Genomic DNA, 56,104 nt, shown 5'->3' on the forward strand with positions numbered 1-56,104 from the left:
CCGCCTACGCCGACCAGATCACCGCCCTGGACACGGCCATCCAGGCCGAACGCGTCCCCTCCTGGCTCCTCCTCGGCACCGGCGGAGGCCGCACACGCAAGAAGACCGGCACCAGCGCCGGCGCCGAGACGGAGACCGACGGCACGGACGACGCCGGACAGGACGGCGAGGTGACCCCGCCCCGCCCGGAAAAGGAGGACCGCAACTACATCAAGGCCGTCTGCGCGTGCGAACCGCCGACGGTGATCCGCGTGTCCCCCAAGACCCTGGAACGCCGCAAGATCATGTGCGGCGACTGCGAGAAGACCTTCGCCCAGGAAGCCTGAGCACGCCCAGCTGGGCCGGGCCGGTGAACTCCACCGGCCCGGCGGCGTTTCGCCCGGCGAGACCGCCGAGCACGCGGTACGGGTGCGCCATGGATATGAGCGACGTCTTCGTGCGGGCCGACATGATCAACGAGATGGCCCGAAGGCTTGGAATCGAGAACCTGCGGCACCGCGGTGGCCCCCGTCTGGAAGACCGGTGGCTGGCGGCGTGGCACCTGTTCGAGACGGCCTGCTCCAACTACGCCGGCGGCCGTACCCCGGCGTCGGTCGAGCAGGCCGCGGAGCTGGTGCGCGCGATGGTGAAGGCGCACGAGAGCTACCAGGAGTACCCCTCCGTCGGGTACCTGGCCTGTCTGTACGACGAGCTCGTTCCCCTGGAGGACAGGCAGCAGGAGCATCAGGTCCCGTGCTCGGTCGAGTGGGCGGCCCGCCCGCTGGAGGCCGTACGGGCGGGGCTTCGGGACGATGACTTCGCCCGCTGGCTGCGGGCGCTGGAGGGAGCCGTGCAGGGGGCCGTCCTGACCGCTCCCTGATCGCGGGCGGGGATAGACCTCACGCCGGGCCGGCGGGGCCTTCGGCGAGCCGCTACGGGTGCGGGTGGTTACGTTGGTCGGGCGCCCCCGATGAGCGCATCTTCGAGTGGTCCCGCGTACTTCGCACGGCGCGGGACCACTGATGCTTGCTTCGCCCCCGGACGAGCGCAGGGATCAACTACGAGACTGTCCCAGGTAGGCGTCGAAGATCGCGCGGGTGCGTTCCGGCCCGTAGAGAGTCATCTGCGTCCGCACGAAGGCATCAACACGTTCCCGGATTTCGTTGAGCTTCTCCGGCATGTCCAGGTGCGCAGGGGCGAACGGTTCCTCCACACCGACCACTGCCGGGAACGGCTCGTCCTCCGTTCCAATGTCATACGCCCGCACCTCTGGGACGAGTGGTAGGACGACCAGGCGGCACCCCTCCTTCAGCTCAAGCCCGACAACGGAGGGCGCGTACAGATCGCCGACCTTCTCTCGAAGGAAGAACGCAGCCGTCTCCGTAGGAGAGACGATGAACCCCCACCTCTCGTACATCCGCGCCAGATCGTCGTCCCACACGTAGCCGGTCAGCATCCGCCGGCCGCGCCGGCCCTCGACGGCAGCGGCCGCGCGGACCAGCTGCCGGCCGATGCCCTGTCTGCGCGAGGAAGGCTCCACAGCCATAAAGGCCACGTGCGCGCAGACCTCGTTGACCCGGGCGAACATGGCCCGCTGCATGCCGGCCTGCTGGGCGTACACATTCTGGTGAGCCCTCAGCTCCGCCAGACGTTCGCTCGGCTTCATACCATGGTTGCCCCGCTGCACCAGTGCTGCGCCCAGAAGTTTGCGGCGCCGTTCAACGACCAGCAGGCGGAATGGTTCGGCGAAGCGGGTCGTATCGATCCCACTGTCGAGGAGATGGCAGGTCGCCGTCAGCTGCTCCCGGTCCACCTCGTCCCGGGCTACCTCCGCGAGCAGTTCCTTGATCGCAGCGCCTTCCCCAGCTCGGGCAAGCCGTACGCCTGACGATTCGCCTCTGCGTGCCTTGACCCGCCCCATCTGCGTCTCCTCGGAATCTGCGGTGAGAGGCTCTTGGGCAGCGGCTCACCGTGGTTGCTTCGCTCAAGAGTCGGCCCGACGGGCAGTTGTGTGGCGGAACCGACGGGGGATTCCCGCGAAAGAGGCATGGTGAGGGGACGGGCGTCACGATTTCGGCCGCGCACGGCCCTGGATCGTTGGTCCGTGCAGACGGCGCCCGTCCGTGGGCACCGGTGAGGAGTGGGAGACGGAGATGACCAGAGCAGTCACCCCAGAGGTCGGTCCGGATCTTGTCGCGGTTGGCGAGGGTGATGACGTAGGCGTCCTGGACGATGTCTTCGGCGTCGGCGCGGGAGGCGGGCAGGTTCTCGGCGGCGAGCTCGCGCCGGGCGAGGCCGTGGAGCACGCGGCGCTTGTCCTGATAGACAGCGAACAGACGTTCGGCAAAGGAGTCCCCAGACGCGGCCCGCGCCCCCTCGGCGGCGGCCTGGGGGAGGGATGCTCCGGTGCGGGCGGGGCCGGCGGCGGGGTGCATGGTGCTCCTTTCGGCGGTGCTCGCGCGGCGGTGGTGCGTGAGCGGGTTACCGGGGGCGGGGGCCGGGGGCGGTGTCTGCATGACAGGGGCGGCCGAGATTTTGAGAGGGGAGGCTGTCGCTGGGGGGAGCGGGTCGGACGAGGGCGACGGGGTCCAGGACGCCGTACGGTTCGGTGCCCGGCCGGCTCGCCCCCGTTTCGGCGAGCGTGTTCTGGGCGGAGGCGGCCCACTCGCCGAGAGTGCGGGACAGGCTCTTGGCGAGGGTTCCGCCGGTTCGGGTGAGCCGTCGGCGGCGCCGCCGACGCCGTCGGCTCGGCCTGATCCTCGATGCGAGGCCAAGCGCGGACGTCGCGACGATGGCCAGGGCGAGGAGAGAGGAGCCGGTGTCGTCGGGGCGGCCGGCAGGGCTGGTGCTGATCCAGTGGAGTTGTTCGGTGAGGGCGCGGTGTCCGAGGGAGACGAGGAGGGCGGCGGCGAGGGTGCCGAGGGTGGCGAGGAGGGCGATCTTGGCACGTCGGATGTGGGTGGCGACGGTCCCCTTGTGAGCGCCGGTGAGTTCGGCGATCTCGGCCTGGGTGTAGCCCCAGCCCTCGTTGAGCAGGACATATCGGCGCTGGGGTTCGGTCAGTTCCTGGAGGGCGGGGCGGGTGTCGAGGATGGCGTCGGTGTCTTCTTCGGCGAGGTCGCTGACCCACAGGACGCTGTGTGCTTCGGCGGTTGGGGCAGTGGTGTCGAGGAGGGCGGCGGTCTTGCGGCGGCTGATGTCCTTGACCCGGTTGCGGATGACGGCGCAGAGGTAGGCGTAGGGGTTGTCGATCGTCGTCTCGCGGCTGTTGATGAAGGTGGTGAGGAAGGCGTCCTGGACGATGTCCTCGGCGTCGGCCGCGGGCAGGTTCTCGGCGGCGAGCTCGCGCCGGGCCAGGCGCAGGAGCGCCTGGCCCTTGTCGTGGTGGACGGCGAGGAGTTCGTCGGTGAGGGGTGTGTCGTCGTGGTCAGGCACGGCCGGAGCCCTTCTGCGCGGCCGTCTTGCGGCGGGCGGGCGGAAGGGCGGCTTCGGCGCGGATGAGCTCGGCTTCGCCGCGGGCGCGGGCGAGGTCGGCGAGAGCGTGTGCGTGGATGACCTCGGTCTCCCCCCGGGTGCGGCTGCGGTCCTGGAGGATCTTGATGAGCTTGTCGGCCAGCGGGACGAGGACGACCAGGACGGCGGCGATGACGAGTTCCATTGTGTTCCTTCCGGTGGGGCCCGCGAGGCTGTTCCGGGCGGGCCGTTCACTGGAGTAGGGGCATGACCCTCGCGTCTGCATGACACCCGCCGTTCAGTTTCTGAAGGCGCTCCGAGGGAGGGGCGGCGGAAAAGAATCTTGGGCGAGGTGTCATGCAGAAGCCGCCCTCGCCCCCCTTCACAGGCGGGACCCTGACGTCCGCACTCCAATGAAGTTCAATAACAGCAAACGGCCGGAACCCGCTCCGAGCCTCCTTCCGGCCGCCCAGAGCACCCCCGCCCCACCCCGGTGCCCCACCTTGTCCGTACCGGGACGCCACGTACGACTCGGCTCGACACGAGCCGACACGAACGGCTGGCCGGACGACGGGGGCGTCGTCGCTGACGGTTGCAGATTGCTGTTATTGAAAATCAGACAGGTCGGGAAGGCTTCGGGCGGGGCCTGCCTGGGGCGGCGCCGGTCGCGGCACCTGCCGGGGCCCTGTTCTCGTATAGCTACGGCGAGGTGACATGTAGCGCTGTGTAACTACCTTGGCCTCGTTTCCCCTCAGTGGTCGCCTCGTTGAGCTGAATGAGTGATCACGGTGGGGTGGAGGGTGCGGGTGCGGCAGGACTGGGAGCCGGAAGACCTGATCGAGGTCTGGACGCTGCTTGAAGACGACATGAAGCGGCTGCGGAACAAGTCCGGGGCAAACCGGCTGGGCTTTGCGGTGCTGTTGAAGTTCTTCGAGGTGGAGGCTCGGTTCCCGGAGTCGGCCGGGGAGGTGCCGGCGGCGGCGGTGGCGTACGTGGCCCAGCAGGTGAAGGTCCCTGCCGGGGAGTGGGCGGACTACGACTGGCAGGGCAAGGCGATCAAGCGTCACCGGGGCGAGATCCGGGCGGCGTACGGGTTCCGGGCGAATACCGAGGAGGACCAGGAGCGGCTGGCCGGGTGGCTGGCGAGCGAGCTGTGTCCGGTGGAGCTGTCGCGGGACCGGCTGGAGGCCGCGGTGGTGGCCCGCTGCCGCAACGACCACATCGAGCCTCCGGCCCCGGGTCAGGTCCGGCGACTGGTCGGCAGGGCGGTCAAGGACTTCGAGGCCGGGTTCTGCCGCGGCACGCTGGACCGGCTCAGCCACGCGACCCGCTCGCGGCTGGAGGACCTGATCGCGGGCGACGGGACGGACGAGGGGGCCGACGGCAACGGCGATGGCGCGGTGGCCGGCGGCGGGCGCTCGCACTTCGCCGAGCTGAAGACCGACCCCGGGGCGCCGGGCCTGGAGAGTCTGCTGGCTGAGGTGAACAAGCTGGAGCGGGTGCGGCGCCTGGAGTTGCCCGGCGACCTGTTCGCGGATGTGTCGGAGAAGCTGGTGGACGCCTGGCGGGCGAGGGCGTCGAAGGAGTATCCGGCGAACCTGGAGCGGATGAAGCCGCCCCGGCGGCTGACCCTGCTGGCCACGCTGTGCCATGTGCGGCAGACGGAGATCACCGACTCGCTGGTGGACCTGTTCATCCAGCTCGTGCTGAAGATCAATACCCGGGCGGAGCGGAGGGTCGACAAGGAGCTGAACGCCGAGCTGAAGAAGGTCCGCGGCAAGGAGGGGATGCTGCTGCGGGTCGCGGAGGCGGCGCTGTCGGAGCCGTCCGGCACGGTGCGGCGGGTGATCTTCCCGGTGGTTGGCGGGGAGAAGACGCTCAAGGCGCTGGCAGCGGAGGCCGCGGCGAACGAGGCCCGCTACAAGGCCCGGGTGCGTACGGTGCTGCGGTCGTCGTACTCGGCGCACTGGCGGCGGATGCTGTCGCCGCTGCTGAAGGCGCTGGAGCTGAAGTGCAACAACACCGCCTACCGGCCGGTGATGGACGCGATCGACCTGCTCAAGCGGTACCTGGAGCAGCCGCTGAAGGAGGGCGCGTTCTTCGATCCGGCCGAGAGCGTGCCGCTTGAGGGGGTGGTGCCCGAGCAGTGGCGGGCGGCTGTGGTGGACGACAAGGGCCGGGTCGAGCGCATCCCGTACGAGCTGTGCGTGCTGGTCAGCTTGCGGGACGCGCTGCGGCGGCGGGAGATCTGGGTGGTGGGAGCGAACCGGTGGCGGAACCCGGAGGACGACCTGCCCGCCGACTTCGAGGACAACCGGGACGTCCACTACGCCGCGATCCGCCAGCCGCAGGACGCCGGCGAGTTCATCACCGCCCTCCAGAGCAAGCTGCGGACCTCGCTGGACCGCTTCGAGCATGCCCTGGCCGAGGGCACCACAGGCGGGGTGGCGATCGTCAAGAAGCACGGCGAGCCGTGGATCCGCGTCTCCCCGCGCGGCAAGCAGGACGAGCCGGAGTCCCTGGTCGCCATCAAGGGCGAGATCGAACGGCGCTGGGGCACCATCGACCTGCTGGACATCCTGAAGTACGCCGAGTTCGACACGGACTTCATCGCCGAGTTCACCTCGGTGGCCACCAGAGAGAACCTGTCCAGGGAAGTGCTGCGGCGCCGGCTGCTGCTCGTGCTGTTCGCCCTGGGCACCAACATGGGCATCAAACGCGTCGCGGTGACCGGCAAGCACGGCGAATCCGAGGCGACGCTGCGCAGGGTGCGGCACCTGTTCGTCAACCGGGCCAACATGCGCGCCGCGCTGGTGAAGCTGGTGAACGCCACCTTCGCCGCCCGGGACGAGATGTGGTGGGGCACCGGCACGGCGTGCGCCTCCGACAGCCGCAAGTTCGGCTCCTGGTCCTCGAACCTGATGACCGAGTGGCACCAGCGCTACCGCGGCCCCGGCGTGATGATCTACTGGCACGTCGAGCGGAAGTCGGTGTGCATCTACTCCCAGCTCAAGTCCTGTTCGGCCTCCGAGGTCGCCTCGATGATCGAGGGCGTGCTGCGGCACTGCACCGACATGGTCGTGGACCGGCAGTACACCGACACCCACGGCGCGTCCATCGTCGGCTTCGCCTTCGCGCACATGCTCGACTTCAAGCTGATGCCCAGGCTGAAGAACATCGGCTCCGCGAAGCTGTACCGGCCGGCCGCCGGTCAGGACGAGAACTGGCCGAACCTGGCGCCGGTGCTGTCCACCAAGACGATCAACTGGGACCTGATCCGCCAGCAGTACGACCAGATCGTGAAGTACACCACCGCCCTGCGCCTGGGCACCGCCGAGGCCGAGCAGGTCCTGCGCCGCTTCACCCGCGGCGGCCCGAAGCACCCCACCTACCAGGCGATCGAGGAACTCGGGCGGGCGGTGCGTACGGCGTTCGTCTGCGACTACCTCGCCGATGTCGAGCTGCGGCAGGAGATCCACGAGGGATTGCAGGTCGTGGAGAACTGGAACTCCGCGAACAAGGACCTGTTCTACGGCAAGGACGGTGACCTGGCCGGTGCAGACAAGGAGTCCCAGGAGGTGTCCATGCTGGCCCTGCACCTGCTCCAGTCCGCCCTGGTCCACGTCAACACGCTGCTGATGCAGCAGGTCCTGGCCGATCCGAAGTGGGCCGAGATGCTGACCGAGGCGGACCGGCGGGCGCTGTCCCCGCTGTTCTGGACGCACGTGAACCCCTACGGCCGGTTCGAGCTGGACATGAACAGCCGCCTGGAGCTGGACCTGGCCGCCCGGGCAGCCGCGGTGCCCGGCCCGCGCACCCCGGAGGATGCACGCGCTGGGCAAGGCGCGTCCTGACCACCGGGCAGCGGGTCAGCGCAGGCGGCCGAGGCCGGGCACGAAGCGGCCGGTACGGGCTGCGTACTCCTGCCAGGCGACGCCGTGGATGCGCCCCAGGTAGGGCTCTTCGATCCGGCGGACTTGGAGCTCGTTGCCGATGACCATGGCGGCCAGGCCCGCCAGGGAGATGCCGTTGGGTACGGCGAGGGCCAGCCCGGCGGTCATCGCGGTCAGCCCTGAGTAGATCGGGTTGCGCACGAGCCGGAACGGGCCGGTGGTGACCAGCGCCGGGCGCTCACCCGGGTCGACCGTGGTCCGCCAAGAGGCGCCCATGGCGAGCTGGCACGCGAAGACCGCCGCGATACTCACGGCGGCCAGCACCGCCCCGGCCACGCGCAGGGCGGGCCGGTCCAGCGCGGGCAGCGGGTGAAGACCGGCAAGCTCTGCCACCGGGGCCACGACGCCGGCGGCGAGACCGCCGAGCGCACTGGCCAGCCGCGCGACCCAGTGGAAGACCCCCACCGGGCGCCGCACCCCGCTCTCCCCGGTACGGCGCCGCTGAACAGCGATGCGCACGCCGCCGTCCAGCAGCAGGAACACGCCGAACAGCACCAGCGCCACTGCGGGCATCGCCCTCACCCCCGGTCCGGGTCCTGCTTGCGGGCCGCGCCGAGCAGGTAGTCGCCCTGGATCTTCGTGAACCCGCCCGTCACGGTCAGGCCGTGGCGGGGCAGTTCGGCGAGGAACTCGTCGGCGGTGAAGCGGTCGCGGGTGGGGTGGACGAACAGCTTCTGGTAGGAGGGGCGGGCCAGGGCGTGGGCGGTGACCTCGTCGAAGACGAACACGCCGCCCGGCTTGAGCACGCGGGCGATCTCCGCGACGGCAGATCGCCAGTCGGGGATGTGGTGGATGATCGCGAAGTCGAACGCCGCGTCGTACGTGCCGTCCTCGGCGTCGAACGCCGCTTTGAGGTCGGTGGCGTCGCCCACGGCCAGGCGGACCCGGCCCGGCCGGTCCGCGAGACGGCGCCGGGCCTTGGCCACCATGCCGGGATCGAGGTCGATCGCGTCGACCTTCGCGGCGCGGAAGCGGTCGAGGATCATCCGCGTGCCGTAGCCGGAACCGCAGCCGATCTCCACCGCCCGGGAACCTGAGGGCAGCGGGCCGCCGGCCAGCCGCATGAGGGCAGGGACTTCGTAGAAGCGTTGCAGGGCCCGGCGGGCGGGATTGTTGACCGCCGCCTTCTCGATCCGGTTCATCAGCATGACACGACCCCCATAGATGTCATCGGAGATGATGGCTATCATCGTCCCATGACGATGAATAGCACGGAGGCCGCATCCTCGGCCACCACTTCGTGCGGGGCGCCGTCGGCGGCGGTCGCCCTGTTCCGGTCGCTGGGCGACCCGGCCCGCCTGGCGATCCTGCGACGGCTCGCCGAGGGCGAGGCCCGGGTCACCGACCTGGTCGCCTGTGTGGGGCTGGCGCAGTCCACGGTCTCGGCGCACCTCGCCTGCCTGCGCGACTGCGGCCTGATCACCTCCCGGCCGCAGGGCCGCGCGACCTTGCACTCGCTGGCGCACCCCGAGCTGCTGGACCTGCTGGCCGCCGCCGAGCAGCTGCTCGCCGCGACCGGCGAGGCCGTCGACCTGTGCCCCACCTACGGAACCACCACCCCGGCCGCCGAGGAGTCCGCCCGATGAGTACCACCCCCGCCACCGTCCCCGACGTCACCGGGCCGGCCGCGCACCGCGCCGTGCGGTACGCGAAGTTCACCATCGGCTACAACGTCATCGAGGGGATCATCGCCATCTCAGCCGGCGCGGTCGCCGGGGCGGTCTCCCTGATCGGGTTCGGCATCGACTCCGGCATCGAGGTCGCCGCCGCGGTGGTGGTCCTGGTCCGGCTGCTGGCGGAGATCAAGGGCGGCGAGCCGGACGAGGCCAAGGAACGCCGAGCGCTGAAGTTCATCGCCCTCACCTTCTTCGCGCTCGCCGCGTACGTCACCGTCGAGGGCATCCGCGACCTGTTCGGCGGCGAGAAGCCCGACACCTCCCTGGTCGGCATCGTCCTGACCGGCGTCTCCATCGTGATCATGCCGTGGCTGGCGCGTGCCAAGCGCAAGGCCGGACTGGAGATGAACTCCCGCCTGGTCGTCGCGGACGCCGCCGAGACCAAGCTGTGCGCCTGGCTGTCCGTCTCGACGTTCGCGGGCCTGCTCGCGTTCGCCTTCTTCGGCTGGACCTGGCTCGACCCGGTCGCCGGATTCGTCATCGCCGCCTTCGCCATCATGGAGGGCAAGGAAGCCTGGGAAGGCGAACTCGTCTGCGACGACGGCTGCGAGGACGACGACAAGCCCGCCGCCTCCGGCGAGGCGTCCTCCTGCTCGGACGGCTGCAAGTGACCGCCCCCACCACCACGGCCGCAGCCCGGCCCGGCGCCGTCAAGCGCCGGGCCGGGCTGCTGGCCCTGGCCGTCCTCCTCGCGGGCGCCGACCTCGGCCTCAAGGCATGGGCCCAGCAGGCCCTGCCGGGCTCTCCGATCGACGGCGGACCGCTCGACCTTCAGCTCGCCTTCAACTCCGGCGTCGCGTTCTCCTTCGCCGCCGACGCCCCCGCCTGGACCGTCATCGCCGTCACCGGCCTCATCACCCTCGCGGTGGCCGCCGCGCTATGGCGCACCGCGCCGGGAGCCTCCCGCCTGTGGGGCGGGGCGCTGGCCGCCATCCTTGGCGGAGCCGCGGCCAACCTCATCGACCGCGCCCCGGACGGCAAGGTCACCGACTACCTCCACACCGGATGGTGGCCCACCTTCAACCTCGCCGACGTCTTCATCGTCTGCGGCGGCTTGCTCCTCGTGGCACTGTCCTGGCGGGCCGACCAGACCCGGCCGGCGGAGTAGCTGGTCAGCCCGCGGAGGGCCGCAGCATCTGCCGCAGGTCATCCAGCCCGGGGGCGCCGGCCAGGCCCTCCGGCGTGCGGTAGACCCGGCACACCAGCCCCGGCGCCCGCCCCGCCTCGGCGAACGGATCGCGACCCTCGACACAGATGGTCGGCGAGCCGGTGAAGCCGATCCGCTCCGCCTCCGCCTGGTCGGCGACCACCCGCACGGTGAAGCCCACCTCGGGCAGTCCGACGTCGTCCAGCGCCTGCCGCAGCCGGTCGGCGGCCAGCTTCTCGTTCGGACAGTCCGGCACGACCAGAATCTCGATCTCCATGCCTCCAGGATCGCGCGCCGCCGAGCCGTACCGTTCTCACAAACGGTCCTTTGCGCGAGCAAGATCGAGAACGGACCGCCAGACCCCCGCCGATCCCGGATTCGTTCGCAGAACCCGTTCTCACTCAAAAGCGGGACGGACCCCCTTCTGAGACTTGCATTGTGCGAGAATCCGGGCCCGTGACGAACCCTCAGCAGCCTTCGCCGAACGACCGGTCGGACGCGGACGACGTCGAACAGCACACCTGTCCGAAGTGCGACGCACAGCCCGGCTCGCCCTGCCGCTCGCGCGGCGGCGCGGTCGCCTCCGCCTACCACACCCGCCGCTTCACCCTGGTGCCCCGGCTGAAGAAGGCGCTGCGGGTACCGACCCCGGCCGACTGCGGCCCGGGGCGCCCCTGGCGGCCGGGCACCCCGCCGCCGGCACCGATCGACACAGATCTGCCGAGCGCCGACATCCGCATCGGGTACGCGCGCTGCTCGACCCTCGGACAGGAACTCGACTCGCAGCTCGACGCGCTCAGCAAGCACGGCATCCCGAGAGACAAGATCTTCAGCGAGAAGATCAGCACCCGCGTCCGGGTCCGCCCCCGGTTCGAGGAGGCGCTGCGGACGGCGCGGGAGGTCAAGGCGCACGCCCCACACTGCCGGGTCATCTTCACGGTGTACGAGATGAAGCGCCTCGGCCGCGACGCCGCCGAACTCACCGCGCTCGCCGACCACCTCACCGCCCACGGCCTCATCCTGGAGATGCTCGCCGGACCCCTGCCCGGCATCTACGACCCCACCGGCCCGGGCAAGCTGCTGTTCGCATTCTTCGCCGCGATGGCGGAGACCGAGCGGGAGAACATCCGCGAGTCCACGCTGGAAGGGCTCGACACCGCGGCCCGCAAGGGCAAGCACGGCGGACGGCCCCCGGTCATCACCGACGACATGCTCCACACCGTGCTCCGCAGGCGGGCGTTCGGCGAGTCCGTCGAGCAGATCCAGCCCGACCTGATCATCCCCACCGGCAAGCGCAAGGGACAGAACCCCTCCGTCGCCAGCATCTACCGGGCGCTCGCCGAACACGCCAAGCGCGCGGCGTACCCCGAAGCCGTCGAGCAGGCCCACGCCGACTTCGCCGCCCTCCAGGTCGGCGAGGTCCCCGGACCCCGCCCTCCTCAGCCTGACCGAGCGTCACTCTGACTACAGAGAGCTACTTGTCACTTCGCCGTAGCTATACGAGAACAGGGCCGCCGGGTCAGGTCCCGTCCCTCCGCGGTTAGGTCTGTTGGTTCCAACAGACCTAACCAGCCTCCGCCTGGTCTTCCACGTCCGGTTCCTGCGCCCGGCGGACGGGCCCGAACCGGGCTTCGGCTTCCTCGACGAGCCGGCCGGCGAGGCTGAGGTCGCCCAGCTCGACCGCGAGCACGGCGCGCACGAACACGGCGAGGGGGACAACGCCGGTACGCACCTCGAAGCAGCGCAGCACCCCGTCCGAGAACGCGGGATGGTGGCGGCACCCGGCGGCGACGCAGTAGCCCTCGGCGGCCAGCGCGAGCCGCCGGAACGCGGTGTTCTTCTCCTCGGTGCACTGCGCGGGACAGCCGAGGTGGTCCAGCGTGATCCGCAGATGGACGGCGTTCTTCTCCGCCTTCCGGATGGTCAGCCGCCCACCGCCGGGCGTGATGTAGCGGCCGGAGGCGGGCACCGGGGCGTACGGGTGGATCAACGGCAGTTTCACCTCCGTCCCGTGCAGGACGGGCAGCCCGTCGTACTCGATGTACGGGCCGGCGGCGCCGTGGTCCTCGGTGGTCATGCGGTCCTCGTCTCCCCCGCCTCTTCGGCGGGTTCGTGGTCCTGGTCCTCGTCGTCCTGGTCCTCGTCGTCCTGGTGGTCATCGGCGGGCCAGACGCCGAACGGTCCGGCCCGACCGGGGCCGGCGGCGCCGAGCTGGGCGGCGCCGCCCTTGGTGCGGTGGTGGGCCCGGATCACGGGCGGGGGCCCGGGACGGCGGGCACGTTGCGCGGCATCCACGTCACGAACGCCACCAGGGAGCCCCAGGAGCCCTCCAGCTGCGGCAGCCAGGCGGCGGCGCAGAACCGTTCCCACACCCGCCAGTTCTTGTCGTAGGTGTCGACGGTGTTGTCCGGGGTGATCTCGGCGGCGACGGCGTCGGCCAGGTCCTCGGCTTCGGCCAGCCGGTGGGCGGCGTCGACGCCGTGGCGTTCGGCCGACCGCTCGATGAGCGCCTGGCGCTCGGCGACCGCCGGGCCCAGCACCGCCGGTGCGCCCTCCCGCTCGTCGAGGTGGCCGGCCGCCGCCTCGACGGTGGCCGTCACGCCTCCTCCACGGCGGGGACGACGGCGAGCCGGGGCGGCTGGTCCCCGGAGGGTGCGTGCTCGACGGCGAGCAGCACGTGGGCCATGTCGTGCTTGGAGACGTGCCGGATCTGGTGTCCGTGCTGGTCGGTGCGGGTGGCGGCGGCGAGGAGGTCCTCGATGAGCGGCTCGTCCTCGGGCGCGCTCGCACGCTCCGGATAGGAGGTGGTTCGCTGGAGCTCCTGGACGTGGCGCAGCAGGGCGTAGTACTCGGGCGTCGCGCGCGGGTCCGGGGGGCCGAGCCGCCGCTCGCCCATGCGTCGGCGGTGGGCGGCGCCTTCGGCGACGGCGGTGGCGAGGGTGCCCTCGCGGCGGGAGGCGATGGCCCGCGCCGCCCAGGACCGGGAGGTCTCCCCACGCAGGGGGGTGACCTTCCGGTCGCGCATCTCGGCGAAGCGGTGACTGGTGAGGGCCTCGTCCAGGTGGGCGCGCATCTCGTCGTCCGTCGGACCGTCGGGCCAGTTCATGCTCCACTCGGCGCCGCTGACGTAGTCCAGGGTCACGGCGACGCCGGTGACCTCCGTCAGGTGCCGTCCGAGGAGGAACGCCTGTCGGGTCCGGCTCATGCTTTGTCTCCTTCCTTGAGGAACCAGCTGTTTTCGTAGGCGGGAGGCTTTGCGCCTTCGTCGAAGCCGTAATCCGCCGGGTCCTCGTAGGGCAGTTCGTACTCCGGCTCAGGGTCGGGCTCCCGCGCGTCTTCGCACGGCTGGCACAGCGGCACGGCGCCCCAGACCGAGACGTCCATCGACTTGCCGCACCCGTCGCAGGGCGCGATCTCCTTGATGATGCGCGAGCAGGCGAAGCAGAAATAGACAGGCTCGGACTCGCTGCGGACTCGGACGTCAGTGCCGAGGGCCTCCGCATCGCACCAGGGACAGATGTGGGTGTACACGAAGCCGCCCTGGGCATCCCACAGCGGCGGAAGCCAGCGCATGGCCAGGTCCCCGAGCTCGAAGAAGCTGGAGCAGAAGCGGCAGGTGGCATAGGCGCCGCCGCCGGCCGGTGGTACCGGGGGGTCTTCGTCCAGGACCAGCGTCACGTTCTCGCAGGCCGGGCACTCGATTGTGGTGCTCTCGACGCCCTGCTTGCGCAGTTCGCTGCCGATCCGGTTCATCCGCTGCTGGACGTAGGCGTTGATGTTGCCCAGCCCCTCGCGCAGATTCTTCAGCCCGAGTTCTGTCTCCAGCCGATCAGCAGGTTCGAGGTAGGGCTGCAGCTCGGTGTCGATGAAGCGGATGAGGAAGTCGAGCACCTCACCGGCGCGGGCCTCGACCGCGCGGGCATTGTCGGTGAAGCCGAAGTGCTGGAGCTTGTTGCGGTCCGTGGCCAGCCTCTTGAGGGCCATCGCCTCCTTGTCGGAGATCTCGACGCCGGCAATGTTCTGCAGCCGGGTGACAGCCTGCTCCGGGGTGACGCTCTTGAGGGTGGCGTCGTCGAGAGCCTTGCGGGTGGCGTCGCCGGGGTGAGTGAAGACGAGAGTCCAGTGTTCGGCGAGCAGACGGGCCTTGAAGAGGACCTCGACCGCGGCCTGGAGGTGGAGGACGGCGTACTTCACGTCGCTGGGCGACACCTCGGACTCGGTCTCGTCCAGATGCTTTACGACGCTGGCGAGGTAGTCGAGCCCGTTCTTCACCGGGGGGAAGTCGAGCTGCGGGGGACCTGATGGCCGGGGCGGGGCGGGGAGCTGCAGCCGTCGCATCTGGCGCGCGCGGCGGGAGTCCTGTTTGGGGACGATCTCTCCCGGCGTCGTCGTGGCGGTCTTGCTGGGTTCAGTGGTGGCAGCGCCCTCGGAGTCGCTCATCAGTGCGGTTCCCCTCCCGGTCAACCGACGCCCGTTTCACCCCTGTTATCGCGTCGGATAAGGAGAGGTTATCGACGCGACCACCCTCGCCCGCGAATCACGGACAGGATTCCGCGAGGCCGCCCGAAGAAGGGTTTTCGCTCCACCCGTCCGGCCGGACGGGTGACATGGGCCCGGCCGGGCAGCGGGCAGTGCGCATTCTGGCCCGATGAGCACTGACACGATCACCGCCGGCCCCCCCGCCCGTCGTCCACCTCTTCGCCTCCGACACGGCGAGGCAGGACGTCTTCGGCCGCCGCCTGGAGCTGGCGCTGAACTCGTCGTACGGGGATCGCTGCCAGTGGCCCTGGGGGATGCTGGCGGCCGCCCGGCTGCTGACGGAACTACGCCGACGCGTCGACGAGCAGGCCGTCTTCGTCCCGCTGCTGGACCGGCTGCGTGACGGCGTCCCGGTGGCCCGTCCCAGCAGCGTCCCGGGGGTCGCCGCGGAGGACGTCGCCGACCAGCTGGCCAAGTCGATCCGGGTGATGATCCCCGACGGCGAGGCGGGGGAGATCCTGAGCGATGCCGCCGACTACGCGTACGCCGCGGTGCTGCGATCCCGCACCTAATTCGAACGTGAACGCGCGACGTTCCACCAGCGGCGTGGCGGCCGAACAGCGCGCGGCCGCCACCCGCCCGGCGTCCGCACGACAAAGGTCGAAGTAGCCCCGGGCCAGCCGGCAGCCAGCCCGGGCCCCCAGGCCAGCACGGAGCGGCGTACCCTGACGGTCGAGTCCCGTCCTGCGGAGAGTGCAGCCGATGAACACCCCCCGCCCTCCGGCCACCCCCTGCACGGCAGCGGCAAAGGCCCTCACCGGCCGGTTCCCCACCCGCGCCGCCCAGGCCGTCGACACGTTCCTCGCCTCGCTCGGCTCCGCCTCCACCCGACGCCAGCGCAAGGCTTTCCTCGACGAGTACCTCGCCTGGACCGCCGAAGCCCACGACCGCCCCCACATCGCCGTCACCACCGCCGCACTCCTGGAGGAGGAGAACGTCGCCCGGTGGCTGCACGCCGCCGCCCAGGGGCACACCCGACGCCGCAACAGCTCCCGCGGCCCCCGCGCCGAGGCCTCCCAGAACTCCATGGCCGCCCGAGTCTCCACGGTCAACGCCTTCTCCGCCTACTACGGCCGCCCGCTCGCCCTGCGCCCCCCGGCCGGACAGTTCGCCCCCCGGCTCACCTCCGACGAAGCCCGGCGCGCCCTCCAGAAGCTCACCGAGCACAAGCCTGTCGGCATCCTCCAGACCACCTGGGAACGCTCCGCCGCAGTCATCGCCGCCGCGCTCGCCACAGGCGAAGGACTCGCCGCCCTCCATCCCCTGCGCCGCGACGACCTCGACCTCGACCACCGGCCGCCGCGCATCCACGTCCGCGATACCTGGCACCCGATCACCGACGAAACCGGCCTCCACACCCTGGAGCGCTGGGCTCGAACCCACCAGGCCCTGACCTCCGGCCACCTCAAGGAGCTGAAGGGCGGCGACGTCCACCAGCTCTGGGTCACCACCGCCCCCGGCCGCCCGCGCGGCGACGCACCGGCCCCGCCGGCCGGACTGCCCGCCACCATCCGCACCCTCGAATCCGCCCACCGCAAGCTCACCGCGACCGTCCTCGGCAGCCCGCTCCTCCTGGAGCAGTTCTGCCCCGCCGAGCCGCCTCAGGACGCCCCGCCCGCGTAGGAACAGACGTCAGCGGGCCCCTGGCAGGGGAAGCCTCTCCAGCACGCTGGCGAGCTGCAGAGGGCTGACCGAGCCCGTCTCTGGAAGGTCACCGTCCAGCCACGCCCGGCGGGCCAGCTCTGTGTCTCCGTCGGCCAGCGTCAGAACGTTGTCCTTCGCGCTGTTCACCGGGATCGGGTCGGTGTCCACGCCCCGGTCCGCCAGGTGCACCACGGTCCGCACCTGACGGGTCGGCGTCCCCGCCATCTGCTCGTTGAGCCGGTACACCCGCAGTCGGTGCGCCACCAGACCGCGAGCCCGCTCGATCATCGCCCGCCCCGCGTCCGTGTCTCCGCGGTCGGTCCGCAGCCGCTCGACCTCCCCGGACCCGTTGCGCACGACCAGCACCCCGCGGGTGCTGCTCGCCTCGACCTTCACCGCCAAGAGGGTCGCCGTGAACTGCCGGGCCTCGTCCAACCGCTGAAAGTCCTGCCCCACCGTGTCCGCCAGGACGTAGAGCTCGACCGCCTGAGCCCGGACTCTCTCGGCCCAAGCCGCTTCCTCGCCCGGAGGGCATGCCCCCACCGCTCGCGCAGCCGCAAGCGTCACTTCAAGATCTCGCTGGTTCACGACACCATCATCCCCAGCCCCCAACAGCCAGGCGTAACGGCCGAGCTTCGAGTGCGGCCCCTCATCGTCCGGCTTGCGCGGCAATCCGTTCGAGATCATCCAGCTGGCCAAGCAGGTACTGCAGCTGTTCCGCCGCGTCCATCATCGTCTTTGCCTTCGTTCGGAGCCGCTCCACCTCTACCCCCGTGGCGCTACTAGCGGTCATCTGCAGGAACGGCGTCTCGCTGACGGCCGTCAGCCGTGCCAGGGCACCCTCGATCCGCACAGGCCGGTCTGGAGCGAAGGCGACCTCGTCCAGGTAGGGCATGATCGCCGTGCTCAGCTGCCGCCAGTGCATCGTGAGTTCGGCGAACCACACCTTCTGCTGTGACCCCCGGGCCGGAACGCTGAGAACTACCTCAAGGGCGCGGTTGATCTTGTCCACCTTGGCTGCCAAGCCTTCCGTGGTGTAGCTGACATGGCGTCGAGGCTGCGAGCCCGTCTCCATCCGGAAGCTCCGACACTCACGCACCAAATCGGTCAGCCCTCTGCGGCAGGCCTCAGGGGTGTCTACCTGGAAGTTCTTCGTCAGGGTCTCCGCGAACAGTCTGGCTGCCTTTCGGGCCTGCTGGAAGGCCATGTCTCGGGCAACCGTCTGGGCCTGGCGATCACTGAGCCAAGACAACACCAACAAGGCGAAGGGGGCCCCGACGGAGAAGGCGATCAGACTGGAGTACAAATTGGTCCCGACAGGGTGGTCGTCCCAGAAGCTCGCCTGCTCGCCCAAGTAGCCAAGTGCCGCCAGCCCCGCACCCAGCAAGGGGCCCCAGAAGATCAGGCACTTCACCCAGCGGTCCGCGCTGGCCCACATCCGCGGTGTTTCGCTCATTCAGTACACCTTTGTCCCTGTTGTTCGCAGGGCGAGCGTGCCAGACGCACGCCCTCAGGGGAGGCATGTGAGACGGCTCGCCGAGGCGTGGCCGCACGAGCAGGTCGGTATAGTGATGGCCAATGCTTGTTACTCAGGCACGGAGGCCCCCACCAACGGTGGGGGCCTCCGTCTTGTTCAGGCGATGCTGCGCAGCTGAGGGGGCCCTTCGGCGGGTGGTGCGGTCTGGTACTCGGGGATGTCGAGCATGGCCAGGCGGCCGGCCCGCATGTCCTCCAGGGCCTGCGCGAAGGCGGCGTTCATGGACTCGATCGAGTCGTACTTGGCCGCGAGCGGGTGGAGCCGGTAGCGGTTGCCGCCGCGTTCCTCGGAGCGTCCGCGCAGCACGACGCCCAGGTCGAAGAGCGGGGCCAGGAGCGTGCTGACCGTCGCGGGGGAGACCTTGTACTCCAGGGCCATCTCGCGCTGGCTGGGCAGCGCGCCGCCGTTCTCGCTGCGGAAGACCAGGTACAGCAGGAACTTGACCGATGGGGGCCGGATGGGAAGGGCCCAGATGCGCTCGGAGACGAGGGGGGACATCACGGGAAGTGCCATCAGCTTCGTCCTTCCGTGTCGGGTCGTCGTATCGGGGTCATCCTGTTCGCCTCCGCGAGCGTGCCGGCGCCTGGGTCTCCAGGTCGCCGAGGTCCAGGTCAAACTCTTCCTGGTGGTGGATGAGGGGCGGTCCGATCTGGTTCGGGAAGTGCTCCGCCGGGTCGGCATCCGGGGGGAGGCTCCGGGTGATCTCGGCGAGAACCTCGCGCTGGGCGGTGCTGTTGCCGCTGAACCACAGGTGCACGTTGAGGCGGATCCGGCCGTTCCCGGCGTGCTCCAGCCATCCGATCTCGCAGAGGCGGTTGACCGCGCGGTTGACGGTGGGGCGCGAGACCTTACGGGTGCCCGGCTGCGCAACGGCGAGCTCGTTGAGGCCGTCGGTGATCTCTTGCTGGGTGTACTCGGTGATGCCGGTTCCGAGTTTCTGGCCGCCGGCGACGTACAGGAAGACCGCGAGCTGCCGTCCGGTGATCGCGTTCGCGACCAGGAGCTGGGCCATGCGCTGGGTGAACCAGTTGGACGCGATGCTGTAGCCGTTGGGGCCGGCCATGTTGTGCACGGCGCCAGGCGTATCCGCGTACTCGGCGGTGACCTTCTTCAGCTTGCGCCCGCGGCTCTGGGAGTCGACGGCCTGCTGGAGCGTGTGGCCGAGCTGTTGGCCGAGCATGTTCAGGAGCTCTTCGCCGACGAGGTCGGCTGACGAGCTGGACGGCGGCACTGCGCGGGGCCGGCGCGGCTTGCGCGACGGCGAGTCAGGTGACACGTAGACCTCCTTGTTACTCAGGCGGTCCGACCCTATCCCGAAAGTTCAGCCCTGCCTTACTTTCGACGCGGCCTCGAACATCGCGCTCAACGCGGCACCGAAAGTTCGCTCCTTCTGAACTTTCGGTGCGTGGAGGCACCGAAAGTTCAGTCTTGCCGAACTTTGCGTAGCCCTAGGGCGCTACACCTCGCTGGAGGCTGACGCCCCCGGGGCGTCTTGTGGACAACGCTCTGACCAGCGGAAATGCCGCCACCTTGAGAGCCTCCAGGAAAGTTCGGCCCTGCCAAACTTTTGGGGTCGAATGTGTCCGCCCCCTTAACAACTTCAACCCTAAAATGTAGCGTCTGGAGCAGGTTTCCCCGGAAAAAGTGCAGTTCAGAGGACTGCAAGGCGCGGCGTCTCTTATTAAAGAACCACCGAAGACCCGAGGCAGCCCAGGCTCCGTCCGTCGCTTCAGCCTTCCCCGCGACCCCAATCCGGAGGCTGGATACCGACGCTGAGCAAAGGTCACCCCCGAGCAGCTGCACCCGGGGAACTCGGCTCGGGGGGCTCCCCCCACCACCCACTCGCATCAGCACCCCCCCATTCGATGGCAACTGTCCAGGCAGGGCCCCCCGGGCCCTGCCGGTCAAGTGGTCAGGTCCCGGAGCTTGCGGAGGGGCCTGACCACTTGAGGACAGGCGGCAGCCCTTCATCAGTTGAAGTGTGGGCGGTCCAGCGCGCCCCGGGCGCTGGCGGGGGTCCGGTGGGCAGGTGCCCCCGGCGGGGGGTCCGGGGGGCTGGCCCCCACGGCTACGGCCTGGAGGTGACGACCGACAAGAGGGACCGTCGTCTGCCCCTTCGTGGAAGCAGCCGCGGGACTTCGCCGCGCCGGATTCGTTGACCACGATGGACGTTCTGCTCCGCCTCGCCGTCTGGCAGAGTCGGGGTACGTCCTGCCGCGACACGACTCCGCGGCACCCTGCAGAGCTTCAGGACAGGAGTACGCCCGTGACAGAGCACGACTCGGTACTGGCCGGCATGGGAGAGGCCACATGGTCGGCGGAGGACGGAACCGCCTACGAGGTCGCCCTGGAAGGGACCCATCACGTGGTCGGCGCCTACTCCCGCCTGATCGCAGAGGCGGAAGAAGCCGGCGACACGGAGCGGGCCCGCATCCTCGGCGAGGAGCAGGGCGCGTGGGCTGCCAGGCGAGCTGACCTCAGTCCGGCCGATCGAGCGACGGTGGACGCGGTCACGGCCGAGTGCACCCAGGAGCTCGCTCGCCTCCGGGATCTGCGGTGACGGACGTCGACCGGACCCTGTACGTCCTGTCGGAGGCCGAGAACGAGCGGATCTTCCGTGAGCGGATCGTCCCTCAGACACTGGACGGCACCCCTCAGCAACGGCCGCTGGCCATCATCGTCTCGGGGCAGACCGGTGCGGGAAAGACCGCGATCACCTCGCTGGCCACGGGTGCGCTCGCGGGCCGGGGCAGGTCGGTGAACATCAACCTCGACACCTACAAGCCGTACCACCCGAAGTTCGACGCGCTGATGGTGGCGGACGACACCACCGCCGGCGCATACACCAGCATCGACGGCCACCGCTGGATGGAGAAGGCAGAGGCCTACGCCATCCAGCAGGGCTTCGACATCGTGCTGGAGTCCGCGATGCGCAACCCACGGGACTTCGAGGAGCCCGCCGCCCGGCTCCGCGCGGCGAACTACCGGGTGGAAGTGCCCGTGGTCGCTGTCCACGAAGCGGTCAGCCGGTGGGGCGCTCTGGACCGCTACCTCCAGCAGGTCGAGGCCTTCGGCCAGGGCCGGATGATCGACCGTGACATCCACGACGCCTGCTACCAGGGAGTCGTACGGGCGACCGGCCGCCTGGACGCCGAGCTCCTGGCCAACGCGGTGTTCGTCGTGCGCCGCGACGCGAGCGTCGTCTACAGCAACCACCTGACCGTCGACGGCCGGTGGCTGAAGGAACCGGGCACCCCGGAGGCCGTGACGGGGGAGCGGAACAGGACCTGGACCGAGCAGGAGACGCGCGTGTTCGCCTCCGGGACGAGCCGGACGCTTCAACGGATCGAGGCTCTGCCGCCCGAGATGCGGGAGGCGGCCCGACGCGAGTTGGGGGCGATCGCCGAGCTCGCCCGCCCGCTGGTCCACCCGGCGGCCGAGGCAGCGGTGCAGCGTTCCCTGGGAACGCTCTGGCCGGCGGCGGCGCCCTCGGTGCGCGCCGTCGTCGCACGCAGCCGGTCCACCACCGCGGCCCGAGGGCCGGTCGGCACTCCGCGCCACGGGGCTGCACCGCGAGCAGCCGGTCCTGACCCGCAGCGCCGCCAGGGCATGGGTCGGTAGAGCCCCTGTAGCCGCCGAGAACATGTGCCGTATGACCCCAAATCGGGGCCATACGGGCAACATTTATGGTGCTGCGATTGTTAGAGCGTGCTGCTTATTGAGCTTTCGATGTGTACATTAGTGGCACCGCTTAGCGCACTGATTAGTACGCTAGGTTGCAGCTCAATTGAATATTCCGCCGCAGCAAACTAGATTGCCGGTCCTCCGAATGTAAGCAGCCGAGGCCCGACGCAATCTTTCGCGACGGGCCTCGACCGCCGTCCGGGCTCGCTTCCGACGGGCCCGGACGGTGTTACATCGTCTTCTCCAGGAAGAAGACGAGCAGCGGTACGTACGGGCCGAACAGCTTCAGGGCCTGCACGACAAGGGCTTTGACCCGCTTCCGCCGGTCTCCGCCACCGCCACCATCCTGCGCGGAAGACATGAGCTGTCTCCTTCCCCCTCAAGAGGGCCGCACCGCGCGGTCCCTCGTAGCGGCGGGCCGGGGGGTGGTTCCTCCGGGCCGCCACTATGAAAGGCAGCACAAGTCCGTCCGTAAACTCGGGGTATGCAGGAACTGAAGCCTATCCGAGTGGAAGTGCGCGGATGAGTGATTGCTGAAAAATATACGTCCGGATGGGTGACTTATCGGCGGGGAGCTCAGGTTCGTGAAAAGCAGTGGGCCCGGCCGTCCAGGCCGGGCCCACTGCCGAAAGCGCCAGCGTTGGAGTCACCGGCTTCGTCCGCGCCCGGTCTCGGGCCCGTCTGACCGGTGCTGGTGCGGCTGTTGCCTGGAGCCGGGGTCCTGGGCCGGACCGCGCTTAGCCTGGCCCGGCTTTCGGGCGGCGGTGGTGCTGCGGGACCGGGCGGCCGCGGCGGACGGCCGGGCCGCCGGCGGGGTGAGGCGCTGGGCGTCGGCGGGCAGCAGGATCGGGGCCGCGCTCTGCTCGATCCGGGCCATCCGCTCCGGCCACTCCCCGCCGAGCCCGCGGCTGGCCTCGCGCAGCCGCAGCTGGGTCTCGACGAAGCCGGTGCTCTCCGCGGCGGCAAGAGGGCGGGTACGTTCGGTCTCGACCGCGTCCCGCAGGGCCGGCGGGGCCGTCCACTGCCCGGTGCCGTCCAGGCTGTTGGTGTAGCGGGGCTTGCTCTCGCCGCGGCGGTAGACGCTCGCCAGGTCGACCAGGGCGCCTCGGTCGACGCGGTCGGCCAGGTCGAGGGTGCCCTCGAAGGACTCGTCGGCGTTGGCCTGGACGGTGAGGCGTCCCTGCCCGCGGTCGGCGAGCTGCTCGAAGTACCGGTTGACGATCCCCTGGTCGCTGAGCGCCTTCGGCACACCCATGAACAGGCCCTCGATCCGGGCGCCGGACTGCCGGTAGGCCCGCATCTTGTCCTCCACGGCCTGCGCGTTCTGCGAGGTCTCCTGGATGATCGCGTGGAGCCCGTGGGAGCGGACGTACTCCTCGGCCTGGGCCATCCAGGCCCGCCCGTCGGCCCGGGTGTAGGCGGCCATGAGGGTGTCGTCCTGCGCCATCAGCTCGTCGTAGGCCGGGTGGTAGGGCTTGTAGAGGTCGCTGTCGATGTCCGCGAACCCGCCGTGCCGGTTGAGGGCGGTCGCGACCATCTCCGTCACCTTGCTCTTGCCGGCGCCGGGCTGGCCGACGAGGAAGACCACGGTGGGTGTCTCCTGCGGCGTGCGTCCCTCCAGGAGGTCGGGGACGATCCGCTCGCGGAAGATCCGCTGGTTCTCCGCCTCCGGTAACCGGTAGCGCTCGACTTCGGCCGGGTCGATCACGCGGTTCCCTCCCGGACCTCGCGGGCGAGCCGCGCGTAGTGGTTCCGGGCGTTGGCGATCTGCTCCCGGTCGCTGGAGCGCAGCTCCTCGCGCTCGCGGGCGAGCCGGGCCTGGGCGGCGCGCGCCTCCTTGATGACCGCCTGGTCGGGGTGCGGCTTGGCCTCCTCGGCGGCGATGCGGGCGCTGTAGGCGCCGACCGCGCCGTTCACCGCCTCGATCGCGGCCTCGTACGCGGCCGTCTCCTCGTTGGACCAGTCATGCGGCTCCAACGCGTGCGTGATGGAGATTCCGTTGCTGGGTGTGGTCATGCAGGCCTCCTCAAAGACGCTGATCATTGTGGTGGACGGGGGACATGCCGGGACGGTTCTCTCCCGTGTTGGCCGGACAGGTCCTCGGCAGTTTCTTACGGATCACTGAGGCGCTGCGGCACGGGAGCCCCCTCGTTGTGAGGAGGAGCCCCGGGCCGGCGCGGTGGCCCGCCGGGCACCGTTTACGCGTACCGCCCCGCCCGGTCCAGGCACGGGCGCGCCGGCGGCCGCGCTCACCCGGAGACCGGCCGCGGGTAGATCGGGATGTGGATCTCCCCGCCGCCGCAGTCGTAGTCGGTCCACTCGTGCTCGGGGGCGAGCATCCATCCGTTGTCCGTCGCGGCGCGCACCGTCTCCCGGACCGCCTCGGTCCTGCTGGGGTAGTCCCCGAGGTTCACGGACGCGAGGGGCCTGCCGAGGTCGGAGGTGTAGGTGTCCACCGACGCCCCCCACGTGTCGGCCTCGATGTGCATGATCAGGAGGTGCGTGGCCTCCAGACCGGCGCGGGCGGCGAGTTTGAGGTAGCGGACGTGATCGGTCTGCATCACCAGGCCCTCGTACTCCGGGAAGTAGCTGCCGAGGTCCTCGTACGCCTCCGGGTCGCCCTGCTGGGCCCTGCGCAGTGCGGCGACGGCATCCGCGATCCGCTCGGGGGCCAGAGCGTCGTCCATGGACATGGTGGCGGCTGTCGATGTGGGGTCGATGTCGGGCAGGTCGTGCACCTCGGCGAAGCCCTCCCGGAGCAGGGCCTCCGCAGTGGCCTCTCGGGCAAGGCCGTGCTGCCAGCGCAGCGTGGCCTCGGGGACACGGCGGTCGTCCGACCGCTGCGCGTTGCGGGCCAGGCAGGTGTCGAGGTCGACCGGGAAGCGCAGGGCGAAGGCCGGACGCCCGTGGCGACGGGCATGGTCCAGGAGGCCCGCGCGGACGTGCGGCTCTACGTTCGTGCTGTCGACGAACACGCTGCGGCCGGCGGCCAGGTGCTCGTTCAGCAGGTTGTGCTGCCAGGCGACGGCGACCGGGGTCATCGACTGGTCGCCCGGGTTGCCCCCGCTGATCTCCCGGCGCAGCTCGTCCAGGCACACCACGACGTCTACCGGGAACCGGGCGGCGGCGGTCGACTTGCCCGAACCGGCGGGCCCGACGGCGACGAAGAGAGGGCGGGGTTCCAGCTGCGGCCGGTTGTTCCCCATGAAGTCGTTCATCCTTGTGCCTTTCCGGTGTTCTCCGGCGCGACCTGCGGGTCGCTGTCCGTGCCGTTGTTGTGGTCGTCGTCCTCGGCCAGCCGCTGGAGCGCGGCGGCCACCGCGACCGTCGGGGCAAGCGCCATGGCGGGGAAGGGGGGCCGGGTCAGCGCAGGGCCACCCAGAGGATCCAGATGAAGCCGAGCGCGGCGACCATCTCAGCGAGGGCGATCGCCGCGGTCCGTCCGCCCATGGTGCCGGAGGTGATCCGCTCGGCATTCCTCTTGACGAGGGCGTACGCAATGGCCAGGGTGAGCAGCGCCTTGAGCGCCCAGAGGACCGCTTCCAGGGTTTCCATGTGTGTCGACTCCTCTTGAGGCATGAGGGGGGAAGGAGGGGAGGGACCGGTGCACGGCCCGTGAGTCAGGAGTCGGCCGCCGGCGGGGCGCCGTTGATCCGGAGCAGCGCCTCGCGGAAGACGGGGACGAGCTCCTGGTCCATCCGGTAGGCGATGTTCTGGTGCCAGGAGGGGTTGTTGGGGTCGGCGACGGGCGAGATGGCCGCCGGGGTCCCCTCCGGCAGCCAGCCCTTGCGGATGCCGCGGTCGACGGCCCGCTTCAGGGAGTTGGCGGGGCCGTTGAGGGCGCCGACGACGCGGCGGAGGTGGTCGGCGTCGAGGTAGCCGTCGCCCTCCACGATGACCATCTCGGCCATCCGGCGCGCGCCGGCGGTCAGGTCGCGGAGGTAGCGCTCGGCGCGGTCGGCGGTCCAGCCCGGCTGCACGGTGGTGACGGACAGCTTCGCGTTCTCCTGGGCGGCGAGGAGGATGACCTTCTCGGCGAACTCCTCGGTCGCGCCCTTGATGATGATCTCCACAGGATCCCTCCGTCGGATTCTTGCCCGGTTCTCCCCGTTCTCCATGGAGCATGCACCGCGGGGGATCCCTCCGTCTAGACCGGGGAGAACATTGGCGGATTTCTGCACTCGTCCGAGTGACGGGAGTGGCACGGTCCGTATCGGCTCGGATAATGTGCGATATCCGAGCCGACAAACCGGACCTGACGCCAGGTCACTCCGGACCGGCCCAGCGAGAGGACAGTCCTGAAGTGTCCGAAGCTAAAAAGTTGCGGTGGACGGTAGACGTCACCCTCAACGATGTGGACTCGCTCGTCAGCTTCCTGCGGGCTCAGATGCCCGAAAGCGACATCGGCTCCAGCGAACAGGCATACCGCACGCACTACGCCCTGCGCACGGCGATCAACGTAGTGAGCCACAACGTCCAGTACCGGCTGGGCGAGGAGGCCATCGCCCACGCGAAGGAGAGGCCCGACTGGGACCTCGAACGCGCTCACACGATCCAGCGGAGCTGGGGTGACCTCGTGAACATCGCCAGAGAGTGGAAGGGAGTCGAGGGGTTCGACCACGAGCGCTGGGTGTACCGCGAGGTCGTCGACACCGAGGAAGAGGCGCCGGCAAGCCCGGACGAGACGGCGGAGCCCGCCGTCTTCGAGTACCGCATCCCCCGGGCCCGCGACGGCGCCGCCGAGGACATCGTCGTCGCCCGCAGCGCCGAACACCCCGAGTCCTGGGGCGTGTTCGAGGGCAGCACCCAGGGCTGGCACTGGGACGGCAGCAGCTGGCAGCACCCCTCCCTCACCGGCTCCAGCCCCTACCGGTACACCGAGCAGGACGCCCTCGCTGCCGCCCGCCGCTGCGCCGCCGCGCCCCGCAACCCCGAAGGGACCGACCACTGATGCAGCAGGACCAGCAGCTCAGGTACACCGTCGACATCACCCACGCGGACGTGGACGCGATCGAGACATTCCTCGACTCCCACGCCGAAGCGCAGCGCGCCGCCCACCCACCCGAGACGGCCGAGCACCGGATGGCCAGCACCGTGCGCGGCCTCGTCCGGCAGTCCGCGTGGGACGCCCGGAAGGCACTGGACTTCATCCTGGACGACGAGCACTTCGGCGCGTACGGGAAGCAGGCCGACCTGAAGGAGTTGCACCGGCTGAAGTGCGCGTGGAGCGTGCTCGTGAAGGCGGCCGTGCCGTGGCAGGGCGAGGCCGGGCACGACACGAACCGCTGGCGCTCTACCGAGTTCACCGACCGTTCGGAGGAAGAAGCCGCCGAGCGGGAGCGCGTGGGCATGCGGGCGGCCGTGAAGGCCATGGAGAGGCGCGCGTGAACCCGACTGCAACTCCCGTGCGCCCCAGCCAACTTGAGCTGTTCCCAGTGCGAAGCCGACCGCGCGCGACAATCGAGTACGCCCGCCCCGACGGAGGCCCGCTCACCGACGCCGACTTCGATCACCTCGCCGCCCTCGCCAGGGCCGCCTCCACCCGAACGGGGGACTGACCGATGCCGCTGAACGTCCCCGTCGCCCGCGCGTGGGTGCTGGCCCAGCCCCTGCCCAACCCCGTCACGGAGGTGCCCCGATGAGCAGTACCGACGCCCTCGCCGCCCACCTGGAGTGGCACCCGTTCACCCACGGGCCGGACTGCGCCAAGCCCGCCTGGGAGATCGACCAGCAGACCGTCTTCGACAAGCGGCGCTCCCGCAGGAGCGGCCCCGAGCACTCCTGCCCCAACGAGGACTGCGGCCACCGCGACCACTACGACCGGATCGCCGTGCGGGTGCTGTGCCGCTCGTGCGGCACGGTGCACCTGATCAGCGGGGAGGAGCACCGTGTCGAGACGACCAGCACGGTGCGGACCGGGTATGGGCAGCCACCGAAGCGGGTGGCCGGGCTGTGGCTCTACCCCGGCCCGCCGCTGCTCGACCTGCGGGGGTACGACTCGCCCGGCGCGTACCTGTGCTCCCGCACGAAGGCCGACCGGCTGGCGGAGGAGGACATCGTCGGCTTCATCAGCGAGGGGCGGGGCAAGCGCGGCGCCACCGTCTGGCACGCGGGCGTCGGCCCCGACTTCCGCCCGCCCGCCCGGGGCCTGTCCGGCTACGGCTACGCGACGTGGGCGAAGAACAGCGGCGAGAAGCCGTTCACCTCCGTCACCGCGGCGGCGAAGTGGGTGGCGGCGGAGCTGGACGCGGCCGCCGCCGAGCAGAGTGATGGCACGGCCGGCGAGGAGGGCTGATGGCAGCGGGCAAAGCGCTGGAGGCGTGGCGGGAGCTGAACGACCGCCAGCAGGGCACGCTGGCCGTTGTCTTCGAGCTCGACCAGGGGGCCGAAACAAGCCGCCGGCGGAGCGCTGCCCGCGGGGAGTGGGACGACCGGCCCGCTTCGGAATGGCGGACCATCGACTTCGCGCACGAGCCCGGCGACCGCCGGGCGTTCGGCTGGACCCTGATGCAGGAGCGGCTGGCGAGCAGGGGCTGGGACAACCAGGGCAACGGCTCGACCGTCGCGGCCCTGGCCGCCCGCGGACTGCTCGAACGCGATGCGCGCCCGACGACCTTCGGGTTCATGCACCAGGTACGGCTGACCCGCGCCGGACGGGCGGCGGCGCGGGCAGGAACCGCCGACACCCCCGGCGGGCCGCGCAAGGCCTCGCTCGGTGAGCGGTCCTGGGAGGTCCTGGCCATGCTGTGGAGGGCCGACACCCGAGGCGGGATCCTGCCCTGGGGCCACTCCCCGACCATCGAGAACGTGCTGATCAAAAAGCACGTGCCGCCGCTGGCGGAATCGGTCTCGCCCGGCAGCGGCTACCGCATCACCGACCGGGGCAAGGACTTCTACCGCCAGCAGTACGCCGCCCACGCCGCCGCGCACCCGAACGTGACCGCGCCCCACCCCGACGGCGCCCGGGCCGAGCCCTGGCCGGCCGAGGCGGACACGCGGCTCGCACGCCTCGCCCGCACCCGCCGGGCACTGGCCGCCGCCTGGAAGGAAGCCCGCGACCAGCACCAGGCGGCGCAGGCCGAGGCGCAGCCGCCCGCCGCCACCGGGCTCGCCGCCCAGGAGCGCGAGCGGTACCTGCGGGCTCTGCCCGACGAAGCCGCCCGGCTGCGGGCCGACCGCGCCCTGTTGTGGCAGGACACCGCCCGGCAGCGCGCCGAGCAGGCCGCCGCCGACACCGCGCGCCTGGAGGAGCTGCTCACCGAGGCCGCCCGCGCCTGGGCCGCCGCCGCCCTGCGCGGTTTCAACGCGGCGGTCGGCGGCGTCGACCCGCTCGCCGTGCTGCCCGCCGCGGACGACCCGGCCGAGTGGGCGGACCCCCGGCTCGTGCCTCCCGCGCAGACCGGCGTCCACGGGCTCGACGACGACGCCGTGCGCCTGTACGCCGCGGCGGTCGGGACACCCCGCAAACGGCGCGGCCCGGCGCCGAAGGAGCGCCGCGCCTGGGCCCGGACGCTGGCGCGGGAAGTCCCCGAGCCGGGGGCGCCGTATGCGGAACTGGCCTGGTGGCTCACCGACCAGCTCGCGGGCGGCTCCCTCGTACGGCGCCTGCACCCCCACCGACTGGCCGCCGAAGCGGCCGTCCAGAGCACCGAGACCAAGGAGCACCAGCCGCAATGAACACCGATCAGGCCGATAGCCCGGCCCTCACCGCCCCGTCGTTCCTCGGAACGCGGTCGTGAGCGAGATCCTCGCGCGCACCGCGGCATCGGGCGGCCGGTTCTCCCCGTTCACCCGCTGCCCGTCGTGCGACCTGGTCACCCAACCGGACTCCGCCGAGTACGCGACGCGCGGCGACGGCACCGTCGACTGGACCGTGGCGGCGCGGGTGCGCTGCGCGGCGTGCGGGCACCGGCACGCCATCACGCTCGCCGACGTCCTGCCCGCGACCACCACCCACACCTGCGTGCGCTGCGCCACCGAGTCGCCGTGCCCGGCGGCGGCCGCCCGGATGGTGTGCCCCGGCTGCGGCCTGTCCAACCAGGGCCCCGCTACCGCCTACCGCACGGTCGCCGACCAGCTCCTCGACGCCGAGTACCGGCACGCCCTGGAGCAGCAGGCCCGGCTCAACGCCGCCAAGCAAGCCCACCCGGAGCGCGCCGCCGCCCTGGGCCTGTCCCTGCCGCCCACCCCGGCCTCCCTCGACCGCGTCCGGGTGCCGGAGGAGGAAGACGAGCAGGTCGACGCCGAGGTCCTGCCCGTATCCGGGCGGCCCGCCGGGGACCCCGCGCCGGAGGCCGAGGACGAGGTGGTGGAGGCTGAGCTCGTCGAGGACGGCCCGGTCGACGGCGCGGGCGAGGTCGCCGCGCACGACCCGGCGGCCGCCGTGCTGGCCGCGATGAACAAGAAGGCCGCCGAGAAGCTGTACAACGACCGGCCGCACAAGACGAAGACCGGATACGCGCGGGACTGGGCGCTGTGGGTCGAGTTCCACCAGTGGCTGGAGCAGCAGACCGGCGTCCGTCTCCAGCTGAGCGACATCGACGTCGGTACCTTCGTCGGATTCGTGACGTGGCTGGACGAGATCAAGGAAGCCGCTCCGAGCTCGATCGAGCGCCGGGTCACCGGCGTCTGCTCGGAGGCTCGCCGGTACGGCTACACCGTCCCCAAGGAGGCCCGGGCGGCCGCCACCCAGGCACTCAAGCCGCTGAAGCTGGACGAGGAGCGGCAGAAGCGCGGACGCGGGAAGGCCGCCGCGATCACTCCGGCCGACCTGAAGAAGATGAACACCGCTCCGGTGAAGGTGCAGCGGCCTACGGATCCGGCCGCCTCCCGGTCCCGGGTCCTGGTCGTGCCGGAGCTCGCCCGGCTGCGGGACCGCGCTCTGCACACCCTCCGGTTCGCCGTCGCGGGCCGCAACGGCGAGATGAGCAAGCTCGACGACAGCCACATCCGGCTCGTCGCCGAGGGCCTGGAGGTCCACGTCCCCTCCGTGAAGGGCCGCCCCGCCCGCGATGTGGTCGTCGCCTACGGCGAGAACCTCGACACCTGCCCGGTCCGCTGCTGGAACGCATGGCTGGAGGCGAAGCTCGCCGCCGGCGCAGCCCCCGACGGCCCGGCGTTCCTGGGCGTCGACCAGTGGGGCAACCTCAGCACCAAGCGGCTGTCCCCCGACGGCTGCGGCCGGGCACTCACCCGCTCCGCGAAGTACGCGGGCCTGACGGGACGGCGGATCACCGGTCACTCCGCCCGCCGAGGGCTCGTCACCACCGGCCGCCGCAAGGACAAGCGCGTCGAAAAGCTGCGCACCCAGGGCGGCTGGGCCAAGAACTCCCCCGTCTTCTGGGAGTACGTCGACGAAGGCGACAAGTGGGAGGACAACGCAACCGAAGGGATCGGACTGTGACGAGAGAGTTAGGCGGCACGCTGTACGAGGGGACGCCGCCGGTGGTGGCCGTGCCGACCGGTCTGCCGATGACCGACGGCACGGTGCTCGCCGCGCTGGTTCTGGTCGTGGAGCCGGACGTGGACGAGGTGGAGGTGAAGGATTTCGTCACTCGCTACGGTCTGGCCCCCCGGGACGAGGTCGCCCGTGCCGCCGATTCGCAGGCGCGCTGGACGCTGGAGAACGATGGGCGGGTGACGATCCAGCTCCTGTGCGAGGAGAGCGCCGCACGCATCGTGATCCCCTCGGACCCGCGTATCCACCGGTGGGCGGCCCTGGCCCGGTACGGCGGCGGCAGCATCTCCCTGATCGTCTCGCCTGGCCTGCCCGACGCCGAGATGACAACCCTCGGCCGCCATCTCGGGCCCTACGGCGGCCCGTACTGGCACCTCAGCGTCGGCTGCCTCCCACTCTGACGCCCACCTTCGCCCCTTCCCGGGGTCGGATCTCGGCCCGCAGCCGAAGTCCCGGCCCCGGCGCCGACCGGCGCGAGCGGCAGACACCACCCACGACCTGACCGCGCCGGGCGGTGCCGGGGGAGCGGGGGTCCGGGGGCCGGCGAAGGCCCCCGCGACCACCGGTCCCCGCCACAGACACCGCCCACCGACCTCAACCTTTCCCGATCGCACGGCCGGATGTCCGGTCCGCCCCGTCAGGCTTCTTCGGCGGCTTCGCGGCTGAAAGGGCGTACCTGTGGCGAATGGTGGAGCAGGCCGTCCATGAAGGCCTGGTAGCGGTACAGGTCGTCGGACCAGCCGGGTATCAGGAGGTACTGCACGGCGCTGAGGGCGATGGCGGCCTCACCCGCGGCTCCGGCTGGCACGATGCCGCCGACGCGGGCCCACTGATCCCACATCACGTGGTTCATCAGCTGGCGGACGATCTCCGGGTTCCCTACCGCCTTGCTCAGCAGTATCGCCAGCGTGCCGGAGGCCTTGGTGCACGCGCGAACCGCCGAGCACAGCAATCCGTCGTCGGCCTGCTCGACGGCCCGCATCAGGCCGAGCAGCCCGGCCGCCATGGGTGACTGCGCCATCAGATCGACGCCGGCGAGCGCGGCCTCGCGGTGAGCGGCACGCACGCGGTCGAACGTCTCCGTGCCCTCCGGCCACGTGGCCTCCCAGGACTCCATCAGGCCTTCGAACCCGACATCCCCGACTCCGCCGACCATCATCCGGGCGCCGGGTACGGTCAGGGCTGGGTGGAAGAGGTTCGGGACCGAGCGGGACGGGGGGAGCTCGAAGCCCGCCTCAGCCGCGCCGGCACGCAGCGTTCCGTCGAAGTCTTGCCGCGGGGAGTGCCGGTTCCTCAGCAGCCGGGCCGCGATCTGTTCTCGTGCGTCGAACGCCTCGTCGGAATCACCGTCGGGTACCTGCCCGATGTCGACCCCCGCTCGTTCCAGAGGCCGTTTCAGTGCCGCGAGCAGAGCGTCCCGCAGGCGTGCGGCGCTCTGCGGGGTGTCGTCGATCGCCCAGAAGACCCATCCGGCCCAGCCGATACGGCGTCCCTGGGCCGAGAGCATGGCCAGCTCGATGGTCCGTTTCACGACCTCGGGCCGGATGGCCCCGTCGGAGTCGCGCCAGTACTTCGTCCTGGGCAGCCACAGTCGTTGCCTCCACCGTTCCAGCTGCGTGGGCGTCACCGTGTGCCCGTATCTCTCGACCTCGACGGTGAGCGCGAGTTCGAGGCGGGAGGGCTTCTTGCGGGGCACGGTCAGCTCCTGCGGTTCGGGTTGCCGGTGGACATGAGGGTGTAGAGGACGGCTGCCGTTCCCATGGCGCTTGCCCACGCCGGGCTCTGGGCGGCCACGACGCCGCCGGCGACGGCCAGCAGCAGAACGACCAGGCGTCGGCCGCCTCCCTTCCGGGGCGGGAGCGGATCGCTGTTCACGTGGACGGTCTCCTTCCGATGGTCCTCCTACCCGAGGGATGGCGGACAGGACAGGGCTGTCGCCCGGGAGCTCCGGAGCCGCTCTGCCTGTCCATCTCCCCACACCGGCCCCGGCGAAGTGCAGAAAACTTCGCGGGGTAGTCCTCAGCGCCACGCCGGAGCAGCCTGATCAGGCCCGCGGTCATCGCCTACACTCGTGCCCGCACCAGCGGCCAGTCGCGTACCGCCGCCCGCCGGACGTCCTCGCTCCCACGCAGCAGGGCCAGGCCAAGGTCTCCCGGGGCCCGCGCAGTGAATCCTTCCCCGTCACGAGGACACTCCCGTACGGCGAAGGCGTGGGCGTCGCCGTGAACGGAGCATCCCGTGCCGAAGAAGCAGACCACCGCCTCGAAGAAGGCCCGAACCGATGCCCGCCAGGGCCAGAAGTTCACCACCTCCTACCGCCGCCACGAAAAGCCCGGGCTGTCTCCTGCCGAGCTCCTGGCGCTCGGGGTCGCCAACGAACGCAGGCGCGCAGCGAAGCACACCGGTGACGACTGGAGCTGGGAGGCGAACACCGCCCAGAACCGGATGTGGGAGCTGGAGGCGTGGGAGAAGCAGCGGGCCGGTCGTGACGTCCGGATCTGGAGCGCGGTCGTCGAGGTGAAGACCTCCGCTCTCGACGAGGACGACGCCTGGCACCGGCTGGCCCTCTACACCCGCCACCCCTACCACCGCACCAGTGGCGATCTCCTGCACTCCGCCTGGGCGATCGGGGGAGCGGGCGACGACGAACACGGGCATCCCCGCACCTACGCGCCGGTCGACCCCGGCGCCCTCACGGTTGAGGAACGGGCGCGTCTGGACGCGGACTACCCCCGGATCTTCCAGCACCTCGACACCCGCGGCGAGAAGTACGGGCCGTGGGAGCAGGCCCAGGTCCGGCACTACGTGCAGAGCCTGCGTCGCGCCGCGATCCGGCACGCCGAGGCCACGCCGACCGGCAAGGGCCCGGCAGATCAGCCCGCCGCCGCCGACTCCTCCCCCGGCTCTTTGCCACGCGGGCTGGAGCTGACCTACTGGCGCGCCCACTACCGGGTCGAGTTCCTCGCCGGCATGGACGAGGCATCCGCCCTGCCGCGCGCCGAAGAACTGGCCGCAACGATCGTGGACCACGCCGGCCGCCCGGTCGGGACCGTCGTCGCCGGTTCGATCCGGGCGGACGACGGGTTCCACAATCACGTCGACGGAATGTGGAACCATCCCGCGGCCGACACGATGGGCTCCCTCACCCGCTGGCACCTGTGGCAGGACTACGAGGACGTCCTGGCCGGGGCCGAGTCCGGTCGCCCGGTCGGATCCCCGCGGGCTCTGGCCGCCATCTACGCCAGGGCGGCCGACGAGCTGGCCGCGCAGTACGGACAGCACCTGAGCGGGATGGCCGAACACGAGGCGAAGCTGCACACCCAGCCGGACGGTGCCCGCACCTACACCAGCCCGTCCCGGATGCAGCAGGTCATCGCCCAGGCACGCGAGACGGCCGCCGGGAAGTCTCCGGCAGAGCTGCGTGAGATGGCGGAACACGCTGAGTACATGGCGCGCCGCGTCTACGGCAAGGTCGTCGAGTCCGACGCCGATGTGCGGCGCATCGAGACCACCGAGCAGCAGGCGAAGACCTGGGCGTTCCTGGCCGACGAGGTCGAGTCCTTCGTATCCACCTTCGGCATGCACGCGGCAGGCTGGCCGCTCCTCGGCGTCACCTGGGAGTACGAGACCGATGCCGAAGGCCACTACCTTGGGTTCTGGGCGGAAACCCGTGACGGCGATCGTGACCTTGTCGGACTGTGGCCGCACGAGGACGGGTACCCCGTCGGCGCCTACGAGATCGTCATCCAGACCCGCTCGACGGCACGGCCTCTGACCGTTCCGCACGGCCCGGAAGGGACCGCCCCCTCCGACCCGGTGCAAAGCGCGGTGGACGAGCGTGCACGCCGACTCGGGCGAGGCGCCTGACACACCCCTTTCCAAGGTTCTCCGCGCCCCTTCGGAGCAGGTGCTCGAGGAACGCCCCGCCCGCGTGGGCGGCCTCGGTCCTGCGAAGAAGGGGCGTGCCTCGTGCACCCTCCCGCCACAGTGCCCGGAGCGGTGCGGCCAGAGCGCGGGGGCACCTGAACGTGTCCAGCGGCGGCGTGTGGCGCCTGGAGCTTCAGGGGAAGGGCGTGCGCCGCTGGCGTAGCGGGGAAGACCGCGGCCCGCCCCTTGACCGGGGTGGGCGGGCCGCATCGTGTCTGCGGGGAGGGTCAGATCCTGCCGGTGCCGCTGTGGGCGCCCCACTCGGGGTCGGCGATGCCCCAGCCGATGTCGGGCTGGCGCCGGTTCCACTCCGGGTCGCTCGTGGCGCCCCAGCCCGCGTCGCCGTTTCCCCATCCGCTGTCGTGCATGGCGGTGCCCCTTCCCTGTGCGTGGCGCGCTGGTGCTGCGCCGGTGGGGTGACCGTAACCTCAGGTCGAGGCAGCGCACCAGGTCCGGTACTCGAACAGTCGTAGGATTTCGGGAACGGGTGCGGGACCGCTTCCCCCGTCGCCCGCACCTTCTCCGCTCGCGCCAGAAAGCCGCCGCCATGACCGCCCCCGCGCCCTTCCGCCCGCTCCCGAAGAACCTCACGGCGGAGCTGTGCCCGCCCGATCAGCGGGGGGCCTGTGCCCGCTGCGGGGCGACGTGCCATCGTTTCGGGCCCGGAGGCTGCCCCTTGTGCCAGGCATGTCAGGCCACCGCGCCCGGCGTGCAGTACACCCACCGCTCCCCGGCGCCTACGGCCGGGTGACCCGCGCCCTCAACTCGTAGCGGGCGCCGCCCCGGGAGGCCGCGGTGAACCTGGTGGCGGGCCCGGCCAGGGTCGCCGTGGTGCCCGAGCAGCGGTCCGGCCTCAGCCCTTCTCGACCTTGATCGAGGACACCTTGTCGTCGAACCCGCCGTCGAGGCGGGCGAGGTCGGCCGTCAGCACGAGGGAACTCCCCTTCAGGCCGGGCTCGGTGAAGAGCGTGACCTTCCAGCCGGCGGGGACCCGTACGGAGCTGATGAGGTCGTCGCCGACCTGGTCCTCGCCGAGCACGGTGTACGTCCCCGCGCCGAGCACCGCGGATCGCCCTGCGAAGTCGGCGTGCTCGAAGACCCTGGGCACCAGCCCGGCGGAAGCGGGCTGCTGGTCGAGGAAGGAACTCAGCGAAAGGGTGCTCCCCTCGCGGATTCGCTGCTCGAACCCGAACCCAAGCTGCGACTGACTGTCCACCATGCGGCAGTGCACCTGGCTTTCCGGCCTCTTCGGCACCGATGCCGAGCCGATCGGCCCGGGCAATGCCCCCGACGGACCGGCATCACGTGCTGGGCACCGTGCCCGTGTCGAGTGTAGGAGCGGCCCGGTCCGCCGGCGCGCCCGCTTGGCCCATCGGAGGCCCGGCCGGCGTCCGCGCGGCGATGACCGACCGCCCGGCTGTCACGGCCGCCCCCACAGGTTGTCTGCGTCCCAGTCCCAGCTCGCCTGACCTGCGAGGCGGGCCATGGCCTCCGGGGCGGGCCGCCAGTCCCGGGAGACGTACGGCGCCTCGGCGGCAAGCCGGGTCAGCGCCCGCTCCCAGGACAGGACTTCGGCGTCGTTGAGGAGCTGCTCGGCGCGACGGCTCACGATGCGGCGGCGAAGGTGCTGAGCAAGGTCGGGACGCACATCCGGGTAGTGGCCGCCGGCCTCACCCGGCCACGGTATCCAGGTGCGCCGGTAGATCCAGCCTTCGCAGAAAACGCAGTGGGCAAGCTGGATGGCGTGCAGCGGCGCCCGCACGGCGACGGGCATCGGCAGCGGCCGGTACACGACCAGGGTGCCACGGTGACGGCACTCCGGGGAGCGCCAGGTGCTCGGACCCGAGTCCATGCGCCAGAAAAATTCCTCCAGGGGCACGGCCGGCCGCTCGGTCGCGGCCAGCGGGTCCTCGCACCAGGGCAGGACGCTGCGAAGCCACCACATGATCCAGCTGTTCCACAACCGCCGCCCCAGTCGCTGCACCGCCGCCCCTCCACCCGTGGCCTATGCCCACGGTATCGGGGCGCAGATTGGACGCGGATGCCGTTGCGGATCAACAGAGCCTCGGGCTTCGGGACGGCCTGCTCACCGACACTGCACAGCTCGACGCCTGACCCCGCCCACACCCCTCCGCCCGGCCGCGCCCACCGCGCGGCCGGGCCCGCCCACCTGAAAGGCACACCCCACCGTGTCCGACTACCGCGACCTCATCGCCCGCGCCGAGCAGCGCATCGACCACGGCACCCGCGAGCGTTCCGCCGGGGCCGACGACAAGGCCCGCGCCATCGCCGGCGAAGCCGCCCGGCGCGGCCGCGGCGGCCCCAAGGCCATCGCCACCGAGCTCGGGGTCAGCGAGAAGACCGTCAGCCAGGCCATCTCCCGCGCCCGCAAAGCCGCTGCCCCGGACCGTTCGCTCCCGCACGACACCCTGGAGCGGCTCCTCAGCGCCGAGCTGCCCGGCCTTCCCCCGCTTCCGGCCTCGCACTGGCAGACCCTCGCCTACGTCCTCAACGGCACGGTCATCGACCTCACCTGGATCGAGAGCCCGCACCTGCTACTCGCGGGCGAGGTCGACGACCTCGACGACGAGTACGAGGGCGTCCCGGCCCTCGCCGCCGCCTGCCGGGCTCTCACCCGCGTCCAGGCCCTCGCCGTCATCGACGCCCTCCTGCGCGGCGACCTCGCCGCTCTGCCGACGAAGGACTGACGCCATGGATCTGCGGGCCGCCCGGCCCGCGGATCCCGCACGGCCCGCAGATCCGCGACCCATTCCGCAGGAGAAGACGATGACCACCGTGCGCAGCACGCACTACCGGCTCAGGGCCCGTGACCGGCGCCCGACTGCCCCGGTCCGGGGTGTCGACCTCGTCCGTGACGGGGACACCTGGACGGTCCGCAGCTGCGGCCCCGCCGCACCCGCGCCCGCGGTCTTCGACGGGCAGGAGGCGGCCGTTGCCGCCTACGAGGAGCGGGTGCGGGCCGGGGCGGTCGTGGACGGGATGCCGGGCTGGACCCGCAGCGACGTCCCCGGCCTTCCGCTCGCCGGATACGGCTACACCAGCGCGGTCCGCATCGGGCCCGGCTGGCGGATGGTGCACGCCGAACGGTCCCTGGCCCTGGGCGGGCCCGGGCCCGCCCAGCTGGAGTTCGACGCGCCGCCGCGCACGGTCGAGGAGGTCGTCGAGGCGGCCGCCGCCCAGGCCGCCGACCTCACGGTCCTGACGGGGCGCGAGGACTGGCTGAGCGCCGCCGCGAGCGCCTTCGGCGCCGAGCGGGAGGACTGGCTCCGGTCCGGCGCGGGGCTGCACCTGGTGCCGACCGCGGTGCGGGTGACCGCCGTGAGCCGGGTTTCCGGCCACACCCCGGCGGGCGACGACCACCGGATCGTCGTCGAGCGCGAGCTGCCCGAGGTGCCGCCGCCCACCCGGCAGGAGATCGAGGAGTACGCCGCCACCGAAATCGACGCCGCCCACTACCCGGCCGCCGGCGAACCGCCCGTGCCGCACCTGCCCGTCCGCATCGGCCCCGAGCCGCTGCCCGGCCCGCACCTGCACTTCCCCGGCCACCGGCGGCCCGACCCCGACCACCCGGAGCACACCCTGGGCGACGAGGCCGCCCTGTACGACGGCGCGCACCGCATCGCGTGGGTCCCGATCACCGCAGCCACCGCCGACGCCCTCGCCCGTGCCCAGCGGATCCTCGCCGCCGAACTCGCGCCGTGGACCGACACGATGCTCCGCGTCGAGGCCGCCGAGCGGCTGCGGCCCCACAGTCGCCAGACCCCGGCCGACCAGGCCGCCGCCCTCACCCGGGCCGTCGCCGGCCTGCTCCCCGACGCCGGCCGGGCACCGCTCCCGCCACTCCACCGCGCCTGGCGGCACGCCGACGACCACTTCACCCGCTGGCGGGACGTCATCCTCCAGCTCCTGCTCACCCGCTGGGCACCGGCCGACTCCGCCGGCCGCGACCACCTGATCCGCTGGTCCCACCACGGCACCCGCGCCCACCTGCACACCACCAGCCGCATCCCCATGCAGGCCATCCACCGCGCCCTCGCCGCCCGACCGGGCCAGGGCACCCGCACCGAGACGACCGGGGAGTAGCCACCGTGCCCAAAGCGTCCGTGATTCCCGCCCGCCAGCTCCCCGAGATCCGCGCCGAGCTCATGCAGTGGCTCCAGGACCCGGGCGAGCTCGGCGGGCCGGCCGTGTGGTCCCGCGGCTTCGACCCGGCCACCGCCGCCCAGGAACGGAAGGCCGCCGCCGACTGGGCGACGGCGCTGAAAATCTCCGAGCTGTTCTACGTGTCGGCGGACATGACCCGCCTCGCAGTGTCCGCCGGTATGGCGCTGCCCGCCTACCGGCTCCACCCCGAGGACCTGCCCGCCACCCACGGCCTGCTGCTGTGGGAGGAGGCCGTCACCGACGCCCACGACACCGGCGACCACGCCGGCGCCGCCATCGTCGCCGTCTCCTGGGCCGTGCGCGGCGGCGGCGTCCACGTCCGCGCCTGGGCGCACCGCGAGGAGTGGCTGACGGCGCTGGCCAAGGGCGACCCCGCGCTCGGCATCGTGGACATGACCCCGGCCGAGGTCCGGGCCGCGCGGCGGGACTACCCCTACCCGCTGGTCTGCATGTTCAGCGGCCGCCTGCCGTTCGCCCGGATCCCCGGCTGGCTCGCCGCCGCGCCCGCCGACACCAGCGACCTCAGCCTCGCCGAGGTCGAGGACCACTTCCGGTCCGCGACCCGCATCGAGCAGGCCGAGCGGGCACTGCTGGTGACGTGGCTGCTGATGGGGCAGACCCTCGCCCGCGAGGACCGGGAGAACGCCCCGCGGTCGTCGGCCAGGCACATCGCCCGGATCGACCCCGCCCTGCTGACCGCCGTGCGCTACGTCCGGCTCCGCCACCAGTCCATCCCGCAGGCCACGGCCGGCGAGAGCGGCGGCCGTGGATTTCGGCACCGGTGGATCGTCCGCGGGCACTGGCGCAACCACTACTACCCCTCACGCCGGGACCACCGGCCGATCTGGATCGAGCAGCACCTCAAGGGCCCGGACGGGGCGCCGATCCTCGACCCGGAGAAGCTGGTCAACGTCCTGGGCCGATGAGTAGTCGCCGTGGGCGCGCCTCTGGCCTCCCGTGGGGAGCCGGGAGGGAGAGGGGCGGCCCCGCCCCTGCGGGCGACGCAGGGCGGGGCCGGTGCGGTGCCGCATCCGGGGGATGATCCGCACTGCTCACACTGCCACCGGCTGGTGCGGTGCGCTAGAGACGTGCACGCACCAGCCCATGGCATATGCGTTCGGGGCTAGCGGCGCCCCGCGAGCCGCTGGTCCGTGTACGCCCCGCCCGTCACCGGACGGCGAGCACGGCGCGGGTGCACCTATCGGGCGACGCCACCCGACCACCGCGCAGGCGTTGGTCCGGGCATGAAGAAGATCACCACCACCCTCGCCGGGGCCGCGCTCGCCGCCCTCGCCCTCGCCGGCACCGCGACCGCCTCCGCACCCTCGCCGACGCAGACCGCCCACGTCTGGCTCACCGTCACCCGCACCACCACCGACGGCATCTCCACCACCGGCAACATCTGGCTCGACTGCCCCGGCCGGGAAGGCACCGGCCGCCCCCACCGCGCATCCGCCTGCACCGACCTCGACGCCGCCGACGGAGACTTCGACCGGCTCCCCGGCCGCGAGCACGCCCTCTGCTCCAACGACACCATCGCAGTCACCGCGACCGCCCGCGGCACCGCCGCGGGCCACACGGTCCACTGGGAGCAGACGTACGAATCCGACTGCCACCTCACCCTCGCCACCGGCGACCTCTTCGCCTTCTAGCCCCGGCCCGCGCCCCGGCCGGCCACCCGCGGTCCCCGCAGCCGCCGCTCCCACGCGTACGCTCCAGACGGGACGGCGAGAGCTGCCGACTGGTCAAGGACGCGCTCGAACCCCCGCCGTCCCGCCCGACCCCCCGCCTCCCGTGCGGGGGGTCAGTCATGTCCGGGCCGCTCTCGGTCACTCGTCCGCGCGGCCCCCGTCCGCGTCGCCGCCCCGCTCCATCGCCGTCTGCGAGAGCGTGGGGTCCATGATCCGCCGCACCACCGTCGTCCTCGCCCTGACCGCCGCACTCACCACCGGCTGCGTCGCCGTCCCCCACTCCCCCGCGCCGCCCCCACCGGCAGACCGGCCCGCCGCCCTCGCGCCCGCAGACGACCAGCCCCCGTCACCGCTGCCCACCGGCCCCGTCCTCACCCCGGCCCCCGCGCGCGAGGAACTCGCCTCCGTCACCGGCGACAAGGCCTCCTCGTCGCCGACGACGACATCCCGACCGTCTCGCACCACCGCAACGCCCTCCGCCCCGCCCACGGCCCAATCCGTCCGACCCTCACCCCGCCGGACACACTCCTGGTCCCGAGCCGCCGAGAAGCCCATGCCCCGGGCCAAGCCGAAGACCATCACCAAGCCGATGGCGAAGGCGAAGGTCGGAAGCACGGTCCCAGCCAGGAAGGCGACGGCGCCGAAGCCGGCGGCACCGCACCGCCAGCAGCAACCGACCGGCGCCCAGACGCCGTCGATGCGCGAGCTCTGCGCCGCCGCGCACGACATCCAGGCTCCGATGGGCGCCGCCGACCTCTGCCGGACCACCTACGGCCGCTGACCGAGGGCGAGCCACGGGAACGGGAAGAGCCCCGGGACAGCGTCCCGGGGCTCTTCACCGCTGCGGCAGATCAGCGACCGACGTGCTTGTTCAGCCACTTCACCGTGGCCGCGAAGACCCCCACGCCGGCGGCCACGGCGGCGTAGGGGGTCTGCCACTCCAGGTAAGTCGCACCCCCCGCGGCGAACCCCGAGGCCGTCGCCCCCAGGAGGACGGTCGCGGTACGCAGGGAGACCAGCGGTCCCGGGCCACCCTCATTCGAGCCCCCGCCGGACTCCGGGCCGGAGGAGGGGGTACCGTCGTACATGGACCCGCTCATGGCGATTCCTCACTTTCGAAATTAGGAATTGACCAGGTCCCGGACGAACCCCTTGCTGCCCCACGCCATCGGAAGCTTCGGCGCAGCAGTGGGGTTCGCCGCCTTTCGGGACCCAACGGGAATGACGATAATGCATCTGAGGCCCCCTCCGAGAACGAGCGCAAGCCGCGAAGATGCAGGTCAGTGGTCAATTCCGGTAGAGAAAGAAGGTAGGCCCACCACCTGCACAGGAAGAGTGGGCCAGGAACTCAAGTCGCTGAGCAGCAGTAATTAAAGTTGGCCTTTACTCAATTGAACGATGGCCAACCTTTTCCACCAGGAAGCCCTACCAGTTTTTTTGATGACTGGAGCTCCGGAAAAAATTTTCAGGAGGGCGACGAGAACCCTCCGCGGCTGGCCGGCGGGGCAGGTGGTCCGGCCCGGCGGCCTCGACGGGAAGGCGTGCGGCGTTTCGTGCCCAGGTCGTGCCGAAGGCCATCGACTCGCAGTACACCTGTCCGACGGTCGGCTCACTCGGGCGTGTGGTCTGTGCGGCGAGGGCGTCTCCGGGGTGGGCGCCGGGCGGTTGGCTGATCATGAAACGACTGTGGAACTCCGCGGCGACCGCTGCGCTCTCCCTGCTCCTGGTGGCGGCCGGTGCCGCACCGGCCCCGGCGACGTCGTCGTACGAGTACGACCGTCAGGCCGATTGCCGTGTCGGTAAGCGGGGGCCGGGCCGGTGCATGCCGGGCATCGTGGTCAAGCACTGGCACGAGAAGGGGGCGACGAAGCGCGGCGTCGGCTGGGTGTACGCCTCGACGGAGATGACCGGGCAGCGCAGGACGTACGAGGCCCGGTGGCTGTACCAGCGACCCGGCGGCCGCCTGACGGCCGCGACCGGCTGGAAGAAGGCGAAGGCCCTCGACTCCGACGCGACCTTCGTCGAGGCCTCCTGGGGGCGGGATGGCCGGACCGGTCCGCAGTACCCGGCGAACACGAAGGTCTGCATCGAGTTCCGCGGGGTCGGCGATCGGCTCTGCGTGCGACTGCGGTGACGACAGACCCCCTGCGGGGCGGCCCCTGACGCTCGGCGCCGGGGCCGTCCCGCAGAACGCCCACCGCCGGCATACGCCCGAACGGCACCTCGCACACCCGGTTGTCGGCCGGTCGTTGAGCAGGGCGTGGATCCCTTGCCGAAAACCGCGGCGCCGGGCGTCGTCACGAAGGCCGTCGATCCCCCCGACCGGTCACGCAAGAGCCAACGAACCAGTGGGTGAAATGGGTACGGTCAGCATCTGCGATGCCACCACGCCAGCCCCGGGTCTTCCGTCGGCTCGTGATGCGTTCGCCCGAGGAGCACCGCATCCAGGCGCTCGACCTGCACCCGGAGTTCGCCGGCGGCCCTTGGCGGGAGCATGAACAGAGCGTCTTGCAGCTTGTCCCGGGCCCAATCCTCACCACAGCAGAGGCAGGTGAACTCCGCCTCCCATTGCCTCCACCGGCGCCTCGTGCCGTGGACGCGCACGGACCACACGCTCAGCGCCACCGCCACGATGCCCGGACACAACCGCTCCCGTTCGAGCGCACGGACAGCGGCATTCGCCGCTCCCGACAGACCCGGGACATCTCGATACCGTATCCAGTGGCTGCCCCGCCCGCGTTCCCGTGGCCGAAGCGCAGCTGGTGTTCTACGAGGCACGGCCCCTTCGGATGCAAGTCATGAACGGCATCCTCCCACAGCCCAAGATCGGCCGGACAGAACCTAGCCCCGGCCCGCGCCCCGGCCGGCGGCCGCGGCCCTCGTAGCCGCCGAGGCGGAAACCTCCCCACCCCCGCCCGCACCCCGCCGACCGGCCCGCACCACTCCGGCACCGCCGTCCGCTGCCCCGGCACCGCCGTCCGCCGCCCCGGAACCCCGCGCCGCCGACAAGCCCGCGCCGACGACCGACCACCGCCCCCTTCCCCGCCGCGCCCTCCCAGGCCCCCGCCTGGGAGGAACTCGCCGCCACCGAGAGAGCTCTCCTCTCCCCCGCCCCGCCGGCCCGCCCGCCCCGGACCTCCCCGTCGTCGAGCCCTGGGGGCATCGCCGTTCCCTGGCCGGACGCCACCGGCCCGTAGGACACTGGCCCCACGTCCACCGAGGAGGCCACCGTGACAGCACAGCCCGAACACCCCACCCCCGCCACGTTGCCCCCCATGCGCACCATCGGCGAGATCCGCGCCGCCCTGCGTGTCTTCGGCTTCCCCGGCGACCTGGACGCCTTCGAGCGCGAACTCGCCGCCGCCCGCCTCGACGACGACCTCGACCCCGTCCGCGAGATCGCCCAGGCCTACCGCCGCCGCGTCCAGCTGCGCACCGACCCCGCCGCCATGGCCGAGCTCAGCCGACCCGCCGCCGACGTCCAGGACGAGCTCCGCCGCAAGATCGCCGAGGCCGCCGCACAGTGACCCTGCACGTCTTCTTGAGCGATGCCGCGGAGAAGGCCGTCGCCGACCTCGACCGGCCCGAGCGGGCCGCCGTCGAGACCGTCCGCCGACAGCTCGAAACCGAACCGCTGCCCCCGCGAGCCCGGTCCATCCCCGACACCGACCCCCACACCCGCACCTACGCCATCGACCTCCTCCCCCATGAGACCGGCGGCCGCGGAATCACCCTCGTCCTCCGCATCACCGACGGCCTGCCCGCGTACCTGATCTCCTGGGTCATCGCCGGGCCCTGATCCGTCGGGGAGTTCGGGAGTCACCAGGATCAGATGGCCGAGCTGAATGGTCACGAGAACGACCACAGGAACTCACCTCTTAAGAGGTGAGTTCCTGTGGTGACTGGCGCTCTCCCTCCAGGAGGCTCGCTGTCCGATCTCCGTGGAGGTGACGAGTGGACTGTTACGGCTGAGCGTGCCGGTTATCGGAGCCGTTACGGATGTGGGTGAAGATTTCGAGCTGCCTGGATGCCGCGGAGGGCGGCGCGGAGCCGGAGTCCGTCCTCGGTGTCGGGGATCTTGACCCGCTCGGGGTCCACGGAGGCGAGCGCGGCGAGGGCATCGCCTGGATCGTGGCCGCGCAGATGTGTGGCCTGCACGCGGTACAGCGCCCGGTAGAGGGTCTGTGAGATGTCCAGGCAGGCGGCGGAGGCTACGAACGGGTCCATTGCGGCGGTGAGCTCCTGCACCGCCGATGGCCGACGGGATTGCCGGCGGCGGTACGCCTTCTGGCGGCACGCGGCGTTGCAGTACGCAGAATCCGCACGTCCAGCCGTCACGGGTTCGCCGCAGGCGCCGCAGGGGAGGCCGGATCCGCGCCCGCCGTTACGTGTGCGCGTGAGGGATGTCCGGCACGCCCGCGAGCACGTCACCCCCCGCATCAGCGCTTCGGCCCCGCGCACTACGAGCATGCCGCAGCCCGCGGCGCACGCCTGCGGAGGAAGGGCCGCGCCCCGGCCGGCCAGGCCGCGCCACTCGATGGACTGCGTCTGCCGAGTGGACACCGCCCGGGTCAGACCCGTGTCCGGATCCGGGCGCCCCCGCTGATAGCAGGACTCGCAGATCAGGAAACGGGCGGGCTCACGCCGGGCCTTCCTCCAGATGCCGTCGACGAGGTACGCCGTGCCGCCGAGGAGGCCGGTATCGCACATCGCGCAGAGCCGAGAACCTTCACGTGTATCCATAACGCCTCCAACGACCAGCACGCGCAGTCGTAACGACCTGTTCGCCGGAGGGCGATCACCACGGTCGACGGGACACTCACGGCAAGTTCGAGGCCACCCACTCGAAGGGGTCAGCGCATGGCACGCGGGTTATCTGGCCAGACTGACCACTCCAAGGCGGCGCCTCCGGCATCCCTCCACCGAGGCCGAGGTGCAGTCCCGCTGCCCCTTCCCACTTGGTGCCTGTGAGGAAGGGACAGCGGGACGGGGGTCAGCGCTGCGGCTTGCGCTGCTGGTGCTGGTCGGGTCCGCCTCGGCGCAGGTGCCCAGCTTGCTCCGTGCCGGGGGCAGCGGGCTTCGCCGTGGGCCGCCTGACGGTCGTCGACCTGCCGCGGGCGGCGGCTGCCGACACCCGGCCTGGCATCGGCCTGGCCAGTGCCTCACCCATCCTTTGCAGGGCCGGAACGTCCAGCTGCCGCTCCCGCCCGACTCCGGCCTCCGCAGGCGGCGGGGTTCCCCGGCCGCCACGCGGGGCGCTGTACGCCGACGCGGCATCGCCGAGGCGCAGCAGCGCCTCAGCCCCGCGCCGTTCGCCGGTCCCGGCTCGTCGCGGTCCGTCGCCGCGGAGCTTGTCGGCAGCCCGCTGCGCCACCCGCGCGATCCCCTCGCAGACCCGGACGGACACCTCTTTCAGGAAGCCGGCGGCCCGCCGGTCGCCGAGCAGACGGTCGAAGTGCTCGCCTGCCCGCTCCTTGATGACCGTGAGCAGATGTCCCATCGCCCTCCGGACGCTCTGGATCTGCCGCCATTCCGGCAGTTCCTGGAGCGCGTCCCCGTGGCTGTCCGCGTCCTGCAACGCCTTCGTGACGGCCGCGGCTTCCCGGTTCTCGTCGCGGACCTGCACCGGCTGGGGACCGGCGGGGGCGACGGCAGGCGCCTCGCCGGCGGCCTCCGTGACGAAGGCCTGAAGGGCGGCAAGGTCGGGCCTCACCTCCTCGCGCAGCTCTGCCGCTGTGACGCCGTCCGGCACCTGCTCGTCCCAGGCCTCCAAGAGCGCCGCGACGGCGTCCACGAAGGCCTGCGGCACGGCGGGGGCGCCATCCGGGAGGACGGCCTCCTCGGCATACCCGGACACCGGAAGCTCGTCCGTACCCCACAGCGGTGCGGCCGCCGGCTGCGGCGCCTGGACCGTGGCGGCCTCTTGGCCGGGGGCCTCCGTACCGGCGGGCAGCGGAAGGTCGCGCAGCACGCGGTAGACGCCCGGCGCCGCCATGTTCAGCACCCTGTCGCGCTGACGCTGGTAGGCCCACTGCCGCAGCTCATCGCCGCTGTCCTTCACCAGGGAGTCGGCGGCCTGCGCGAACCGGCCCTGGAACTCGGCGAGGTCGGCGGCCTCGTGTGCCATCCGGATCAGGTGATCGTGATCTGCGACGGTGGCCTTCAGCCAGTCGGCCACCTCCCCCGCCCAGGGGGTCAGTGCGTCGCGCCAGTCATCGCGGACTGCTTCCACCAGCGCGGCCCGCACCTTGGGAGACTCCCACGCCGGAGCCAGAGCTCCGCCGGGCAGGTGTGCGGCGAGCCAGGCCTCCGTCTCCTCGGACGAGACCAGCCGATCGGCCAGCTCTGCCGGGCGGATCGGCACGGGCACGTCTACAGAGCTGTCCAGGGCCTGCCTGGGCACGTCAGCGGCCACGATCCCGGCGAGCGGGTAATCAGAGTTGCCCCTGATGCCCGAGAAACTCGCCTTCACGCCTGCACCGTCGCGCCTCAGGCCGATGACGAGGCCGGGGCCCTGCGCATAGTCCACGGCCGCAGGGGCCGGAGCTGCGGGAGCCGTGGCAGTCTTCTCGCTGCTCTGCTGCGCCGCAGCCGCAGCCGCAGCCGCAGCCGTGTCCGCGGCCTGCACGGCCTGCCTCGTCGCCTCGACCCTCGCCTGGAGGCGCCGGGTCTCGTAGAGCAGCTCCGCGAGCGGGAACGCCATGTTCGACCGAAGCGGGCTGTACGCGGTGAGAGGCAGGTCGTTTCCCCAGGCGTTCACCGCCTCCTCGACGGCACGCAGGTCCTCGGTCATCTGCCGAGGGCCCCGGCCCTCGGCATCGGCCACGGCCGCCAGCGAGGCGGCCAGCTGGAGATAGTGCGGGTTGGCGAGGAAGTTCGGCGTCACCTGGCGCACCGCGGTCTCGATGGCCCGGGCATGCCGGTCGGCGAAGGCCTGCGCCTCGTCCTGCACCTGCTGTCCCGGTGCCCGGCCCTCAGCCCCGGGAGCCGCCGTCACCGGGTCGCCCAGCGGGGTGCCGGTGAGGACGGCGTGCATCACCACTCCGTGCAGGGCGGCCTGCTCGGGAGTGTCGACCAGGGTCGTGATGTCGGGGATCTCCAGGGTGTCCATCCGGGCGAACCACAGGCCTCCGGTGGTGCGGTGCACCGTGGCGATGACGACATCGTCGCGGCGGAGCTCGCCGGTGGTGAACCCGGCGACGGTATCGCCGCGCAAGTGCACCGTGTGCTGGGCGTACTGGGGCAGCGGGGTGACCGAGGTGATCTCTCGGCGCCCCTCAGCGGGGGCGTTCTGCCCGGGCACGGGCCGTTCAGTACGCGGAGGTGTGGCCATCTCGGAGTCCTTCGGGGCGGTGGGACGTGCAGCCGGGGCCTGAGGGGCCGTCTGCACGCCGCTGTCGGGGACGGGTTCGGCCGGCGCCTTCGGCGCGGCAGTGCGTTCCTGGGCTGCGGCCCGTTCGGCCTGCGCCGCCTCCAGGGTCAGCCGGAGGCGTTCCGCCTGGCCCTGGACGTCGTACTGGAGGTGGGCCAGCGGGTAGGCGAGGTGCTGCCGCTCGTCGGCCGCCGCATCCTGCGGCAGGGCGGCCCTCCAAGCCACGACGGCTTCCTGGAGCGAAGCGAGGTTGGAGATCATCCGGCCGGAGCTGTGGGCGTCGGCGTAGGCCCGGGCAGTCTCGGTCAGCCGCCGCTGAAGCTCCCGGAACTGGGGGATCTGGGTGTAGTCCGCTCGCACGCGGGCGGCCGCCCTGGTGATCGTCACGAGGTGGGACTCCGCCACGTTGCGCAGGTCCAGACGGATCCTGTCCCCCCACGACACCGGCCCGGAGGCAGTGGCCGCGGCCGGCCGGGGCCCGTAGGGCGTCTGGGTGAGCGCCGCGAACAGGATCGCCCCTTGGTGGGCAGCTTCCTGCGGTGAGTCGCTCAGCGCGGTGACGTCGGCGGGAAGTCCGTCGCCCGCCAGCCGGGCGAACCAGCGCCCCGACGCCGACGGCCGCACCACGGCGACCGTAGTGCCGGCGTGGAGCAGTTCCCCTCGGTTCGGGCCCTGCCCGTCCATGCCGAACAAGCGCAGCTCGAAGCCGGCGTCGGCGGGCAGCTTGGAGACCTCGGTGTAGGGCCGGGGCTCGGGCGGGTCTTGGACGTCGAAGCTGTCGACACTCGCGTCCGACGCGGACGCTTCCTCGGGGGACGTCTGCGGAAGGGCACCCTCCCCGCTCTGAGGTTCCCCGGGGCCGGCGGGCGTGGCAGGCTCCGTGCCCTGCTGTTCGGCACCAGCCTCCGTGTCCGGAGCCCGTACTGCCTGCTCCGGCGCAGGAGTGGGGTCCGGGGTGGCCACCGGCTCCGGGCTCGTCGTGGCCTGCGTGTCCTCGCCGGGCACCGCGACCTTGTGCTCCGAGGCGTCGTCGACGGCGGCCGGTGGCTCCGGTGTTTCCTCGGGTTCCGGCGCCGGACCGTCATCCGTGACGCCGTCCGTCGCGGCCGCTGCCGGCTCCGCGTCGGTGTCGGCGGCCGGTGCACCTGGGCCGGGCTCGGTGCTGCTCGCCGGGACCTCCGTCTCGTCGTCGACGTCCACGGGCGCCTGTTCGGCGGGCTCCGGCTCGGCGGCCGGGCTCTCCAGGCCGACAGCGTCCTGTTCTGCGGAGTTCGCAGTGAGGGCAGCCAGCTCCGCCTCGAAGGTCTTCACCGTGGCCTGCGAGCGGGAGGCCAGAAGGGTGGCGGCCTCCCGTACGGCACTCAGCGGACCGCGCAGGTTCTCGCCGACCACGGTCTCCAGGGCGCCGCTCCAGACCGCGACCGTGTGGACCTGGCGCACCAGGTCGTCCGGCGAGCCCGCCGGGCCGTCACGCAGGGACTGCGCGGCCTCCTGGTACGCCGCCGCCAGGTGGGCCACCGGGTTGGTCGGGGCGCCGCGGCCGCCGAATCGCTGCTGCCGGTCGGTGTCGTAGTAGCGCTGGACCATGGGCAGCTCGTCCCACCGGGCGAACGCCTCGCTCAGCCGGTCGATGTCCGCCTGCGCTTCCTCGTCGGTGCTGTACGGCTCGGCGGGGTCGAGCGGCGGCACGTCCACGTCCAGGAGCACCACGTCGAGCTCCGGCAGCTCAGCGGCGGACGGTGCCTCAGCGGCTTCGGTCTGCGCGGCGTCGTCCAGCGACGGCGTCACCACGACTGCCAGGGGCTGCGGAGCCGCATCCGTTGTCGGCGTCTGCGAGTGGTGTGCCTGAACCAGCGCCTCACCGGCGGGGACGCGGTCGGCGTACGTGGCGGTCTCGGTGCGCTCGGTCCAACCGCACACACACCACGCCTCGACCCAGTCTCGGCCCGGGCCGCCGAGGGTGACGGCCGTGGCGTGCGGCACCCTGTCAGCAACCGACGAGGCGTGGAGGCGGAGCCGGTCGAGTATCGGCGCCCATGCGGACATGTAGCCGTCGACGGCGGTGCAGGATGCGATCAAGGCCCCCGACTGGTCCTCGATCAGGAGCGGCGCCAAGTCACCGGAGGCGGTGTGGCCTTGCCACTCCCAGCGGACCGTGTACGGGACGCCGGTCTCGGCGGTGATCGTCCACGAGCCGTCGGGGTGGTACTCGATTGCCTCCGACTCTCCGACGTCCGGCAGCAGCCACAGTCCGGCGTCGTAGTGCATGCGGCGGGCGACGGCGAACCCGGCGGTCAGGTCCCCGCCTGCCTTGGCCGCATGCTCAGCGACGGCCGCCAGGGCCGCGTTCTTGCCCTTGCCGGAACCGATGCCGATCACGTCCCACCGGCCCGACGGCTCGACACCGTGCCAGCTCGCCCGCCACATGATTCCCCGTGCGCCCTTGCCCTGGGCGTCGTGGGAGATCTCGTACGTGCCGACAGTCAGCCCGGGGCCGGTGACGGTGAACTGGTACGAGGACGGCTCGCCGTCGAGGTACAGCGGGCTGACGGTCAGCGTATTGACGTCGACGACCACGGGCGTCTCCTCGGCAGGCTCCGGCGCCGCGCCGCTGCCCTCCGCCCCCCAGCCGGCGAGTCCGAGGATTGCGACGGCAACGCGCTCGACCTCGTTCGCCGCTTCCGTGCGGGGCGCGCCACGCCGGGCGACCAGCGCGGCCCGGTCCCGGCGGGCTGCGAACGCCTTATCCGCCGCCTTCTTCTGCGCCTTCGCGTTCCCGCCCGCAGCCTTCACTTCCGCTCGCGTTTGACGCATGGCGCGGTCGTCACCCGCTTCGCACGCCTCGGCGAGGATCCGGCTCGTCAGAGCCTGCGCGGGCCACGGCGCGGTCTCCCCGGCATCCAGCGCGGCCGACAGCATCTGTCCGGCAAGCTCAGCAATCCGGTCGGACCACTGCCTCCAGTGCAGGTCGACCACCTTCGGATCACCCTGGGCCAGGGCCTGCACGAGGCTCTGAACATCGCGGTGCCCGATGCGCCTGTCCTCGTTGCTCAGGAGGCGGTGAGACAGGCACCGCGCGCATACGGTGTAGTGGCCAAGCTCGCTGCCCTGCTCGGTGTCGACGGCGACCCTGTACCGGGCACCCGAGCGCTTCGAGCTGCACTTGCCGACGTACGGCGCCGACGCATCGCAGTACGCGTCCGGTGTGTCGGCCATGTCGTCCGTGAGCTGGGCCACGACGCGCAGCCGCGCGTTCGGAATGGCCTCCTGGGCGGAATGCCAGACCTGCCACTCGGCGACGTACTGCCGGTTATCCGGGCCCTTCCGGGCCCAGTCCTCACCGGTGTGTCCCTGCCCGCCGTCCGGGTCGGTCAGGTGCTCCCAGCCCCACCGGCACGACGCGATAAGGCCGACGCGGCCGAACCGGCGGACCAGGTACACGCCTTCTTCGAGCTGGACGCGGTCCGTGGTCGTCTGGAACGGGGTGGCCTGCTCCGTCAGGTGCCCGTACCGGGACCATAGGGACGCGAACCGGGTACGGGTCGCCGAGTCCTCACGAATTCGCGCCAGCACGGCGGTAAGGGGCCGGTCTTCCAGGTTCGCGGCCCACCAGTAGGAGCCGTCAGCGTCGTGACCGGCCTCCCATTGATCCTCATCCGGGCCGACAGACGGCACGGGGCGCAGCCGGAACGTGTGTCCGCCCGCCGTTGTCAGAATCCAGCCCGCCGCCGGTTCGCGCAGGTCGGTGAACGACACGGCGGCGATCGTCTCGCCCTCGATGAGCGCCGCCTGGAGCTGTGCCTCTCCCCCGCCCCTGGTCGTCACCGACTGGGCAAGCGGTTCATCAGCAGACGAGGCCCCGCTGCCCGCGGCCTTCTCTGGCTCCGCTGGGCCCTGTACCGGATCGCCGAACAACCCGAGCTGTTCCATCTCGCCCGTGCCCTGGGAGGCCGCGCCTCCCCCGTCCTGGGTGCGTTCGACTGGCTGGTCCTGCGCGCCCTGTTCTACGGCCTCACGGAGCTGCGGCGCAGCAGGCAGGTCGGCGGGTTGGGAGCGCTCCACAGTGCCCTGGGTATCGCTCACGCGCTCAGCCAGTGCTACCAGCCACCCGTGGCCCAGTGTCGTCAGTTCCACCCGATAGCCCCGCCCGTACTCCACGTGGACGGCCAAGCCGTGTCCGCAGGCCCAGTCGACATCGCGGGGCGAAGCTTCGGCGTCCTTGCCCATCGAGTACAGGCCTGTGCGGAACGACCACCGCACCACGCCCTCTTCGATCGCCCGCAGCGCCGCCAGCTTTCGCTCCGGCTCGTACACCTCCGCAGCCTGCTCCAACTCATTGGCGGAAAGACCCACCACCAACTCAGTAGCTGCTTGCGGGGCTGTAACCGTCTTGGTCCGGGCGGTTGCGTGCTCGTCGAGGTGGACGTCGGTGTTGCGCAGTCGGTGACTTTCACCTTCCTGGGGCGGGGTGGGCTCGTCAGCGGTGCTCGGGTTCGCCGCCGGCTCGGCGGCCGCCCGCTCGGTCAGGTAGGCGACATCCGCGTGCAGTCGGTGCATCTGCACGTCGAGGTGCTGGCGCAGGCGGTGCAGCGGTTCACCGAGCCCGCGGTAGCGGATGGTGTCGTCGACCGCGTCGAACAGCACGGTGGCGGCCGCGGCCGCAGCCGCCGTCGCCGCGGCGTTGGCCCGGTAGGCCTCCCTGGCCGAGGCCTCGGGCTCGATCGCGGCGACGGCCCGGCGCAGCGCGCGCAGTTCGTCCTGTGGACCGTCGCCGTCCGGCCACAACCGGGCGGCTTCCTGCTCCAGGGCGATGTGCCGCTCGTGGGTCTGCCGGGTCTGCGCGGCCACGTCGGCGGCCCCGTGGTGCCTGCCGAAGACCTCGGCCACGTCCTGCGGCCGGCGGCGCTCGCGCGGCACGACCAGGACCTCGAAGTTGTTGGCCAGGGAGAACTGGTTGGCCGTGCCGGTGGCGACGTCGCGGCTGGAGAAGCCGGAGGCAGGGCGGGTGGTGTGGGCGTAGCGGATCTCGGTGACGACCTCACCACGGGTACCGCCCTCGGCGATGAAGTCACCGAGGCGGAGCTGCCCGGCGGTGCGGATCTCGGGCCGAAGGTCCGGGCGGTGTCCGGCCGGGGTGAGCTCGATCCGGGAGGGCAGGAGCCGCACGGTGACGTCCGCTCCGGTGGCGACCTCGTTGCCCTCGGCGTCGTGGATGACCGAGTCGAGCAGGACGGCACCGGAGTGGTAGGCGCGGAAGGCCGGGTGGAGGTAGCCGGTGACGCGGACGGCACCGGGCACCTCCAGGTCGCCGATGGCGACGACGCCGGGCACGTCCAGGGTGACGGTGACCAGGTCGCCGGGCCCGATCGTGGCGCGGTCGACGAGGCGGGGCACGTCCGGGTCGGGCTCGGGCGACGGCGGCTCCTCGGCGGGGGCCGGGGTGGAATCGCTCTGCGGCTCGGGGGCCGTGCGGGCCGCCCAGATACGGCGGGCGATGCCCAGGCCCTGTACCTCTGCGACGGTGACGTCGAGGGACACGGCGATGTGCGTGGAGCACGTCGCTTCTCCGCCGTCGACCCGGTAGAGCTTCTGCTCCTCGGTGTCGCCGTCGAACTGCCGGTTGCAGCGGGCGCAGATGCCGTCTTCGGCAACGTCGAGGCGGCGGTCGCGGCCTCGGACGTGGAGGGGCTTGGCGGCGAACTCGCTGGCCCGGCGGGCCACGCGGACGGCCTCGTCCACGGCGGCCGCGCGGGTCTCCTCCTTCCCCAGTTCGGCGATGGTCTGGCCGTCGACCTCCACGCGCAGCGCATACAGCGGGGTGCCGGAGGCGGCGTGCTGACCGACCTTGACGACGAAGGGGATGTGGTCGGCCGTGACCGGGAAGACGACCTCGGTGCCGCGGTCTTCGTCGGGGCCGACGAAGACCGGCACCGGCTCGCGCACCATGGCCATGCCCTCCTTCGGCACATGGTCGGCGTACGAGGCGACAGGCCGGGCGGGGATCGCGTCGACGGCCGGCAGGCTCTCGAACGGCACCGGCTCGGGCGGCCCGGCGGCGGGCCGCAGGTCGGCCGTGTCCCCGTTGATGCTGTAGCTGTAGCCGGTCGACTTCTTCCCGTCGCGCCAGAGCACGTGGTACTCGCCGGTCACGACCGTGCGGTCGGTGCTGACGAACCAGGTGTCCTTGGACGCACCGGGCGCCATGACCTGTCCGGTTACCTGTGTGCCGGTCGCGGTGTCCTGCCAGGTCACCCAGGAACCGAGCGCGTATTCCTGTGGGGTGAGACCGGGGGTGTCGGTGCGACGGGTCAGACGCAGTGCGGGCGCGGGCCGCCACGGCTCCAGGCCGTTGGAGGCCTTGTAGCCGCGCTGCCACTTCGCCTGTTCCTGGTCGCGTTCCTCGCGGCTCTGGCTGGTCTGGGCGTTGCGGTTCTCCACGGCGGCGACGAGCTCCTCGTAGCGCCGCTGGTATCCCTCCACGGTCTCGGTGGGGACCCGGGCGAGGGTGAAGGTGAGTTGTCCGTCCGCGCTGGTGAGCCGCTCGTACTGCTCGTCCGCCGCGGGCTCGGCGGGTGCGGCGTCGTCCATCCTCATCTGCCCCTCGGGGACGCCGACGGCTTCTTCCTGCGGCTCGTCGGGAGAGGGGCTGTCCGGCGGGGCCGGAACGGGGACACGATCGGGCCGGGGCAGCCCGAACTCGTCGAACAGGTTGGCCGTCCCGTACGGGTCGTCGTCTAGCGCGGGCGCACTGTCGGCCTGGCCGGGGTCTTCGGCCGGCGGCGGGGCCGGTGCGGGCTCTTCGGCCCGGTTCTCGGGGTCCGGGATGGGTTCTTCGGTCGGCTCGTCGGTCGGGGCCTCGCTCGTGCGGGAGGCGGCCTCAGCGGCTGTCTGCGGCCCGCCGATGTGACCGACGGCGACACGGTCCCCGAAGCCTGCGATCAGGTCTTCCAGGGGCGTTTGCGGGCGTTCAGGGGCGGGCTGCGGGCCGGTGAGGGAAGCGGCTGCAGGCAGCGGTAGTTCGGTGGTGTCGCCGAGTGCGGCGAGGCGGGCGGCGACCTCCGCGTCGTGGCCGTGAACGGCGAGGTGGGCCCGCAGGAGAGCGGCCTCCGCCTCGGCCTGGACGGGTGTGTAGGAGGCGGGGTCGGGCCGGGGGCCGGCGTCGTCCATGTCGCGCAGGATCGCGCCCGCCTCGCTGGAGGACTCGGGGGCGGGTTCGGCGGCGAGGCGATCGAGGCGCTGTTGCAGCTCGTCGCGGCGGGCAGTGGCCTCGTGGCGGCTGGTGGTGAGGTCGGCCGGTTCATCCTTGGACGGTTTGCCGATCTTGTTGAGGGCGGCCTGCGCGGCGACGAGGCTGTCCACCAGGCTCTTGCGCTCGCGGGCGCGGCCCAGGCCCTGGACCTGGCCGCGCAGCCGCTCGCGGTCGATGAGGAGCTGGTCGCGGGTGGTGCGCTTGGCGGCCAGGTTCCCTTCGTCCTCGGTCTGCCGCTCGGGTGCCTCGGTGATGGTCTTCACCAGGCGTCGCAGGACCGTCTCACCCTTGAGGTCGGCGAGCTCGGCGAGGGTGGAGCGCTGGACGATGCCGGGCAGGCCGTCGAGGTGGAGGCGGACGAAGACGGTGCCGTCGTCCTCGCGATAGGCCACGGCGACCAGGTCGAGGCCGCCGAGACGTCCCAGCTTCGCGTCCGGGGCGGTGGTGCGGCCGGCCGGCAGGCTCTGCCCCACTCCGGCCAGCAGCTGCATGAGGGGCTTGGCCGCGTTCTTGTGCTTGGTGTACTCGGTTCCGGCGAGGGTGATGCGGAAGTCGTCACCGAGGACGGGTTCGAGCAGCGGCAGTACGCGGGCCCGCCGCGGGATGTCGTA

At 71.6% G+C, this 56,104-nt stretch carries 56 protein-coding genes (2 of these 56 only partly in view); 26 read left to right on the forward strand and 30 right to left on the reverse strand.

The genetic code is table 11. From position 1 onward, the window contains the following. Both IE287_RS30075 and IE287_RS30080 read left to right on the forward strand, forming a co-directional pair. A protein-coding gene (locus tag IE287_RS30075; protein WP_189852393.1) for a hypothetical protein crosses the window boundary here: on the forward strand, positions 1-326 show its 3' portion. The gene continues 529 nt to the left of window position 1, outside the view; only the last 326 of its 855 coding nucleotides appear in the window; its start codon lies beyond the left edge, outside the window; its stop codon occupies positions 324-326. A gap of 95 nt (positions 327-421) precedes the next feature. Beyond that, positions 422-859 (forward strand): hypothetical protein, encoded by a 438-nt coding sequence (locus IE287_RS30080; RefSeq protein ID WP_189852394.1) that lies wholly within the window; start codon positions 422-424, stop codon positions 857-859. 174 nt (positions 860-1,033) lie between these two features. Here the strand turns inward: IE287_RS30080 and IE287_RS30085 are convergent, their stop codons facing one another. From IE287_RS30085 to IE287_RS30095, 3 genes are all read right to left on the reverse strand, one after another. Beyond that, positions 1,034-1,900, reverse strand: coding sequence for a GNAT family N-acetyltransferase (locus tag IE287_RS30085; protein WP_189852395.1), 867 nt, complete (start codon positions 1,898-1,900; stop codon positions 1,034-1,036). Between the two features lie 560 nt (positions 1,901-2,460). Continuing rightward, a complete protein-coding gene (locus IE287_RS30090) occupies positions 2,461-3,414 on the reverse strand; it encodes an RNA polymerase sigma factor (protein WP_189852396.1) in 954 nt (317 codons plus the stop codon). Further along, positions 3,407-3,637, reverse strand: coding sequence for a hypothetical protein (locus IE287_RS30095; protein ID WP_189852397.1), 231 nt, complete (start codon positions 3,635-3,637; stop codon positions 3,407-3,409). The genes IE287_RS30090 and IE287_RS30095 overlap by 8 nt, the downstream gene beginning before the upstream one ends. A 583-nt stretch (positions 3,638-4,220) precedes the next feature. Here IE287_RS30095 and IE287_RS30100 point away from each other — a divergent pair. Further along, on the forward strand, positions 4,221-7,286 hold the full coding sequence (locus IE287_RS30100) for a Tn3 family transposase (RefSeq protein WP_229883821.1): 3,066 nt from the start codon (positions 4,221-4,223) through the stop codon (positions 7,284-7,286). Between the two features lie 15 nt (positions 7,287-7,301). On the opposite strand, the gene IE287_RS30105 is transcribed toward IE287_RS30100, so the two are convergent. Further along, entirely contained in the window at positions 7,302-7,898 is a 597-nt protein-coding gene (locus IE287_RS30105; protein WP_189852398.1) for a methyltransferase family protein, read from the reverse strand. Positions 7,899-7,903: 5 nt separating this feature from the next. Further along, on the reverse strand, positions 7,904-8,533 hold the full coding sequence (locus tag IE287_RS30110) for a class I SAM-dependent methyltransferase (RefSeq protein WP_078627924.1): 630 nt from the start codon (positions 8,531-8,533) through the stop codon (positions 7,904-7,906). Positions 8,534-8,581: 48 nt separating this feature from the next. Between IE287_RS30110 and IE287_RS30115 the strand changes: the two genes are divergently transcribed. From IE287_RS30115 to IE287_RS30125, 3 genes are read left to right on the forward strand one after another with little or no spacing between them, the layout of a single operon-like run. After that, positions 8,582-8,971: an ArsR/SmtB family transcription factor gene (locus IE287_RS30115; RefSeq protein WP_027756749.1), complete on the forward strand. Its 390-nt coding sequence runs from the start codon at positions 8,582-8,584 to the stop codon at positions 8,969-8,971. After that, positions 8,968-9,672 (forward strand): cation diffusion facilitator family transporter, encoded by a 705-nt coding sequence (locus IE287_RS30120; RefSeq protein WP_189852399.1) that lies wholly within the window; start codon positions 8,968-8,970, stop codon positions 9,670-9,672. The genes IE287_RS30115 and IE287_RS30120 overlap by 4 nt, the downstream gene beginning before the upstream one ends. Next, positions 9,669-10,169, forward strand: a complete 501-nt coding sequence (locus IE287_RS30125) for a signal peptidase II (protein WP_031186433.1) — start codon at positions 9,669-9,671, stop codon at positions 10,167-10,169. The genes IE287_RS30120 and IE287_RS30125 overlap by 4 nt, the downstream gene beginning before the upstream one ends. Positions 10,170-10,173: 4 nt before the next feature. Here IE287_RS30125 and IE287_RS30130 read toward each other — a convergent pair whose 3' ends face one another. Beyond that, positions 10,174-10,485 carry a hypothetical protein gene (locus tag IE287_RS30130; RefSeq protein ID WP_189852400.1) on the reverse strand — a complete coding sequence of 104 codons (312 nt, stop codon included), beginning with the start codon at positions 10,483-10,485 and terminating at the stop codon, positions 10,174-10,176. Positions 10,486-10,664: 179 nt separating this feature from the next. Here IE287_RS30130 and IE287_RS30135 point away from each other — a divergent pair, with 179 nt between their 5' ends. After that, a complete protein-coding gene (locus IE287_RS30135) occupies positions 10,665-11,672 on the forward strand; it encodes a recombinase family protein (RefSeq protein WP_189852401.1) in 1,008 nt (335 codons plus the stop codon). Between the two features lie 100 nt (positions 11,673-11,772). Here the strand turns inward: IE287_RS30135 and IE287_RS30140 are convergent, their stop codons facing one another. Genes IE287_RS30140 through IE287_RS30160 form a run of 5 tightly spaced genes read right to left on the reverse strand, consistent with a single transcriptional unit; the run spans position 11,773 to position 14,648 of the window. Then, positions 11,773-12,285 carry a DUF6420 family protein gene (locus IE287_RS30140; protein WP_189852402.1) on the reverse strand — a complete coding sequence of 171 codons (513 nt, stop codon included), beginning with the start codon at positions 12,283-12,285 and terminating at the stop codon, positions 11,773-11,775. Then, entirely contained in the window at positions 12,282-12,461 is a 180-nt protein-coding gene (locus tag IE287_RS30145; RefSeq protein ID WP_189852403.1) for a hypothetical protein, read from the reverse strand. Before IE287_RS30145 ends, IE287_RS30140 begins: the two co-directional genes overlap by 4 nt. Beyond that, the gene (locus IE287_RS30150) at positions 12,458-12,808 is read right to left on the reverse strand and encodes a hypothetical protein (RefSeq protein ID WP_229883822.1); all 351 of its coding nucleotides are present in this window, start codon (positions 12,806-12,808) and stop codon (positions 12,458-12,460) included. Before IE287_RS30150 ends, IE287_RS30145 begins: the two co-directional genes overlap by 4 nt. Further along, complete coding sequence (locus tag IE287_RS30155; RefSeq protein ID WP_189852404.1) at positions 12,805-13,413, reverse strand: hypothetical protein; 609 nt, start codon at positions 13,411-13,413, stop codon at positions 12,805-12,807. The genes IE287_RS30150 and IE287_RS30155 overlap by 4 nt, the downstream gene beginning before the upstream one ends. Next, entirely contained in the window at positions 13,410-14,648 is a 1,239-nt protein-coding gene (locus IE287_RS30160) for a serine/arginine repetitive matrix protein 1 (RefSeq protein ID WP_189852405.1), read from the reverse strand. Before IE287_RS30160 ends, IE287_RS30155 begins: the two co-directional genes overlap by 4 nt. Positions 14,649-15,001: 353 nt before the next feature. Between IE287_RS30160 and IE287_RS30165 the strand changes: the two genes are divergently transcribed. Together IE287_RS30165 and IE287_RS30170 are read left to right on the forward strand one after the other, a co-directional pair. Further along, positions 15,002-15,259 carry a hypothetical protein gene (locus IE287_RS30165; protein ID WP_189852406.1) on the forward strand — a complete coding sequence of 86 codons (258 nt, stop codon included), beginning with the start codon at positions 15,002-15,004 and terminating at the stop codon, positions 15,257-15,259. A 190-nt stretch (positions 15,260-15,449) separates the two neighbouring features. After that, positions 15,450-16,370, forward strand: coding sequence for a hypothetical protein (locus IE287_RS30170; RefSeq protein ID WP_189852407.1), 921 nt, complete (start codon positions 15,450-15,452; stop codon positions 16,368-16,370). Positions 16,371-16,379: 9 nt separating this feature from the next. On the opposite strand, the gene IE287_RS30175 is transcribed toward IE287_RS30170, so the two are convergent. From IE287_RS30175 to IE287_RS30190, 4 genes are all read right to left on the reverse strand, one after another. Then, a complete protein-coding gene (locus IE287_RS30175; protein ID WP_189852408.1) occupies positions 16,380-17,090 on the reverse strand; it encodes a hypothetical protein in 711 nt (236 codons plus the stop codon). Further along, a complete protein-coding gene (locus IE287_RS30180; protein WP_189852409.1) occupies positions 17,041-17,847 on the reverse strand; it encodes a hypothetical protein in 807 nt (268 codons plus the stop codon). The genes IE287_RS30175 and IE287_RS30180 overlap by 50 nt, the downstream gene beginning before the upstream one ends. Before the next feature lie 177 nt (positions 17,848-18,024). Continuing rightward, positions 18,025-18,441, reverse strand: a complete 417-nt coding sequence (locus IE287_RS30185) for a hypothetical protein (protein ID WP_189852410.1) — start codon at positions 18,439-18,441, stop codon at positions 18,025-18,027. A 37-nt stretch (positions 18,442-18,478) separates the two neighbouring features. Then, positions 18,479-19,204 (reverse strand): helix-turn-helix domain-containing protein, encoded by a 726-nt coding sequence (locus IE287_RS30190; RefSeq protein ID WP_189852411.1) that lies wholly within the window; start codon positions 19,202-19,204, stop codon positions 18,479-18,481. 990 nt (positions 19,205-20,194) lie between these two features. Here IE287_RS30190 and IE287_RS30195 point away from each other — a divergent pair. After that, entirely contained in the window at positions 20,195-20,488 is a 294-nt protein-coding gene (locus tag IE287_RS30195; RefSeq protein ID WP_189852412.1) for a hypothetical protein, read from the forward strand. Then, positions 20,485-21,549 carry a zeta toxin family protein gene (locus IE287_RS30200; RefSeq protein ID WP_189852413.1) on the forward strand — a complete coding sequence of 355 codons (1,065 nt, stop codon included), beginning with the start codon at positions 20,485-20,487 and terminating at the stop codon, positions 21,547-21,549. The genes IE287_RS30195 and IE287_RS30200 overlap by 4 nt, the downstream gene beginning before the upstream one ends. A gap of 292 nt (positions 21,550-21,841) precedes the next feature. Here IE287_RS30200 and IE287_RS39200 read toward each other — a convergent pair whose 3' ends face one another. The 7 genes from IE287_RS39200 to IE287_RS30225 form a co-directional block, all read right to left on the reverse strand. After that, entirely contained in the window at positions 21,842-21,973 is a 132-nt protein-coding gene (locus IE287_RS39200; RefSeq protein WP_268255004.1) for a hypothetical protein, read from the reverse strand. A 285-nt stretch (positions 21,974-22,258) separates the two neighbouring features. Beyond that, entirely contained in the window at positions 22,259-23,320 is a 1,062-nt protein-coding gene (locus IE287_RS30205) for a zeta toxin family protein (RefSeq protein ID WP_229883823.1), read from the reverse strand. Beyond that, a complete protein-coding gene (locus IE287_RS30210) occupies positions 23,317-23,628 on the reverse strand; it encodes a hypothetical protein (RefSeq protein ID WP_189852414.1) in 312 nt (103 codons plus the stop codon). The genes IE287_RS30205 and IE287_RS30210 overlap by 4 nt, the downstream gene beginning before the upstream one ends. A gap of 233 nt (positions 23,629-23,861) precedes the next feature. Beyond that, positions 23,862-24,830 (reverse strand): ATP-binding protein, encoded by a 969-nt coding sequence (locus tag IE287_RS30215; RefSeq protein ID WP_189852415.1) that lies wholly within the window; start codon positions 24,828-24,830, stop codon positions 23,862-23,864. Beyond that, a complete protein-coding gene (locus tag IE287_RS39205; RefSeq protein ID WP_268255005.1) occupies positions 24,827-24,955 on the reverse strand; it encodes a hypothetical protein in 129 nt (42 codons plus the stop codon). The genes IE287_RS30215 and IE287_RS39205 overlap by 4 nt, the downstream gene beginning before the upstream one ends. A gap of 20 nt (positions 24,956-24,975) precedes the next feature. Continuing rightward, entirely contained in the window at positions 24,976-25,167 is a 192-nt protein-coding gene (locus tag IE287_RS30220; protein WP_189852416.1) for a hypothetical protein, read from the reverse strand. A 65-nt stretch (positions 25,168-25,232) separates the two neighbouring features. Continuing rightward, positions 25,233-25,685, reverse strand: coding sequence for a hypothetical protein (locus IE287_RS30225; RefSeq protein WP_229883824.1), 453 nt, complete (start codon positions 25,683-25,685; stop codon positions 25,233-25,235). Positions 25,686-25,933: 248 nt separating this feature from the next. On the opposite strand from IE287_RS30225, the gene IE287_RS30230 reads away from it, so the two are divergent. The 6 genes from IE287_RS30230 to IE287_RS30255 all read left to right on the forward strand — a co-directional run bounded on the left by IE287_RS30230 (position 25,934) and on the right by IE287_RS30255 (position 31,470). Continuing rightward, positions 25,934-26,563, forward strand: coding sequence for a hypothetical protein (locus tag IE287_RS30230; RefSeq protein WP_189852417.1), 630 nt, complete (start codon positions 25,934-25,936; stop codon positions 26,561-26,563). After that, a complete protein-coding gene (locus tag IE287_RS30235; RefSeq protein ID WP_189852418.1) occupies positions 26,563-27,000 on the forward strand; it encodes a hypothetical protein in 438 nt (145 codons plus the stop codon). Before IE287_RS30230 ends, IE287_RS30235 begins: the two co-directional genes overlap by 1 nt. Positions 27,001-27,250: 250 nt before the next feature. Beyond that, positions 27,251-27,907, forward strand: coding sequence for a hypothetical protein (locus IE287_RS30240; RefSeq protein WP_189852419.1), 657 nt, complete (start codon positions 27,251-27,253; stop codon positions 27,905-27,907). Then, positions 27,907-29,289: a hypothetical protein gene (locus tag IE287_RS30245; RefSeq protein ID WP_189852420.1), complete on the forward strand. Its 1,383-nt coding sequence runs from the start codon at positions 27,907-27,909 to the stop codon at positions 29,287-29,289. The genes IE287_RS30240 and IE287_RS30245 overlap by 1 nt, the downstream gene beginning before the upstream one ends. Before the next feature lie 58 nt (positions 29,290-29,347). Beyond that, a complete protein-coding gene (locus IE287_RS30250; RefSeq protein ID WP_189852421.1) occupies positions 29,348-31,015 on the forward strand; it encodes a hypothetical protein in 1,668 nt (555 codons plus the stop codon). Then, entirely contained in the window at positions 31,012-31,470 is a 459-nt protein-coding gene (locus IE287_RS30255) for a hypothetical protein (RefSeq protein ID WP_189852422.1), read from the forward strand. Before IE287_RS30250 ends, IE287_RS30255 begins: the two co-directional genes overlap by 4 nt. Before the next feature lie 236 nt (positions 31,471-31,706). Here IE287_RS30255 and IE287_RS30260 read toward each other — a convergent pair whose 3' ends face one another. Together IE287_RS30260 and IE287_RS30265 are read right to left on the reverse strand one after the other, a co-directional pair. Continuing rightward, positions 31,707-32,765: a hypothetical protein gene (locus IE287_RS30260; protein WP_189852423.1), complete on the reverse strand. Its 1,059-nt coding sequence runs from the start codon at positions 32,763-32,765 to the stop codon at positions 31,707-31,709. A 2-nt stretch (positions 32,766-32,767) separates the two neighbouring features. Next, positions 32,768-32,944, reverse strand: a complete 177-nt coding sequence (locus IE287_RS30265; RefSeq protein WP_189852424.1) for a hypothetical protein — start codon at positions 32,942-32,944, stop codon at positions 32,768-32,770. A 363-nt stretch (positions 32,945-33,307) separates the two neighbouring features. Here IE287_RS30265 and IE287_RS30270 point away from each other — a divergent pair, with 363 nt between their 5' ends. Next, entirely contained in the window at positions 33,308-34,936 is a 1,629-nt protein-coding gene (locus IE287_RS30270; protein ID WP_189852425.1) for a hypothetical protein, read from the forward strand. 287 nt (positions 34,937-35,223) lie between these two features. Here IE287_RS30270 and IE287_RS30275 read toward each other — a convergent pair whose 3' ends face one another. The 3 genes from IE287_RS30275 to IE287_RS30285 form a co-directional block, all read right to left on the reverse strand. After that, positions 35,224-35,364, reverse strand: a complete 141-nt coding sequence (locus tag IE287_RS30275) for a hypothetical protein (protein WP_189852426.1) — start codon at positions 35,362-35,364, stop codon at positions 35,224-35,226. Between the two features lie 485 nt (positions 35,365-35,849). Further along, a complete protein-coding gene (locus IE287_RS30280; protein WP_189852427.1) occupies positions 35,850-36,215 on the reverse strand; it encodes a beta/gamma crystallin family protein in 366 nt (121 codons plus the stop codon). A 201-nt stretch (positions 36,216-36,416) separates the two neighbouring features. Beyond that, on the reverse strand, positions 36,417-36,980 hold the full coding sequence (locus tag IE287_RS30285; protein WP_189852428.1) for a hypothetical protein: 564 nt from the start codon (positions 36,978-36,980) through the stop codon (positions 36,417-36,419). Between the two features lie 205 nt (positions 36,981-37,185). Here IE287_RS30285 and IE287_RS30290 point away from each other — a divergent pair, with 205 nt between their 5' ends. The 5 genes from IE287_RS30290 (at position 37,186) to IE287_RS30310 (ending at position 41,653) form a co-directional block, all read left to right on the forward strand. Continuing rightward, positions 37,186-37,704, forward strand: a complete 519-nt coding sequence (locus IE287_RS30290) for an RNA polymerase sigma factor sigma-70 region 4 domain-containing protein (protein WP_189852429.1) — start codon at positions 37,186-37,188, stop codon at positions 37,702-37,704. Positions 37,705-37,783: 79 nt separating this feature from the next. Continuing rightward, positions 37,784-39,100: an amino acid adenylation domain-containing protein gene (locus IE287_RS30295; RefSeq protein WP_189852430.1), complete on the forward strand. Its 1,317-nt coding sequence runs from the start codon at positions 37,784-37,786 to the stop codon at positions 39,098-39,100. Between the two features lie 5 nt (positions 39,101-39,105). Further along, entirely contained in the window at positions 39,106-40,107 is a 1,002-nt protein-coding gene (locus IE287_RS30300) for a hypothetical protein (protein ID WP_189852431.1), read from the forward strand. A gap of 318 nt (positions 40,108-40,425) precedes the next feature. Beyond that, positions 40,426-40,833 (forward strand): SSI family serine proteinase inhibitor, encoded by a 408-nt coding sequence (locus tag IE287_RS30305; RefSeq protein WP_189852432.1) that lies wholly within the window; start codon positions 40,426-40,428, stop codon positions 40,831-40,833. 247 nt (positions 40,834-41,080) lie between these two features. After that, positions 41,081-41,653 (forward strand): hypothetical protein, encoded by a 573-nt coding sequence (locus tag IE287_RS30310; RefSeq protein ID WP_189852433.1) that lies wholly within the window; start codon positions 41,081-41,083, stop codon positions 41,651-41,653. A 70-nt stretch (positions 41,654-41,723) separates the two neighbouring features. Here the strand turns inward: IE287_RS30310 and IE287_RS30315 are convergent, their stop codons facing one another. Continuing rightward, complete coding sequence (locus tag IE287_RS30315) at positions 41,724-41,972, reverse strand: hypothetical protein (RefSeq protein ID WP_189852434.1); 249 nt, start codon at positions 41,970-41,972, stop codon at positions 41,724-41,726. Between the two features lie 575 nt (positions 41,973-42,547). On the opposite strand from IE287_RS30315, the gene IE287_RS30320 reads away from it, so the two are divergent. The 3 genes from IE287_RS30320 to IE287_RS30330 all read left to right on the forward strand — a co-directional run bounded on the left by IE287_RS30320 (position 42,548) and on the right by IE287_RS30330 (position 44,671). Next, entirely contained in the window at positions 42,548-43,006 is a 459-nt protein-coding gene (locus IE287_RS30320) for a hypothetical protein (protein ID WP_189852435.1), read from the forward strand. Positions 43,007-44,102: 1,096 nt separating this feature from the next. Then, positions 44,103-44,399 (forward strand): hypothetical protein, encoded by a 297-nt coding sequence (locus IE287_RS30325; protein ID WP_189852436.1) that lies wholly within the window; start codon positions 44,103-44,105, stop codon positions 44,397-44,399. Between the two features lie 14 nt (positions 44,400-44,413). After that, the gene (locus tag IE287_RS30330) at positions 44,414-44,671 is read left to right on the forward strand and encodes a hypothetical protein (RefSeq protein ID WP_229883825.1); all 258 of its coding nucleotides are present in this window, start codon (positions 44,414-44,416) and stop codon (positions 44,669-44,671) included. A 194-nt stretch (positions 44,672-44,865) separates the two neighbouring features. Here the strand turns inward: IE287_RS30330 and IE287_RS30335 are convergent, their stop codons facing one another. Both IE287_RS30335 and IE287_RS30340 read right to left on the reverse strand, forming a co-directional pair. Then, the gene (locus IE287_RS30335) at positions 44,866-45,099 is read right to left on the reverse strand and encodes a hypothetical protein (RefSeq protein WP_189852437.1); all 234 of its coding nucleotides are present in this window, start codon (positions 45,097-45,099) and stop codon (positions 44,866-44,868) included. A gap of 766 nt (positions 45,100-45,865) precedes the next feature. Next, positions 45,866-56,104 carry the 3' portion of a helicase-like domain-containing protein gene (locus IE287_RS30340; protein WP_189852438.1) on the reverse strand. The gene runs 7,038 nt beyond the window's last position, so the window shows 10,239 of its 17,277 coding nt (coding positions 7,039-17,277); its start codon lies off the right edge, out of view — the gene reads right to left on this strand; it ends in the stop codon at positions 45,866-45,868.

The sequence above is a fragment of the Streptomyces omiyaensis genome (assembly GCF_014650895.1).
GTDB lineage: Bacteria > Actinomycetota > Actinomycetes > Streptomycetales > Streptomycetaceae > Streptomyces > Streptomyces omiyaensis.

Bases quoted from the DNA above. Each gene is read 5' to 3' on its own strand.
- IE287_RS30280 (WP_189852427.1), bottom strand. From the start codon at position 36,215: ATGGTGGACAGTCAGTCGCAGCTTGGGTTCGGGTTCGAGCAGCGAATC.
- IE287_RS30245 (WP_189852420.1), top strand. From the start codon at position 27,907: ATGGCAGCGGGCAAAGCGCTGGAGGCGTGGCGGGAGCTGAACGACCGC.
- IE287_RS30315 (WP_189852434.1), bottom strand. From the start codon at position 41,972: ATGAGCGGGTCCATGTACGACGGTACCCCCTCCTCCGGCCCGGAGTCC.
- IE287_RS30160 (WP_189852405.1), bottom strand. From the start codon at position 14,648: ATGAGCGACTCCGAGGGCGCTGCCACCACTGAACCCAGCAAGACCGCC.
- IE287_RS30140 (WP_189852402.1), bottom strand. From the start codon at position 12,285: ATGACCACCGAGGACCACGGCGCCGCCGGCCCGTACATCGAGTACGAC.
- IE287_RS30120 (WP_189852399.1), top strand. From the start codon at position 8,968: ATGAGTACCACCCCCGCCACCGTCCCCGACGTCACCGGGCCGGCCGCG.
- IE287_RS30115 (WP_027756749.1), top strand. From the start codon at position 8,582: ATGACGATGAATAGCACGGAGGCCGCATCCTCGGCCACCACTTCGTGC.
- IE287_RS30240 (WP_189852419.1), top strand. From the start codon at position 27,251: ATGAGCAGTACCGACGCCCTCGCCGCCCACCTGGAGTGGCACCCGTTC.
- IE287_RS30155 (WP_189852404.1), bottom strand. From the start codon at position 13,413: ATGAGCCGGACCCGACAGGCGTTCCTCCTCGGACGGCACCTGACGGAG.
- IE287_RS30235 (WP_189852418.1), top strand. From the start codon at position 26,563: ATGCAGCAGGACCAGCAGCTCAGGTACACCGTCGACATCACCCACGCG.
- IE287_RS30180 (WP_189852409.1), bottom strand. From the start codon at position 17,847: ATGAGCGAAACACCGCGGATGTGGGCCAGCGCGGACCGCTGGGTGAAG.
- IE287_RS30305 (WP_189852432.1), top strand. From the start codon at position 40,426: ATGAAGAAGATCACCACCACCCTCGCCGGGGCCGCGCTCGCCGCCCTC.
- IE287_RS30295 (WP_189852430.1), top strand. From the start codon at position 37,784: ATGACCACCGTGCGCAGCACGCACTACCGGCTCAGGGCCCGTGACCGG.
- IE287_RS30170 (WP_189852407.1), top strand. From the start codon at position 15,450: ATGAACACCCCCCGCCCTCCGGCCACCCCCTGCACGGCAGCGGCAAAG.
- IE287_RS39205 (WP_268255005.1), bottom strand. From the start codon at position 24,955: ATGGCGCTTGCCCCGACGGTCGCGGTGGCCGCCGCGCTCCAGCGGCTG.
- IE287_RS30310 (WP_189852433.1), top strand. From the start codon at position 41,081: ATGATCCGCCGCACCACCGTCGTCCTCGCCCTGACCGCCGCACTCACC.
- IE287_RS30105 (WP_189852398.1), bottom strand. From the start codon at position 7,898: ATGCCCGCAGTGGCGCTGGTGCTGTTCGGCGTGTTCCTGCTGCTGGAC.
- IE287_RS30185 (WP_189852410.1), bottom strand. From the start codon at position 18,441: ATGGCACTTCCCGTGATGTCCCCCCTCGTCTCCGAGCGCATCTGGGCC.
- IE287_RS30320 (WP_189852435.1), top strand. From the start codon at position 42,548: ATGAAACGACTGTGGAACTCCGCGGCGACCGCTGCGCTCTCCCTGCTC.
- IE287_RS30085 (WP_189852395.1), bottom strand. From the start codon at position 1,900: ATGGGGCGGGTCAAGGCACGCAGAGGCGAATCGTCAGGCGTACGGCTT.
- IE287_RS30130 (WP_189852400.1), bottom strand. From the start codon at position 10,485: ATGGAGATCGAGATTCTGGTCGTGCCGGACTGTCCGAACGAGAAGCTG.
- IE287_RS30275 (WP_189852426.1), bottom strand. From the start codon at position 35,364: ATGCACGACAGCGGATGGGGAAACGGCGACGCGGGCTGGGGCGCCACG.
- IE287_RS30095 (WP_189852397.1), bottom strand. From the start codon at position 3,637: ATGGAACTCGTCATCGCCGCCGTCCTGGTCGTCCTCGTCCCGCTGGCC.
- IE287_RS30335 (WP_189852437.1), bottom strand. From the start codon at position 45,099: ATGGACCCGTTCGTAGCCTCCGCCGCCTGCCTGGACATCTCACAGACC.
- IE287_RS30110 (WP_078627924.1), bottom strand. From the start codon at position 8,533: ATGCTGATGAACCGGATCGAGAAGGCGGCGGTCAACAATCCCGCCCGC.
- IE287_RS30080 (WP_189852394.1), top strand. From the start codon at position 422: ATGAGCGACGTCTTCGTGCGGGCCGACATGATCAACGAGATGGCCCGA.
- IE287_RS30215 (WP_189852415.1), bottom strand. From the start codon at position 24,830: ATGAACGACTTCATGGGGAACAACCGGCCGCAGCTGGAACCCCGCCCT.
- IE287_RS30210 (WP_189852414.1), bottom strand. From the start codon at position 23,628: ATGACCACACCCAGCAACGGAATCTCCATCACGCACGCGTTGGAGCCG.
- IE287_RS30220 (WP_189852416.1), bottom strand. From the start codon at position 25,167: ATGGAAACCCTGGAAGCGGTCCTCTGGGCGCTCAAGGCGCTGCTCACC.
- IE287_RS30165 (WP_189852406.1), top strand. From the start codon at position 15,002: ATGCTGGCGGCCGCCCGGCTGCTGACGGAACTACGCCGACGCGTCGAC.
- IE287_RS39200 (WP_268255004.1), bottom strand. From the start codon at position 21,973: ATGTCTTCCGCGCAGGATGGTGGCGGTGGCGGAGACCGGCGGAAGCGG.